The organism is Streptomyces rimosus subsp. rimosus (assembly GCF_000720725.1).
Taxonomy (GTDB): Bacteria; Actinomycetota; Actinomycetes; order Streptomycetales; family Streptomycetaceae; genus Streptomyces; species Streptomyces rimosus_A.
Genome location: NZ_JOCQ01000048.1, coordinates 1 through 55,031, shown reverse-complemented (window position 1 = coordinate 55,031; position 55,031 = coordinate 1). Strand labels below are relative to the sequence as shown.

The 55,031-nt window shown below is 71.7% G+C and carries 58 protein-coding genes and 1 pseudogene (1 of these 59 running past the window's edge); 36 read left to right on the top strand and 23 right to left on the bottom strand.

Going from position 1 to position 55,031, the window contains the following annotated elements; genetic code table 11:
• Positions 1–790: pseudogene (locus IH45_RS1000000146830) on the bottom strand (helix-turn-helix transcriptional regulator); its annotated part reaches 17 nt to the left of the window's first position; the annotation flags it as partial.
• 327 nt (positions 791–1,117) lie between these two features.
• Here IH45_RS1000000146830 and IH45_RS0124165 point away from each other — a divergent pair.
• Positions 1,118–2,563 carry an MFS transporter gene (locus tag IH45_RS0124165; RefSeq protein ID WP_030672159.1) on the top strand — a complete coding sequence of 482 codons (1,446 nt, stop codon included), beginning with the start codon at positions 1,118–1,120 and terminating at the stop codon, positions 2,561–2,563.
• Between the two features lie 606 nt (positions 2,564–3,169).
• On the opposite strand, the gene IH45_RS0124160 is transcribed toward IH45_RS0124165, so the two are convergent.
• The 3 genes from IH45_RS0124160 to IH45_RS0124150 form a co-directional block, all read right to left on the bottom strand.
• Positions 3,170–3,640 carry a GNAT family N-acetyltransferase gene (locus IH45_RS0124160; protein WP_030672156.1) on the bottom strand — a complete coding sequence of 157 codons (471 nt, stop codon included), beginning with the start codon at positions 3,638–3,640 and terminating at the stop codon, positions 3,170–3,172.
• Positions 3,641–3,773: 133 nt separating this feature from the next.
• Positions 3,774–4,358 carry a DUF1360 domain-containing protein gene (locus IH45_RS0124155; RefSeq protein ID WP_030672153.1) on the bottom strand — a complete coding sequence of 195 codons (585 nt, stop codon included), beginning with the start codon at positions 4,356–4,358 and terminating at the stop codon, positions 3,774–3,776.
• Between the two features lie 189 nt (positions 4,359–4,547).
• Positions 4,548–4,922, bottom strand: coding sequence for a cupin domain-containing protein (locus IH45_RS0124150; protein ID WP_030672150.1), 375 nt, complete (start codon positions 4,920–4,922; stop codon positions 4,548–4,550).
• A 262-nt stretch (positions 4,923–5,184) separates the two neighbouring features.
• Here IH45_RS0124150 and IH45_RS0124145 point away from each other — a divergent pair, with 262 nt between their 5' ends.
• Complete coding sequence (locus IH45_RS0124145; protein WP_234440647.1) at positions 5,185–5,688, top strand: MarR family winged helix-turn-helix transcriptional regulator; 504 nt, start codon at positions 5,185–5,187, stop codon at positions 5,686–5,688.
• A gap of 5 nt (positions 5,689–5,693) precedes the next feature.
• Here the strand turns inward: IH45_RS0124145 and IH45_RS0124140 are convergent, their stop codons facing one another.
• Positions 5,694–6,632, bottom strand: coding sequence for an SCO4651 family lipoprotein (locus IH45_RS0124140; RefSeq protein ID WP_050515137.1), 939 nt, complete (start codon positions 6,630–6,632; stop codon positions 5,694–5,696).
• Positions 6,633–6,814: 182 nt separating this feature from the next.
• Between IH45_RS0124140 and IH45_RS0124135 the strand changes: the two genes are divergently transcribed.
• From IH45_RS0124135 to IH45_RS0124115, 5 genes are all read left to right on the top strand, one after another.
• On the top strand, positions 6,815–7,594 hold the full coding sequence (locus IH45_RS0124135; RefSeq protein ID WP_030672141.1) for a maleylpyruvate isomerase family mycothiol-dependent enzyme: 780 nt from the start codon (positions 6,815–6,817) through the stop codon (positions 7,592–7,594).
• Between the two features lie 64 nt (positions 7,595–7,658).
• Positions 7,659–8,672 (top strand): hypothetical protein, encoded by a 1,014-nt coding sequence (locus IH45_RS0124130; protein WP_030672138.1) that lies wholly within the window; start codon positions 7,659–7,661, stop codon positions 8,670–8,672.
• 71 nt (positions 8,673–8,743) lie between these two features.
• Positions 8,744–9,139 (top strand): STAS domain-containing protein, encoded by a 396-nt coding sequence (locus IH45_RS0124125; RefSeq protein ID WP_030672135.1) that lies wholly within the window; start codon positions 8,744–8,746, stop codon positions 9,137–9,139.
• A 105-nt stretch (positions 9,140–9,244) separates the two neighbouring features.
• Positions 9,245–10,129 (top strand): LysR family transcriptional regulator, encoded by an 885-nt coding sequence (locus IH45_RS0124120; RefSeq protein ID WP_030672133.1) that lies wholly within the window; start codon positions 9,245–9,247, stop codon positions 10,127–10,129.
• A 98-nt stretch (positions 10,130–10,227) separates the two neighbouring features.
• Positions 10,228–11,286 (top strand): tartrate dehydrogenase, encoded by a 1,059-nt coding sequence (locus tag IH45_RS0124115; RefSeq protein ID WP_030672130.1) that lies wholly within the window; start codon positions 10,228–10,230, stop codon positions 11,284–11,286.
• 547 nt (positions 11,287–11,833) lie between these two features.
• Here IH45_RS0124115 and IH45_RS0124110 read toward each other — a convergent pair.
• The 4 genes from IH45_RS0124110 to IH45_RS0124095 form a co-directional block, all read right to left on the bottom strand.
• The gene (locus IH45_RS0124110) at positions 11,834–12,982 is read right to left on the bottom strand and encodes an MFS transporter (RefSeq protein ID WP_050515136.1); all 1,149 of its coding nucleotides are present in this window, start codon (positions 12,980–12,982) and stop codon (positions 11,834–11,836) included.
• Between the two features lie 86 nt (positions 12,983–13,068).
• Entirely contained in the window at positions 13,069–14,286 is a 1,218-nt protein-coding gene (locus IH45_RS0124105) for a cytochrome P450 (RefSeq protein WP_030672126.1), read from the bottom strand.
• A 1,020-nt stretch (positions 14,287–15,306) separates the two neighbouring features.
• Positions 15,307–15,918, bottom strand: coding sequence for a hypothetical protein (locus tag IH45_RS0124100; protein WP_324607954.1), 612 nt, complete (start codon positions 15,916–15,918; stop codon positions 15,307–15,309).
• A gap of 29 nt (positions 15,919–15,947) precedes the next feature.
• Positions 15,948–16,526: a hypothetical protein gene (locus IH45_RS0124095; protein WP_030672122.1), complete on the bottom strand. Its 579-nt coding sequence runs from the start codon at positions 16,524–16,526 to the stop codon at positions 15,948–15,950.
• A 228-nt stretch (positions 16,527–16,754) separates the two neighbouring features.
• On the opposite strand from IH45_RS0124095, the gene IH45_RS0124090 reads away from it, so the two are divergent.
• Both IH45_RS0124090 and IH45_RS0124085 read left to right on the top strand, forming a co-directional pair.
• On the top strand, positions 16,755–17,804 hold the full coding sequence (locus IH45_RS0124090) for a sensor histidine kinase (RefSeq protein ID WP_078897751.1): 1,050 nt from the start codon (positions 16,755–16,757) through the stop codon (positions 17,802–17,804).
• A complete protein-coding gene (locus tag IH45_RS0124085) occupies positions 17,801–18,466 on the top strand; it encodes a response regulator (protein ID WP_030672118.1) in 666 nt (221 codons plus the stop codon). The genes IH45_RS0124090 and IH45_RS0124085 overlap by 4 nt, the downstream gene beginning before the upstream one ends.
• 184 nt (positions 18,467–18,650) lie before the next feature.
• Here IH45_RS0124085 and IH45_RS1000000148905 read toward each other — a convergent pair whose 3' ends face one another.
• A complete protein-coding gene (locus IH45_RS1000000148905) occupies positions 18,651–18,818 on the bottom strand; it encodes a hypothetical protein (protein WP_158813247.1) in 168 nt (55 codons plus the stop codon).
• Between the two features lie 65 nt (positions 18,819–18,883).
• On the opposite strand from IH45_RS1000000148905, the gene IH45_RS0124075 reads away from it, so the two are divergent.
• The 5 genes from IH45_RS0124075 (at position 18,884) to IH45_RS0124060 (ending at position 21,363) form a co-directional block, all read left to right on the top strand.
• On the top strand, positions 18,884–19,066 hold the full coding sequence (locus IH45_RS0124075; protein WP_030672116.1) for a hypothetical protein: 183 nt from the start codon (positions 18,884–18,886) through the stop codon (positions 19,064–19,066).
• A gap of 691 nt (positions 19,067–19,757) precedes the next feature.
• Positions 19,758–19,928, top strand: coding sequence for a hypothetical protein (locus IH45_RS1000000148900; protein ID WP_158813245.1), 171 nt, complete (start codon positions 19,758–19,760; stop codon positions 19,926–19,928).
• Between the two features lie 464 nt (positions 19,929–20,392).
• Positions 20,393–20,713, top strand: coding sequence for a cation:dicarboxylate symporter family transporter (locus tag IH45_RS1000000150110; RefSeq protein WP_234440648.1), 321 nt, complete (start codon positions 20,393–20,395; stop codon positions 20,711–20,713).
• The gene (locus IH45_RS1000000150845) at positions 20,665–20,934 is read left to right on the top strand and encodes a hypothetical protein (RefSeq protein WP_030672114.1); all 270 of its coding nucleotides are present in this window, start codon (positions 20,665–20,667) and stop codon (positions 20,932–20,934) included. The genes IH45_RS1000000150110 and IH45_RS1000000150845 overlap by 49 nt, the downstream gene beginning before the upstream one ends.
• Before the next feature lie 24 nt (positions 20,935–20,958).
• A complete protein-coding gene (locus IH45_RS0124060) occupies positions 20,959–21,363 on the top strand; it encodes a RidA family protein (RefSeq protein ID WP_030672112.1) in 405 nt (134 codons plus the stop codon).
• A gap of 234 nt (positions 21,364–21,597) precedes the next feature.
• On the opposite strand, the gene IH45_RS0124055 is transcribed toward IH45_RS0124060, so the two are convergent.
• Entirely contained in the window at positions 21,598–22,158 is a 561-nt protein-coding gene (locus IH45_RS0124055; protein WP_063763044.1) for a hypothetical protein, read from the bottom strand.
• Positions 22,159–22,542: 384 nt separating this feature from the next.
• The gene (locus IH45_RS0124050) at positions 22,543–23,526 is read right to left on the bottom strand and encodes an SDR family NAD(P)-dependent oxidoreductase (protein ID WP_107058707.1); all 984 of its coding nucleotides are present in this window, start codon (positions 23,524–23,526) and stop codon (positions 22,543–22,545) included.
• Positions 23,527–23,718: 192 nt separating this feature from the next.
• On the opposite strand from IH45_RS0124050, the gene IH45_RS0124045 reads away from it, so the two are divergent.
• From IH45_RS0124045 to IH45_RS0123975, 16 genes are all read left to right on the top strand, one after another.
• Positions 23,719–24,522 carry an alpha/beta fold hydrolase gene (locus IH45_RS0124045; protein ID WP_030672100.1) on the top strand — a complete coding sequence of 268 codons (804 nt, stop codon included), beginning with the start codon at positions 23,719–23,721 and terminating at the stop codon, positions 24,520–24,522.
• Complete coding sequence (locus IH45_RS0124040; RefSeq protein ID WP_030672098.1) at positions 24,522–25,790, top strand: SpoIIE family protein phosphatase; 1,269 nt, start codon at positions 24,522–24,524, stop codon at positions 25,788–25,790. The genes IH45_RS0124045 and IH45_RS0124040 overlap by 1 nt, the downstream gene beginning before the upstream one ends.
• Positions 25,791–25,827: 37 nt before the next feature.
• Complete coding sequence (locus tag IH45_RS0124035) at positions 25,828–26,166, top strand: STAS domain-containing protein (protein ID WP_030672096.1); 339 nt, start codon at positions 25,828–25,830, stop codon at positions 26,164–26,166.
• A gap of 180 nt (positions 26,167–26,346) precedes the next feature.
• Complete coding sequence (locus tag IH45_RS01000000144035; RefSeq protein ID WP_032918205.1) at positions 26,347–26,781, top strand: DUF2690 domain-containing protein; 435 nt, start codon at positions 26,347–26,349, stop codon at positions 26,779–26,781.
• Between the two features lie 165 nt (positions 26,782–26,946).
• The gene (locus IH45_RS0124025; protein ID WP_030672092.1) at positions 26,947–27,831 is read left to right on the top strand and encodes a hypothetical protein; all 885 of its coding nucleotides are present in this window, start codon (positions 26,947–26,949) and stop codon (positions 27,829–27,831) included.
• Positions 27,824–29,176 (top strand): GMC family oxidoreductase N-terminal domain-containing protein, encoded by a 1,353-nt coding sequence (locus IH45_RS01000000144030; RefSeq protein WP_267885150.1) that lies wholly within the window; start codon positions 27,824–27,826, stop codon positions 29,174–29,176. The genes IH45_RS0124025 and IH45_RS01000000144030 overlap by 8 nt, the downstream gene beginning before the upstream one ends.
• Positions 29,177–29,590 carry a GMC oxidoreductase gene (locus IH45_RS1000000150095; RefSeq protein WP_234440646.1) on the top strand — a complete coding sequence of 138 codons (414 nt, stop codon included), beginning with the start codon at positions 29,177–29,179 and terminating at the stop codon, positions 29,588–29,590.
• An 840-nt stretch (positions 29,591–30,430) separates the two neighbouring features.
• On the top strand, positions 30,431–33,304 hold the full coding sequence (locus IH45_RS0124015; RefSeq protein WP_030672089.1) for an AAA family ATPase: 2,874 nt from the start codon (positions 30,431–30,433) through the stop codon (positions 33,302–33,304).
• Between the two features lie 282 nt (positions 33,305–33,586).
• Positions 33,587–33,952, top strand: coding sequence for a 6-pyruvoyl trahydropterin synthase family protein (locus IH45_RS0124010; RefSeq protein ID WP_030672086.1), 366 nt, complete (start codon positions 33,587–33,589; stop codon positions 33,950–33,952).
• A gap of 99 nt (positions 33,953–34,051) precedes the next feature.
• Entirely contained in the window at positions 34,052–34,723 is a 672-nt protein-coding gene (locus IH45_RS0124005; RefSeq protein ID WP_030672084.1) for a 7-carboxy-7-deazaguanine synthase QueE, read from the top strand.
• A complete protein-coding gene (gene folE / locus IH45_RS0124000; RefSeq protein ID WP_078897748.1) occupies positions 34,720–35,322 on the top strand; it encodes a GTP cyclohydrolase I in 603 nt (200 codons plus the stop codon). Before IH45_RS0124005 ends, folE begins: the two co-directional genes overlap by 4 nt.
• 65 nt (positions 35,323–35,387) lie before the next feature.
• Positions 35,388–36,530 (top strand): IMP dehydrogenase, encoded by a 1,143-nt coding sequence (guaB, locus tag IH45_RS0123995; protein WP_030672079.1) that lies wholly within the window; start codon positions 35,388–35,390, stop codon positions 36,528–36,530.
• A complete protein-coding gene (gene purB, locus IH45_RS0123990) occupies positions 36,527–37,882 on the top strand; it encodes an adenylosuccinate lyase (protein ID WP_050515133.1) in 1,356 nt (451 codons plus the stop codon). The genes guaB and purB overlap by 4 nt, the downstream gene beginning before the upstream one ends.
• Position 37,883: 1 nt before the next feature.
• Positions 37,884–38,939 (top strand): adenylosuccinate synthetase, encoded by a 1,056-nt coding sequence (locus IH45_RS0123985; RefSeq protein ID WP_050515132.1) that lies wholly within the window; start codon positions 37,884–37,886, stop codon positions 38,937–38,939.
• Positions 38,936–39,466 carry a phosphoribosyltransferase gene (locus tag IH45_RS0123980; protein ID WP_030672069.1) on the top strand — a complete coding sequence of 177 codons (531 nt, stop codon included), beginning with the start codon at positions 38,936–38,938 and terminating at the stop codon, positions 39,464–39,466. Before IH45_RS0123985 ends, IH45_RS0123980 begins: the two co-directional genes overlap by 4 nt.
• Positions 39,463–40,188, top strand: a complete 726-nt coding sequence (locus IH45_RS0123975) for an HAD family hydrolase (RefSeq protein ID WP_050515131.1) — start codon at positions 39,463–39,465, stop codon at positions 40,186–40,188. Before IH45_RS0123980 ends, IH45_RS0123975 begins: the two co-directional genes overlap by 4 nt.
• Before the next feature lie 115 nt (positions 40,189–40,303).
• Here IH45_RS0123975 and IH45_RS0123970 read toward each other — a convergent pair whose 3' ends face one another.
• The 5 genes from IH45_RS0123970 to IH45_RS0123955 form a co-directional block, all read right to left on the bottom strand.
• Entirely contained in the window at positions 40,304–40,891 is a 588-nt protein-coding gene (locus IH45_RS0123970; RefSeq protein ID WP_030672063.1) for a nitrile hydratase subunit alpha, read from the bottom strand.
• Positions 40,888–41,160, bottom strand: coding sequence for an SH3-like domain-containing protein (locus IH45_RS1000000150840; protein ID WP_324607955.1), 273 nt, complete (start codon positions 41,158–41,160; stop codon positions 40,888–40,890). Before IH45_RS1000000150840 ends, IH45_RS0123970 begins: the two co-directional genes overlap by 4 nt.
• Before the next feature lie 31 nt (positions 41,161–41,191).
• Positions 41,192–41,476, bottom strand: coding sequence for an SH3-like domain-containing protein (locus tag IH45_RS1000000150835; protein WP_030672060.1), 285 nt, complete (start codon positions 41,474–41,476; stop codon positions 41,192–41,194).
• Positions 41,477–41,492: 16 nt separating this feature from the next.
• On the bottom strand, positions 41,493–42,209 hold the full coding sequence (gene queC, locus IH45_RS0123960; RefSeq protein WP_234440645.1) for a 7-cyano-7-deazaguanine synthase QueC: 717 nt from the start codon (positions 42,207–42,209) through the stop codon (positions 41,493–41,495).
• Positions 42,210–42,383: 174 nt separating this feature from the next.
• Complete coding sequence (locus tag IH45_RS0123955) at positions 42,384–43,394, bottom strand: glycoside hydrolase family 5 protein (RefSeq protein WP_032918203.1); 1,011 nt, start codon at positions 43,392–43,394, stop codon at positions 42,384–42,386.
• 404 nt (positions 43,395–43,798) lie between these two features.
• Here IH45_RS0123955 and IH45_RS0123950 point away from each other — a divergent pair, with 404 nt between their 5' ends.
• From IH45_RS0123950 to IH45_RS0123940, 3 genes are all read left to right on the top strand, one after another.
• A complete protein-coding gene (locus tag IH45_RS0123950; protein WP_030672050.1) occupies positions 43,799–44,527 on the top strand; it encodes an SDR family oxidoreductase in 729 nt (242 codons plus the stop codon).
• Between the two features lie 471 nt (positions 44,528–44,998).
• Positions 44,999–46,423 carry a class-II fumarase/aspartase family protein gene (locus tag IH45_RS0123945; protein ID WP_267885151.1) on the top strand — a complete coding sequence of 475 codons (1,425 nt, stop codon included), beginning with the start codon at positions 44,999–45,001 and terminating at the stop codon, positions 46,421–46,423.
• Positions 46,420–47,214: a methyltransferase domain-containing protein gene (locus tag IH45_RS0123940; RefSeq protein ID WP_030672045.1), complete on the top strand. Its 795-nt coding sequence runs from the start codon at positions 46,420–46,422 to the stop codon at positions 47,212–47,214. Before IH45_RS0123945 ends, IH45_RS0123940 begins: the two co-directional genes overlap by 4 nt.
• 83 nt (positions 47,215–47,297) lie before the next feature.
• Here the strand turns inward: IH45_RS0123940 and serC are convergent, their stop codons facing one another.
• The 4 genes from serC to IH45_RS0123920 form a co-directional block, all read right to left on the bottom strand.
• Positions 47,298–48,461, bottom strand: a complete 1,164-nt coding sequence (gene serC / locus IH45_RS0123935; RefSeq protein WP_078897744.1) for a 3-phosphoserine/phosphohydroxythreonine transaminase — start codon at positions 48,459–48,461, stop codon at positions 47,298–47,300.
• Between the two features lie 138 nt (positions 48,462–48,599).
• Entirely contained in the window at positions 48,600–49,985 is a 1,386-nt protein-coding gene (locus IH45_RS0123930; RefSeq protein WP_030672039.1) for a glutamate-cysteine ligase family protein, read from the bottom strand.
• Between the two features lie 46 nt (positions 49,986–50,031).
• Positions 50,032–50,721 (bottom strand): O-methyltransferase, encoded by a 690-nt coding sequence (locus tag IH45_RS0123925; protein ID WP_030672036.1) that lies wholly within the window; start codon positions 50,719–50,721, stop codon positions 50,032–50,034.
• Positions 50,721–51,884 carry an amidohydrolase family protein gene (locus tag IH45_RS0123920; RefSeq protein ID WP_030672033.1) on the bottom strand — a complete coding sequence of 388 codons (1,164 nt, stop codon included), beginning with the start codon at positions 51,882–51,884 and terminating at the stop codon, positions 50,721–50,723. The genes IH45_RS0123925 and IH45_RS0123920 overlap by 1 nt, the downstream gene beginning before the upstream one ends.
• A gap of 421 nt (positions 51,885–52,305) precedes the next feature.
• On the opposite strand from IH45_RS0123920, the gene IH45_RS1000000145415 reads away from it, so the two are divergent.
• Both IH45_RS1000000145415 and IH45_RS1000000146815 read left to right on the top strand, forming a co-directional pair.
• Complete coding sequence (locus tag IH45_RS1000000145415) at positions 52,306–52,662, top strand: hypothetical protein (protein ID WP_050515130.1); 357 nt, start codon at positions 52,306–52,308, stop codon at positions 52,660–52,662.
• A 36-nt stretch (positions 52,663–52,698) separates the two neighbouring features.
• Positions 52,699–52,857 (top strand): hypothetical protein, encoded by a 159-nt coding sequence (locus IH45_RS1000000146815; RefSeq protein ID WP_199810711.1) that lies wholly within the window; start codon positions 52,699–52,701, stop codon positions 52,855–52,857.
• A gap of 46 nt (positions 52,858–52,903) precedes the next feature.
• On the opposite strand, the gene IH45_RS0123905 is transcribed toward IH45_RS1000000146815, so the two are convergent.
• Entirely contained in the window at positions 52,904–53,536 is a 633-nt protein-coding gene (locus IH45_RS0123905; RefSeq protein ID WP_030672028.1) for a hypothetical protein, read from the bottom strand.
• 69 nt (positions 53,537–53,605) lie between these two features.
• Positions 53,606–54,019: an ATP-binding protein gene (locus IH45_RS1000000148895; protein ID WP_030672026.1), complete on the bottom strand. Its 414-nt coding sequence runs from the start codon at positions 54,017–54,019 to the stop codon at positions 53,606–53,608.
• A 507-nt stretch (positions 54,020–54,526) separates the two neighbouring features.
• Between IH45_RS1000000148895 and IH45_RS1000000145410 the strand changes: the two genes are divergently transcribed.
• On the top strand, positions 54,527–55,031 hold a 505-nt coding region (locus IH45_RS1000000145410; protein ID WP_050515129.1), incomplete at its 3' end, for an STAS domain-containing protein.

Genomic DNA, 55,031 nt, shown 5'->3' with positions numbered 1-55,031 from the left:
CCACGGCGCCGCCGGGTGCCCAGCGGGCGACGACCGGGGCGGGCGCGTCGAGGATCACCTCGCCGTGGCAGGGCCACTGGCCGGGGATGTCACCGCGGTCGAACTGGCCGAAGACGAACGCCGTGACATCGGCACCGGGCAGTTCGCGCGGCGTGAAGCGCCGCCCCGTGGGGGCGTACGGCGTGATGCGGTCGACCCGGAAGGTGCGCCATTCGGAGCACCCCAGGTCCCAGGCGACGAGGTACCAGCGGCCCGACCACATGGCGAGGTGGTGGGGTTCCGCCCGTGCCGACGGGTTCGGATCGCCCGCGTACGTGAAAGCCAGCACCTCTTGGTTGCGGACGGCCGTGCCGAGGGCGAGCAGCACCTCGGCGTCGACCGGGGGCGCCGAGAGGTCCCAGGCGTTCTCGATCGAGGTGATCCGTACGGCGTCGACCTGTTGCCGCAGGCGCGCCGGCATGACCTGGCGGACGGTGGCCAGGGCCCGTGCGGCCGCTTCTCCGAGGCCGGCCACCGTGGCGGGTGCGGTCTGCAGCGCTACGGCCACGGCGATGGCCTGCTCGTCGTCGAACAACAGGGGCGGGATCTTCGCTCCGGCATCCAGGCGGTAGGCGCTGCCCGGCCCCTTGGTGACGTGTACGGGATAGCCCAGTGCCCGCAGCCGGTCGACGTCGCGGCGCACGGTGCGCGGGCTCACCTCCAAGCGCTCCGCCAGTGCCGCGCCCGGCCACGAGCGTCCGGTCTGGAACAGGGACAGCAGGAGGAGAAGGCGCGCGGAGGTCTCTGACATGGGTCCAACTGTGCCAAGAATGACGGCCACTATGTGGCCGCTACTGCTGTGACGCTGATCGGCATGACCACTCCATCCCACAGGAGCGGCGGCACGGCTGCCGCTACTCCGGCACACCCGTCGACAGCTTCGGGTGAGCCTTCTGATTCATCGCGTACTCCTGAGGTGCCCGTTGCGTCGGGCGCCCCAGATGCTCCATCTGCCCCGGCTGCTCCGACTGCCCCGGTTGTCCCTGCTGCCTCGGCTGCCCCGCCTGCCTCCGTTTCGGATTCCGGCTCGGGTGCAGGAACCGTTCCGGGGCCGGGCGGCGTCTCCGGTCGCTCGGCGGTGATCGCGCTCGTCGTCGTGCTCATCGCCTCGTTCATGGAACTGCTCGACGCCACGATCGTCACGGTCGCGGCCCCGGCGATCGCCGAGGGGCTGGGCGCCGGCGAGGCGGCGCTGCAGTGGACGGTCGCCGGCTACACCCTCGCCCTCGGCGCCGGGCTGATCACCGGCGGCCGGATCGGTGACCAGTTCGGACGGCGGCGCGTCTTTCTGATCGGGCTGACCGCGTTCGCGATCGCCTCGGCGGCCTGCGCCCTCGCGCCGGACCCGGCGGTACTCGTCACGACCCGCGTGGCCCAGGGCCTGGCGGGCGGTCTGATGGTCCCGCAGGTGTTCGGCATCATCCGATCGTCCTTCGCACCGACCGCGCGGGCGAGGGCGCTCGGCGCGTACGGGGCGGTGCTCGGGCTCGCCTCGGTGGCGGGGCCGCTGGCCGGCGGGCTGCTCGTCGAGGCGGACGTGTTCGGGCTGGGCTGGCGGACGATCTTCTGGGTGAACGTGCCGGTCGCGGCCATAGGACTCGCGCTCGGCGTACGGTTCCTGCCCGAGTCCGCCGCGGCCGTGCGCACCCGGCTGGACCTGCCCGGAGCGGCGCTCGCCGCGGCGGGCGCGGTGTGCGTGCTCCTCCCCCTGGTGCAGGGGAACGGGTGGGGGTGGCCCTGGTGGGGCTACGCGATCCTGTTTCTGTCGGTCCCGGTCACGGCGCTCTTCCTCCGGCGGGAACGCCGCCTGGCCGCCCGCGGTGAGCAGCCCGTCCTCGATCCGGCGCTGCTGCGGGTACGGGCCTTCAGCAGCGGGCTGGCCGCCTCCGCACTGTTCTTCGGCGCCATCGGCTCGTTCTTCCTGCTGTTGTCCCTCTACCTCCAGTCCGGCACCGGCCGCTCGGCCCTGGAGACCGGGTTGATCATCCTTCCGTACGCGGTCGGCTCGACCCTCACGTCCGGCATCGGCGTCCAACTGGCCGCCCGCGCCGGCCGTCTGCTGCTCGTCACGGGTTCGCTCGTGCTCGCCGTCTCGCAGTTCCTCCTGCTGCTCGTCGTACGGGACGGGGCCACGCCCTCGTACTGGGCGCTGGCGCTGCCGCTGTTCGTGGGCGGCCTGGGGCTGGGGCTGACCTCGCCCTCCCTGGTCAACGTGGTCCTCACCGGGGTGCCCGCGCGGGACGCCGGTGCCGCGGGCGGGGCGCTCACCACGGTGGGCCAGATCGGGAACGCGGTCGGGGTCGCCGTGCTGGGCGTCCGGTTCTTCGCCGAACTCGACACGTCGGCCTCGGCGGGCGGCGCCCCGCTCACGGCGTACGGGGACGCGTTCGCCTCGGTGCTCCCCTGGCAGATCGCGTTCTACGTAGCGGCGGCAGCACTCATGCTGCTGCTCCCGAAGCACACGGACGCCCTCGGGGGTGGCCAGGTCGCCACGGCCGTACGCGAACCGGGGAAGGAGGAGTGAAGCCCGGCGGCTGAACCGGGCCGCGGCCGGGCTCCGGGCTTCGGGCTCGGGGCTCCGGCCGGGGCGGCAGGGCCCGACCAGCGGCTTCAGGAAGTGGGGGCGTCAGGCAGGGCGCGTTCCGACGATGCCTGCGCCCCCTAGAAGTCACCCACGCTCCGGTACGGGCACCGTGCGCCGGTGCCGCGCGTCCGCCGCCTCCGCGTAACCGTTCCCAGGGGGTTTTGTGATGTTTTTGTAGGCACACTCTCTCGTTGGGGAAGTCGCGGACTTCGGAGGCACGGGGGAGGGCATCATGAGTTGCAGCCGGTGCGGCGCCGAGGTCATCCAAGGGCCCGACGGCAGGTGGTCGTGCAATTGCGGAGCGTCCGGATGACGGAAAAGCGTAAGGTCCAAGCGGAGGAGAGCACCGGCGTCAGCGTGGGGGAACCACGCCCGCCGTACTTCACCTCCGCCACATGCCCGGAGTGCCAGAGCGCCAACGACGGTCTCAACGGCCGTTTCGCATGCGGCGCGTGCGGCACCACGTATGCCTTGGAGCCACCGGTTCTCTGACGCGCCGCCGGGCGCGCCGGGGTCCCGGCGCGCATCGGCCTCCGGGCCCGGGTGTCACGGCCGCCAGCACAGCGACGGGTCGGGGTGCTCGACGAAGCCCAGGTCACGGTAGAGCGGCTCGCCGTCGACGGACGCGTACAGGTCCACCCGGGCCGCCTCCCGCTCCCGGAACCAGTCGAGCAGACCCCGCATGACGGCGCGGCCGTGTCCCCGCCGCCGGTACGCCGGGTCGGTGACCACGCCGATGACATGACCGATCCGCCCGTTGCGCAGGTGCGGGCCGGGCAGCCGCTGTTCGAGGGTGCCGATGCCACAGGCGGCGAGGCCGTGGCCGCCGTCCACGACGAGGATGCGGACGGTGACCGACGCCAGTTGGTCCTTCAGCACCACGGCGAGCGCGTCCCGCCAGCCGTCGTCCGCCGACGCCGGGGCGAAGAAGTCACCGCCCAGGGTGTCGAACAGCAGCGCCCGCAGGCGCACCAGCTCCGGGACGTCGCCTTCCGCTGCTTGCCGCACGTATGACATGTAATGACCTTATAGGCCAACCGGCGCTTACGGCAGCGGGTTTCGCGATGGCGTTCGGAGGCAGCGGTCACCCGGGAGGGCGGCCGGCCTGGGCGAGGCCCCCTCCCCTATGCGGCGCGCCGGGACCGCCCCGTCACCCCTCCGCCCGCTCCTGGGTGACGCTCCACGCGTACTGCAGCCAGTCGGAGATCGTGACGGCGCTCAGGCCGGCGGCGGCGAGCCGGGTGGCGCGTGGGGCCGCCACGTAGCCGCAGACCAGGGAGGTGCCGACCCAGGCGGCCAGGCAGAAGGGGCAGGCGAGCAGTTCACCGACGGCCAGGCGCAGGCCGCGTCCGCGGGGCTCGTCCATGACCTCGCTGGCGCTGGTGGCCTCCTTGCGGCGGGTGAACGGTGCCCGTACGAGAGCGGTGATCTTGTCCTTCGCGAGCAGCCGCGACGCCTTGTAGGTCGCGGCGCCCAGGAGCAGCAGGTCCCACGGCGGGACGCGGGAGGGCAGCGTACGCCCGGACTTGCGGAAGCCCAGTGCGAACAGGGCCGTGGCTCCGGCGTAGCTCCCCGCCAGTACGGCGTAGCCCCGCAGGGGGATCTCCTCCCCCGGCGCGTACGCCGTGCCCTCGTGGCCCGCTCCGCACCGCCGGTGGCCGCCGTCCGTCACCGAGCCGGCGCGGTCCGCCGTGCCGCCGGGTTTGCCCTCTTCCGGGAGCGGATTGAATGCCATGATTCCTTCGCTTCCTACGACGACGTTGCAGGGTGGACCGGTACCCCTGCCGCCGCCCGGTGCACACCCGGGAGCCGAGATGCGGCCGAACGCGTCGCCGAAAGAGGGACGCGCGGCGCCGGGCGGCCGTGGGCGGCACCGCCACGGGCCGCCCGCCCCTTCATCCCAGCCGTACGCAGGCGCCTTCCGCTACTGCGCCCACGGAGGCGGGAACGTCGCGTCCCCGAGGGTGGCCTTTATGCCTGCCGAGGTGACGACGGTGACGGTCGCGGGCATGTCGGGGTCGCCGTTGCGCAGGCTCAGTTCCGTGCGCGGAGGCACGATGATGGCGTCGCCCGGCCCGGCGACCAATTCCTCGCCGCCGACGGTGGCCGCTATCCGGCCGGTCTGTACGACGAAGACCTCCTCGTGGTTCAAGGTGTGCGGCTCGCTGGTGGCTCCGGGCGCCGCGTGCAGCGTCCAGACGGCCAGTTCCGTACTGCCGCGGGAAGGGACCGCGAGCGGGCGGAAGGTGAAGCCGGGGCGTTCGAAGGTCGGAGCGTCGGCTCCGGTGGACAAGGGCATGGCACGTCCTTCACAGGTGCGAGGACGCGTTCGGGAGCCGGAGAACACGAAGGAGAAGGCAAAAGGGGAAAGGGGAAAGGAAAGCGGGAGAGGACGGGTACGGGGAAGCCGGCTCGGCGACGCGCCCAGTGGTCAACTTGGTTGTCTTGTTGGACAGTAAGCGGTGGCGCTGCATGTGGTCAACCGAGTTGCCTACTAGGGTTGCGGTGTCGGTTTACCGACACCTCGACCGAGAGCCGCCCGTACAAGGAGACCCGTGACCGTGAGCGCCGCGCACGACGAGCCGAAGCCGACGAACGGCCCGGGCGACCTGCCCGGCCAGGTTCCCCTGCTGCTCGCGATGGCCTTCCGGGCCATGAACGACCGGTTTCTCGGCCGGCTGGCGGAGTTGGGCCGCGAGCCGCTGCGGCCCGCGCACGGCTACACCTTCCGCTATCTGGCCGCGCACACCGACGCGACCACGGTCGACCTCGCGGCCCACTTGGGCATCACCAAACAGGCCGCCTCCAAAGCCGTCGCGGAGCTGGAGGGGTGGGGGTATCTGACACGTCACCCCCACCCTCGCGACCGCCGCGCCCACGCCCTCGCCCTCACCGGGCGCGGGCGCGACTACCTGCACCAGGCCGATCAGCTGTGGGCCGAGGCGGAGCAGGAGTGGGCCGAGGTGATCGGCGCCGACCGGCTGGCAGCGGTCCGCGCCGACCTGGAGGCCTACCTGCGTCACACGTACGGCGGCACCGAGGTCCCCCTCCGCCCGGTGTGGTGAATCCGTCAGGCGTTGCGCTGCTCCTTGATCTTCGTCCCGAGATCCTTGAACATCTTCAGCAGGTCGGCGGTGTCGTCGGCCGGCGGGGCCTGCACCGTGGCCTTGGCGCCGTAGTCGGAGTAGCTGGTGGTCGTGGCTATCTTGCCCAGCGGGGTCTGCATGTCGACGCCCATCTTCACCGGGAAGTCGTCGCCGTTGACCCAGACGTCGTAGTCGTAGCCCTTGAGGCCGGACTTCTTCATGTTGGCAAGCAGCTTCTCGCGGTCCTGGGGCGAAAGAAAGTCCAGGCTCTTGCGGCCCTTGAGTGCCTCCTGGACCGTCAGCGAACCCTTGTAGTGCTCGGCCCGCTGACCGTCGACCTCGCCCGAGCCCAGGTGCTTGACGTTCGGCGAGTCCAGGAGCAGCGCGAGCTGCTGGGACGGGTCCTGCTGCATGTCGGACAGGCCGGCGGTCAGCTGCTTGGCGAGCTCGGCGTTACCGGACTCCGCCGCGATCGCCTTCAGGTCCATCTTGACCCACGTCTTGCCGCCGTCCATCCGCTCGCCCAGGTCCATGTACATGACGTCGTCGACCCAGACCATGCGGTTCTTCTCGCTGCCGCCCGCCGCCGCGGCCCCGCTCTGGGGCACCGTCACGTCCATGACCATCGGGCCCCAGCCCATGACGCCGGTGACGCGGGTCTGGCCGCCGCCCTTCATCGTGGCGGGCATCGACATCGTCATCGTGACCTTCGCGGACTTCGCCGCCGCGGTCTTCTTGTAGGCCGCGGTGAGCGCCTGCGCCGGTGTCCGCTTCCCGGCTTCCTGCCCGGCTTCCTGGCTGCTGCCGGCGCCTGCCGCCTTCTTGCCCTTGTCGCCGCCGTCGTCCTGGCAGCCCGTCACGCCCGCCAGCACGGCCGCGGCCGCCAGCGCCGCGGCGACCCGCCGCGCGATGTGCTTGTGCACGTCCCACCCCTGTGGTCCCGCCGGTGGCGTTCGTACCCACCCACGCCATCCGGATCTTTCCGACACTTACGCAACGCACAGTAATGCATTGGTCTGACATCTCCCGCCGCGGGCGGTCCGTTCCCCCCGTCCCCGCGGAAAACCGGATGGCGGCGGCGGTGCGGCGGCTTACGCTGCGCCCCATGACACTCCTGGCCCACGACCTCTACTGCCGCCATCTCCTCGCCGAAACCGACGAGTTCGCGGCCACCCTCGCCGACGCGGATCCGTCGGCCACCGTGCCCACCTGTCCCGACTGGTCGCTGCGTGACCTCGTCGTCCATCTCGGCAGGGCCCAGCGCTGGTACGAGGCGAACGTCCGGGCCAGGGCGGCGGAACCCCTGCCGTTCGTCCAGGAGGGCCCGGCCGGGGACGCCGGTCCGGCCGCGCTCGGCGCCTGGCTGACCGAGGGCGCGTCCCGGCTCGCGGAGACGCTGCAGGAGGCCGGGCCGGACCAGGAGATGTGGGCCTGGGGCGAGTCGCACCGTACCGGTTTCTGGGCGCGGCGGGCGGTCCACGAGACGCTGGTCCACCGTGCGGACGCGGCGGCGGCCACGAAGCGCGGGTTCACCGCGGACCCGTGGGTCGCCGCGGACGCCGTGGACGAGTGGCTGGAAATGCTTTCCTCTCCTCACGCGCGCACCCGCAAACCGCGGCTGGCCGAGCTGCGCGGACCGGGCCGGAGCATTCATCTGCACGCCACCGATGCGGTCGCCGGCCTGAACGGCGAGTGGGTCGTCGAGTTCGGGGAGGACGGCTTCACCTGGCGCCGTGGCCATGCCAAGGCGACGGTCGCCCTGCGCGGACCGGTGGTGGACGTCCTGCGGGTCTTCTACCGGCGGCTCCCGGCCGACAGCGACCGGGTGGAGGTCCTCGGCGACGCGCGGCTGCTGGACTTCTGGCTGGAACGGACTTCGTTCTGACCTTCTCGTACAGCCAGGAGGAGATGCGACAGCAGCGTGAAGGGTGGGGCGTACCGTCGGTGCCATGCACGCTCCGCGCCGCCTCGCCCCCGCGTTCGCCCTGTTCCTGCTGGCCCCGTTCGTCGGCGAGTTCCTGCTCGGCAACCTCACCCTCGCCGAGCTGCCCCTCGGGCTCGTGCTGGCGCCGATGTACGGGTGTGGCGCCCTGCTGGTACGGGAGGTGGGCCGGCGCAGCGGTGGCGGGTGGCCGACGATGGTGCTGCTGGCGGCGGCGTACGCGCTGATCGAGGAGGGGCCGATCGACCAGCTGCTGTGGAACGACTCGTACGCGGGGGCCGACCTGCTGCACGGGCCCTCCTACCTCCCGGCCCTGGGGATGAGTGTGGAGCTGACCCAGACGGTGCTGGCGCTGCACACGGTGTGGAGCGTGTGCGTACCGATCGCGCTGGTCGAGACGCTGACCCGGTCGCATCGCAGCGAACCGTGGCTGGGCCGGGCGGGGCTCGCGGTGGTGGCCGTCGTGTTCGTGGCCGGCGGGGTGCTGGTCTTCCTGGGGAATTACGGCGAGGAGCATTTCCTCGCCTCCCCCGGGCAGCTCGCCGGTGTCGGTCTGGCCATCGCCCTGCTGATCGCCGCGGCCTTCGCCGTACGGGCGCGGCGGCTGCCGCCGCTGCCGGGACGGGCGCCCGAGCCGTGGCAGGTGGGCCTGGCGGCACTGGTCGTGACGAGTGCGTACTGGGGGCCCGCCAACCTGGTCACCGATGACTGGTACGAGTGGGTCGGGGTGGGCGTGTGGTGCGTGGGAACGGTGCTGGGAGTCTGGTGGGTGAGCCGTTGGTCGCGCCGGGAAGGGTGGGGCGTGCGCCACCGGTTCGCGCTCGCGGCCGGCGCCCTGCTCACGTACGTGTGGGTGTCGTTCCCGGTCCGGCCCGAGTCCGGCGGCTCCGTCGGCGCGGATCTGGCGGGCAACGCCGTGTTCGGGGCGCTCGCCTGCCTGCTGCTGGTCTGGTGCGCCCGGCGAACACGCGTACGCCCACTGGAAGGGAACGTATTTTCGCGTACGTCGGAGGAGGCGTAACCCGGGCGTGGCGGAGAACCCGGGAAGTTCGCGCGCATGCGCATACGGCTTCCCGGAAAAGGTGACCGACCATGTCCTCGTCCGCCGCGGGTTCCCGCTATCACCTGCTCGCCCTCACGGGGCACGCGCCGACCGCCGCCGCCCGGCTGGCCAGCGCCGTCCGGCTCGGGGCCACCGCACCGGTGGTCCTGGTGGACGTGACCACGGCCGACGACCTGGACGTCGAGGCGCTGGGCACCCTGGCACGCCTGTCGATGCTGCTGCGCGCGACCGGCGGCGGGGTGGTGCTGATCGGCGCGAGCGCCACGGCGCGTCAGCTGACCGCCCGTACCGGCACCGCCTGGCTGCTGCCCGCCCACCGGGACGTCGAGGCGGCGGTGGCCGGCCTGCCCGTCTGCGGCCGCCCGTGGACGGTGGCCGAACTGGCCTCGGGCGGCGGTTTATCCCGTACGACGGAGGATGGCTGAGGCACGGCGTACGGGACGGGTCCGGCCCCGGCGGCCGTGCCGGCCGGAGCCCGGTGGCGGGCACCGGCCCGCGCCCCGGCACCAGGCGCGGGTGAGAATCGGCGCATGGACATCCGGCAGCTGGAGTACTTCCTCGCCATCGTCGACCAGGGCGGTTTCCACCGGGCGGCATCGGCCCTGTACGTCTCGCAGCCGTCACTGTCCCAGGCCGTCCGGGCGCTCGAACGGGACCTGGGCGGCGACCTCTTCCACCGCGTCGGCCGGCGCGCGGTGCTCACCGAGGCGGGGCGGGCGCTGATTGAACCGGCCCGCGCGGCGGTCCGCGGCCTGGCGACCGCGCGGGCCAGCGTGGCCGCGGTCCACGAGCTGCGGACGGGACGGGTGGACGTGGCCACGATGCCGTCCCAGGCGGTGGAGCCGCTGACCTCGATGATCCGTGCCTTCAGCGGCCGGTACCCGGGCGTCCGCGTGGTCATCAAGGCCGCGTTCACGTCCGGGGACGTGGTCGAGATGGTGCGTACGGGCGCGGCCGAGCTGGGCCTGCTGGCCACGTCGGGGCCGTTGCCGGACCAGGAGGTGACGTCCTACCCCGCAGGGGAGCAGCGCTTCGTGCTGGTGGTGGCCCCCGACGGCCCGTTCGCCGGGCGCCGCGCCGTCGGCTGCGAGGAGCTGGCGGGGCAGCGGCTGATCGTCGGGCAGCGGGGCACCGGGATGCGGGCGTACGTGGACGGCCTGCGCGAGCGCGGCGTCGCGTTCACCGTCGCGGCCGAGACCGAGCACCGGGTGGCTCTGCTCCCACTGGTGCTCGCCGGGGTGGGGTCGGCGGTGGTGACGGAGTCCTGGCGGGCGATGGCCGAGCACGCCGGTGCCCGGGTTCTGGACATCGAGCCGACGACGACGCTGAACGTCGGCCTGGTCAGCCGCCGTACGGGCCTGTCCCCCGCCGCGCGGGCGTTCGTGACGACGGCCCTGCCCGGGGCCGCCGGCTGAGCACCAACTCCGCGCCCCTCCCTGATAACGCCTCCTTATCAGGCAGATCACCAATGCGTCTTGGACGCGCCGAGCGCCCCGTTGCTGCAATCGGACGCATGACGAACCACCGCATCGCCCTGATCCCCGGCGACGGCATCGGCACCGAGGTACTGCCCCCGGCGCAGCGCGTCCTCGACGCCGTCGGCCGCCGCCACGGCTTCGCGTTCTCCTACACCTCGTACGACGACTGGTCCTGCGAGCGGTACCTGCGCGAGGGCGCGATGATGCCGCCGGACGGGCTGGACCTGCTGCGGGACAAGGACGCCATCCTGCTGGGCGCGGTCGGCCGTCCGGACGTGCCGGACCACGTCTCGCTGTGGGGGCTGCTGATCCCGATCCGCCGCGGCTTCCGGCAGTACGTCAACCTGCGGCCGGTCCGGGTCTTCGAGGGGATCGACAGTCCGGTGCGGGGCGCGGGGGCCGGGAAGGTCGACCTCGTCGTCGTACGGGAGAACGTCGAGGGCGAGTACAGCGAGATCGGCGGGCGCTTGAACCGCGGCTTCCCCGAGGAGGCAGCCGTACAGGAATCGGTGTTCACCCGGGCCGGGGTGACGCGCGTGCTGGACCACGCCTTCGCGCTGGCAGCGGGCCGCCGGGGACGGCTGACCTCCGCCACCAAGTCGAACGGCATTGTGCACACCCTGCCGTTCTGGGACGAACTGGTCGCCGAACGCGGCGCCGCGCACCCGGAGGTGACGTGGGACCAGGAGCACATCGACGCGCTGGCCGCCAAGTTCGTGCTCGACCCGGCCCGCTTCGACGTGGTGGTCGCCTCCAACCTCTTCGGGGACATCCTCAGCGACCTGGCCGCCGCCGTGGCCGGGTCGATCGGCATCGCGCCGGCCGCCAACCTCAATCCGGAGCGCGAGTTCCCCTCGATGTTCGAGCCGGTGCACGGTTCGGCGCCGGACATCGCGGGTCGCGGCATCGCCAACCCGCTGGGCGCGATCTGGTCGGCCGCCCTGATGCTCGACCATCTCGGGCACCCCGCGGCGGCCGCGGACGTCACCGACGCCATCGCGGCGGTCCTCGCCGACACGGATGTCCGCACACCCGATCTGGGCGGCACCGCCACCACCGCGGAGTTCACCGACCGGCTCCTCGAACTCCTGTGAGGACCGCGGCCCCGGCGTTCCCGCACCGGGCCGCCGCTCCCCCGGCCGCGCCCGTTCCGCAGTGGGAACGAGGAGACGAGGAGATAGGCCATGGCACCGCGGCACCGCGCACGCTGCCGGCTCAGAGCGAGGTCACAGCAGCGGCAGTTGCCTTACGCAGGGAAACCGGACCCGTTCTTCGCGGGCCCGGCTTCCTCGCCGTCCCTGTGCCCACGCATGACGGTTTCTCGCAGTTTCCCGCAACACTTGGCAGCAGCTCGCAGGAATCTGCGACAGCGATTTCCCACCCGTCTCCCAATTGATCATGTCAGACCGACGGCGAAGCGCCCGTCAACGAAATGGCCCGGCGGTTGGGGACCGGCAGCTGGAAAGGCGTCACCGTGCCGGGCCGGGTCGGGCTGGGCGTCCCCACAGCGGCAGACCGGCCCACCCGGCACCGTCCTGGCCCAGTACGAAGCTCTGTCCCGTTTCCTGGAGACGATGTCCGGTCGGTCCGCGCCACATCGCAGGTCGCCGCCTGCCATCAAGCCCTCGGACGACGACTGATTCAGGACGAAGTGAGCAGGCGCCTACGCTCGTACCATTCGCCCCAGCACGACAGCAGGGTGACGGCCGACAGCGCGGCGCCCAGAGCGCAGGCGCCGCCCCAGCCGGCATGGCTCCACGCGAGGGACGTGAGTGCGGAACCGGCGACTCCGCCCAGGAAGTACGAGGTCATGTACAAGGAGTTGAGCCGGCTGCGGGCCTCCGGGGCCAGGGCGTAGACCACGTTCTGGTTGCTGATGTGCACAGCCTGCACGGCCAGGTCCAACACCAGGACACCGGCGACCAGCCAGATCAGACCGTACGCGTCCGCGCGCAGAAGCGCCCAGGACACCAGTAGGAGTACGGCACTGACGACCGTGACCAGCTGCGCCAGCCCTCGGTCGGCCAGGCGCCCGGCGACCGCGGCGGCAGCCGCACCGGCCGCGCCGGCCAGCCCCATCAGACCGATGGCCGCCGTCGACCAGCCGTACGGCGGCCCGGACAGCAGCAGCGTCAGCGACGTCCACAGCACCGTGAACGCTCCAAAACTCGATGCGCCTGTCAGCATCCGCCACCGCAGCACCGGATGGGTGCGCCACAGGCCGGCCATGGAGCGGAAGACGGCCGGGTAGGGGATGCGCCGGGCGGGCGGGAAACAGGGCAAAGCGCGGCGCAGCAGCGCCGCCGCCGTCAGCATCAGGGCGGCGTTGACCCAGTAGGGGGTGCGCCATCCGCCGAGTTCGGCGAGGCCGCCGGCGGCCGTTCGGGCCAGCAAGATGCCCAGCAGCAGTCCCGCCATGACGATGCCGACGGCCCTGCCCTTCATGTCGGGGGCGGCCATCGTCGCCGCGAACGGCACCATGACCTGCGCCCCGACGGAGAAGAGGCCAGTGACGGCGAGGCCGGTCCACAGCAGTGCGGTGTTCGGCGCGGCGGCGATGCACAGCAGCCCGAACGCGGTGACGACGCACAGGGTCACGGTCAGCCGCCGCCGTTCCACCAGGTCGCCCAGCGGCACGAGGAGCACCAGTCCGCAGGCGTATCCGACCTGGCCGACGGTCACCACGAGCGCGGCGGTGCCGGAGCCGAGGTGGAAATGGCGGGCCAACAGGCCCAGGAGTGGCTGGGCGAAGTAGTTGCCGGCGACGGACAGCCCGGTGGCGGTCGCCATCAGCAGCAAGGTGGCACGGGTGACAGCCCCGTCATTCTCGCCGGAGGCGTCAGCAGTCGCAGCCCGTGTCTGCCCTGTCCTGTCGCTCACCAGGCCACCGGAAGATGTGCCGGGCAGGGGAAGAAGGAATCGTCCGCCATGCGCACCTGATGCTCTTCCACCGCCAGCCGTAGCGCGCCGAGGCGCGTGAACAGCACCTCGTAGGCCGCGGCCAGCACCACGGGAACGAGCGCCGCTCCGAGGCAGAAATGGGAGCTTGCGCCGAAATAGATGGACGTCTTCTCTCGCCGGTGGATGGTGAATGTGCCGGGATCGGCGTACGCGCGTGGATCGTGCGCGGCCGCAAGTGCGGAGGTCAGAATTCCTTCGCCCCGTGCAATGCGGGTGCCGCCGTACTCCAGGTCCTCCTGTACCACCCGCGGGAAATTGGTGATCGCGTTGTTGTGGTAGCGCAGCACTTCCCGTACTGCCTCCGGCCACAGACGGGGATCGCACCGGCACTCGGCCAGTTGCTCGGGGTGCAGCAGCAACGTCATGACACCGACCGTCAATGGCGGCAGGAGCGGTTCGGTCACGTTCATCAGCAGAAATCCTGTGGTCCCTACCGCTTCCTGCCAGGTCATGCGCCCTTCGTGAGTGGCCTGCACCAAGGTCATGACCAGCCCGGGCGCGGCGTCCGCGTCCGCTTGCGCCCGCGACAGCAGCCTCTCGGCCAGCTGCGAGACAGCGGCGGTCCTGCCGGCGATCTGTGCTTGGTCGCCCGACAGGTCGAGCTGCTGCCGGATGCTGCGCTGCACCCAGGCGTACTCCTGACCGCTGAGCCCCATCAGCGCTCGGGCGAACCGGGCGATGAGCGGTACGCTGAAGGCACTGATCAGGTCATCACTCCGGCCGTTGCCGACCATGTGGTCGAGCAGGACGTTGGCATACCCGCGCATCAACGAGCCCCATTGGTCCGCCATACCGCGGGTGAAGTACGAGCTGACGACCCCGCGCAGGCGGGCGTGACGGTCGCCTTCCGTATTGAACAAGGAACCGTCGACCGAGGTGAGATCCTCGCCGGCCATCCGCGGCGCCCCGGGAAAGACCAGGTCCCGCGAAAACCGCGGATCGTGCAACACGAAACGTACGTCCTCATACCGCGTAACCAGCCACAACCGGTCACCGCTCGGCATCTCGACCGGGCACAGCCGACGGCTGTCCTGCAACTCGGTGAAGACCGGCGGCATGGTGAAAAGAGGACCGGGCGGGAAATCACGCGGCATCTTCAAGATGTCCTCGTCGCGCCAGTCCGTGAGAGTCATAGTGCCTCTTCTGCTTTTGACGGCAGGCGCTTTCCATGCAGAACGCCATACACAGACAGTATGCGTCTACGAAACGCCGCTATGCGTCATGTCACCCGCATGCTCCCCTCGCCGCCAGCGGCGCTCTTCAGCGCGACCTGACCAACGGGGGGATCGGTACGTGCACGCGGTGGTGCACTTCGTCGTCAACCCGGTGCACTCCTCCTGCGTCGGCAGGTCGGCTCCGCCGCATGGATTGGCAGGGAGCCGACGGGCAGGCCCGTGTCACCTGGACGCGGCAGGTGAGCCAGCCTCCAGCTGCCCTCTCGTCGAGCTGGTAACGCCAACTGATCGACCTCTCCCGAGGCTTGCAGAAGCCCTGCGAGGACTCCCTGCACTGGGCCCACACCCAGTTTCCGAAAACTTCATAGGGGAGCTGCCGAACGCCTTGCACTTCGTCACGGTTCGGACCTGCTCGTAAGGCCCGCCCGGCGTACCCCGCCCGGGGTCGCCGATGTTCCGTCCGCCGGTGCTCGACGCGTCCGCTCCCACCCCACATACGCGGCACACGCCCCCAGCCCCGCCGGCCTTCCGCCCATCGGTAACCACGGAGCTCACGCCCTCTGCTGCCCGCCACGCCCCGCGCCGGCCGCCCGACCGGGCCGTGTTCGTGGCACCGGTCCCCGGGCCTCCCGCTCCGGTACGGGCCGCCGGGCCCGCCCCCCGTGGCCGTCTTCCGTCCGCCCCGAGGAACACCGCACCCCGCGCGCCCGAATCCGCACCGCCTCCCCTCCGAGAAGGCGGCACCGACCTTCTCGGCTTCACCCGCCCCGCCGCACGAACCAAGGGATGAACAGCCAGCCCCGCACCGGCAGGCGAGCACCGTGGGGCGGGATGTCGCGCAGACCGGCACCGAGCCGGTCGTCCGGGCACCGGTGGTCATCGCAGAGAGCCAGGGAGAGAGTCGTGCGGATCGTGGCGCCTTGCCGGGGAGTTCATGGTCAGCGTGGTGGCGGGGCCTTCGCCGATAGTGGCAAGCACCTACCCCGGCCTGTGCAGGTTCCGCGACCGGCTGCGGCGACCCCGGTGACGCCGCAGCCAGTAGTGTCCCGTCACCGCCGCGAGCAGCGGCCCCCAGGCCACCAGCGGCAGGTAGCAGATGGTCATGGCCCAGTACGCGATGCCGTCCGGGGCGTCCGGGTGACCCATGTTGCCCGGCGCGTTCCAGCCGAACACGCCCATCACGCCGACGGCGGTCAGTACGATCGCCCCCAGCCCGGCGGGGACCACAGCCACCGCCGTCGGTACGCGCCGGCCTCCGATGAGCGGAATCCAGCGCGGGAAGACTTCACCCCAGTGCCGGACCAGGCCGAGGGCCAGCAGCCCGAGTCCGTCGGCGAACAGGCTCAAGGCGATCATGTAGAGCGAGAACCAGCTGCCGAAGGTGACCGTGGCCAGCGCATTGTCGCCGGTGAAACCGACGGGGATGCCCAGTGCGGCAGCGATCCTCCACAGGCTGCTGGGCAGCGGGGTGAGCGCGGCGAGGTGGGCGAGCCGGATCGCCCAGCGGGGCGGCGGAAGGGATGTGCCGGTGGGCACCGTTCCGCCGGTCGTCTCCGGAACGGTCGTTGCCGTAGCCCTTGCCCTCGTCACCGGTGTCACCGTGGCCGTTCCGTGCGCTGTCACCGGCCCTCCTCGACGGGGGTGGGCGGAAGGACGTGCTGCACCGTGAAGTCGCCGCTTTTGGCGGTCTCGTAGGGTGCGGCGCTCAGGCACTGGGGCACGTTCATCGTCGGTATGGTGTCGACCGCCCAGCTGTAGCCGACCCGGTCGTGCTTGCCGTTGTCGTAAACGGTGAAGCCGACCCGCTTGCCGATGACCCGGCGGTCGTGGTGGTCGGAGCGTGTGATGATCCCGGTCGCGGTGGCTATGGGGCCTCCGGTCAGGAGGCAGTCGATGCGTCCTTCGAAGGTGGCGCCTCGTTTGCCGTCCGCGGAGTGGTGGCTGAAGCGGAAGGTACCGCGTGACGTGCCGCGAACGTTGGTGGGGGCGAAGCCGTGGGCGTCGAAGGAGAAGGACACACGGTCGCCGTTCTTCCCCCGGTCCATCGTGGCGGAGCCGGTGAGGCTCGATTCTCTGGCCTTCTCGGATTCCGCGGATTCCGCGGCGGGTGAGCCGGCGGTGGCGGTCCCCGCGAGCAGTCCGAGCGTCATCACGGTGGCGAGCGCGCCACCGACCACCGTCGTCCTTGCGTACCGCATGCTGAACTCCTGGTTCCTTGAGTCTGGTTGGCCACACGGCCTCGTTGACGTGATCAGCTTTCCGGGCCGGGCGGGTGCGCGGCCATCGGCCGACCGGCAGATCTCCGGGCGCAGGTGCGGGCGCGCCTGTGCCGATCGGCGGAGGCGGCGACCGGTTCCCGCGCATAAGCTGCACCCGGCGTTGACCGGCCCACCGGGCGGGCCGGGAGAACTGGGGAGGCAGCGGGGATGAGACGTCGTCTGGTGGTGGTGCGGGCCTGGACGGGGCGGGTGGCCGTACTCGCCGCGTCCGTGATGATCGCCGTCACCTTCGTATGGGCCCCGGGCGTCGGGCAGGACGAGTCCGGCCCGCTCTTCGCGGCGGCCACCGCACTGGTCGCGCTGCAGGCGGCCGCGTTCCGGTGGGCGCCGCGCCAGGAAGCTGCCCTGGGCGTCGGCCTGGCGGCAGTGGCGCTCGTCCTGTGGCCCCAGCCGTTCGTGCCGGACGCGTCCCTCTATGAGCGGGTCGGCATGGGCGCCTTCTGGTTCGTGCCCACACTGGGAGCGGCCGTCGTGGGCGGGTACCCACGGCTGATGGAGCACCGCCGACGCCGAGCCGTACACGAGGCGCGGCTCAGCCAGCAGCTCGCGTTCGCGCACGACCTGCACGATTTCGTCGCCCATGACATCAGCGGCATCGTGGCGCAGGCCCAGGCCGCCCGGTTCGTGGCCGGCCAGAACCCGGACGCGGTGGCCGGGGCGCTGGAGCGGATCGAGCGAGCCGGGCTGGCGGCGCTGGCGTCCCTCGACCGGACGGTCCACCTGCTGCGGGAGCCGGGGCGCGAGGCCGACCGCGCGCCCCTCCCGAGTGCGGCCCATCTCATCGAACTTGTCAGCAGGTTCGATGAAACCGGCCGCACCCGGGCTCGTATCGACATCGCCCCCGGCGTGGAGACCGCGCTGTCCCGGGAAGCCGCCGCCACGGTCCACCGGGTCACGACGGAGGCCCTGACGAACGTCCGCCGCCACGCCCCCGACGCGGCCGGCGTCGAGGTGGCTCTCGTGCTGGAGGACGGTGCGGTCCGGCTGACCGTCACCAACGACACCGGTGGCGGCCGACCCCGCGCCCGCGAGAGCGGCGGGACGGGTCTGCGCGCCCTGACCGAACGTGTCCGCGCCCTGGGCGGGAGTCTGCACACCTCCGCCGACGACGGCACCTGGCGCCTCACCGTCACCCTCCCCACCCCGCACCTCACCTCGCGTCCCGCCTCCCTTGCCGTCGCCGGAGATCCCGCATGACGACGACCCGTGTTCTGATCGCCGACGACCAGGACGACGTCCGCAGCGGCTTCCGGATGATTCTCGACTCACAGCCGGACATGACGGTGGTCGGAGAAGCCGCGGACGGCATCCACGCGGTCGACCTCGCCCGTACGCTGCGCCCCGATGTCGTCCTCGCCGACATCCGCATGCCACGCCTCGACGGCCTGGAGGTCACCCGACGGCTCGCCGCGGACACCCGGGTCGTGGTCGTCACCACCTTCGACCTGGACGACTACGTACACACCGCCCTGCGCCACGGCGCCTCGGGCTTCCTGCTGAAACGCTCCGGCCCCACGCTGCTGATCGAAGCGGTACGGGCCGCCATGGCCGGTGACACACTCATCAGCCCCCAGATCACCGTCCGCCTCCTCCAACACCTCGCCCCTCCCACCGCGGCCACCCCGGCCCCCGACCCGCTGACGCCCCGCGAACGGGAGATCGTCCGCCTGGTCGCGCAGGGCCTGACGAACGCGGAGATCGCCGCACGGATGGTCATCACCCCCGGCACGGTGAAGACCCATCTCGCCAACGTCCAGGGCAAACTGCGGGTACGCAACCGAGTCGGGATCGCCGCCTGGGCCTGGGAGACGGGCTTGGCAGCACCTTCAGACCGACCGGCGCCAACATCCCCCGCGTGACAAGCTCGCCGCCGCAGACATCACCGGGAGACCACAAACAGGAGAACTACAGGGGCCTCCCCCTTGTGACAGCACAGGGCTGCAGCAAGACCGAGTGAAGGTCCGAGAACGGTTGCACCGAGACGGGCGCGGCATCGGCAAGTCTCCTCCGCTGGCGCGGCAATGTGGTGCGGCGGTTGGTTCCCTATCGCTCCGGCCTGGCGTGTGCGGGATCGCGGGCGTGGGCCGCCTGGACGAACAGGCCGTAGGCGTCCAGCACCTCGCGCCGCAGCGCCTCGCGCGGGTCCTCCGGCCACACCCCGCCCGCCTCCTCACCCCGAAGGCACTGCTGGCCACCCTGACCGGTTCTCACCTCGTGACGGCGGCCGCTGGAAAAGGCGAGGACGGCTGTCAGTCCCGGCCCGTAAGATCCGCGGTATGCCTTCCACCTGTTCTTCGGCCGTCTCGCCGCAGTCTGCCGGTGAGGTGAACGAGCGAATCCGCACGTTCATGGCGACGCGGCTGGGCCAGCCGTTGTGGCCGGAGGACCAGGAGGAGTACGAGCGCCTGCTGGAGGCATGGACTGCGGCGACACGCGAAGAGCTGATCATGGCTGCGTGAACTCCCTGGTTCCATCGCGCCCCCATCGCATCGATCAAGCTGGGACAGGGGACTGTCCAGGCCGACGAAGGCCCCTCTCCTCGCGAGCCGCTACGACCGCCCACCGGGGGCGACGGCCGCATGGATGAGCCGCCGTGATGCAGCAGTAGAAGTAGATCGCCGGGCGCGGACAGTCAGGGACTCGGGTAAGATCACCGAAATTGCCTCATCCGGCACGGCGTTGGAACTGGCCACAGCCAGCGAGGGCTTGGCGGTCGTCGGTGGCTCGCCCAGTTTGGCGGGCGTCGCAAGCCGTGCAGCAGCAGAGGTAGCCCACGCCGCGACGCGGCGTGCACGGCGGGGACGCCGGATAACGGTCATACGGCCCCACGCCTACATCTCCAGCAGTGCCTTGCTCGTACGGTCACACACTCAACTCCACGGGGGATTCATGCACAGACGCCTTGCCGCAGTTGGTCTGTTCGCGGGGGCGATCGCGCTCGCTGGCTGCGCGTCAGAGAGTGCCAATCCAAAGAGTGAAACAGCGGCGCCGAGTGTTTCGCCGAGTTCTGCGGCCGGGGAAGGCGGGGGCCCCATAGCCGACGCCAGGCGGGATGTGAAGGTGACCGGATGCTCAGTCGAGAGGGCGTGGAAGCGGCCCTCAGCGAAGCTCGTGGTCACGAATTCCGCAGCCCATCCGTTCAGTTACCTGATGCAGGTGGAATTCCTCGATGCGTCCGGCGCACGGATAGAGGAGGTTCAAGACATCACAGATGTCGCGGCGGGCCAGAAAAGCAGCATGACCGTGCAAAGTTTCGAGGAAGCGAACGGCGCGATCACGTGTCGAGTAACGAAGGCGCAGCGCTTCCAATCGCCGGCGTAACTGGCGCTTACGCAACGGCTTGAAGCCAGGTCCCGCTACTACCCTTGCAGGGTGGACGTGTCGCTCGTCTCATGGTGGCCGGCCACGCATCCGCCCGCGACGGCCGCAGGGACGCCGCGCGGCCCGCCATCCCGCCCGTGGAGGAGTTCTCGGTGGGGAAATGGCGGTCTACCGGCTGCGGCACTGGATGAAGGAGTGCCTCGAAGAGGAGGGGCACTGCGACACCGCCATCGAGACTCGCATGGGGCACGAGATCGCCGGCGTCCAGGGCCTGTACGGGCAACCTGACCCTCAGAATGGAACAGAACATCGTGGAGGCGCAGCAGGAGCGATGGGACACGTTCCATCAGGCCGCGGGGGCCTCTGGATGCCCCCGTTTCTCACTTCTCTTCTCTCCCAGTTGGTGAAGAGGCACCGCAATTGCCGCAGGTCAGAAGGTAAATACCCGTAGGCGCTGCGTGAAGATGCTCATCACGCCGATCGTCTTCCTGGCCGTCGTGACCGGCATCGGCGGTGCCGACAGCCTCGGTCGGGTCGGCCGGGTGGGTCTGAAGTCGCTTGCGTACTTCCAGGCGGGGCCCCTCCTCGCCCTGCTTCTGGGCCTGCTCGCCGTCAACGTCTTCCGGCCCGGCGCGGGAGTGCAGCCGCCCTCGGCAGCCTGCGCCTGGAGGGCGACGCCGCGCGCTACGCGGAGCAGGGTTCGGACCGGAGCTGGTGACACTTCGTCACCGATCTGGTGCCCAGCAGCCCGGTCGGCACGGCCCCCGCCGCGGGCATCATGCTGATCTTCGGCGTCGACAAGTTCATGCCGGAGTGCCGCGCGCTGACCAACCTGGCCGGCAACGGCGTGGCCACCCTCGTCGTCGCCCGCTGGGAACGCGTCCTGGACAGCGCACGCGTCAACCAGGTCCTGCGTACGGGAACTTCACGGCTCGCAGCGCCCGAAGAGCGGTCCCCCGCACCGGTTCCGGCCCGGCGCTGTCCCCGGGCGGACGGGCTGCGATGATCGTCTCCGACGGAAGGAGACGGTATGGAGCACATTCTGCGCCCCGAAGGCGCGCCGCCGACCAAGGGCTACAGCCACGCGGTGCGCTTCACGGGAACCATGGTCGCGGTCTCGGGCCAGGTGCCGGTGGCCGCCGACGGCGCGGTGGTGGGCGTCGGTGACGCCGAGGCACAGGTCCGGCAGGTGTACGCGAACCTCGCCACCGCCCTGGAGGCGGCGGGCTCGGGTCTGGAACACATCGTCAAGCTGACGGTGTACCTGACCGACCTGGAGGATCTGCCCACGTTCCGCCGTGTACGGGACGAGCACCAGGACGCTCGGCGCCCGCCGGCCTGCTCGCTGGTGCGCGTCGCCGGGCTGGTGCACCCCGATTTCCGGGTCGAGGTCGAGGCCCTGGCCGTGGCGCCGGACGGCCCGGCCGCCGCCTGACGGGCGCGCCGCCCCGCATGCGGAGAGGGCCGCCCGACGCGGGCGGCCCTCGTGGTGCGGACGTGCGGTGGCGCTGGGAAGTGCTGGTCGTACGGGTCATGGCTGCGGTGCGCTGCGCCTTTCCGATGCGTCAGGGGAGCGACCGGTCAGGGGGGAGCTGACGCTGACCGCTCACTTACGGAGAGCTGAGCGCTCACGTACGAGAAGGCCGGCGGCCGATGGTGGGCGCGGCCGTCAGCAGGGGCGGGCGTACCAGACCGGGGTCCAGTTGGCCGTGCCGGAGCTGTACGCCGGGCCGGTGTTCCAGCGTTCGCTGCCGTCCTGGTTGTAGAAGCGGCCCACGGTGCCCGAGGTCTGGTTGTTGACCCAGGTGCCGTTGCCGACGAGGTTGGGCAGCTGGTAGTAGCCGCAGTGGTAGTAGTCGAAGCTGTTGCCGTTGGCGGCCGCACCACACAGGTGCCCGTAGGCGCAGGCGAGCTTGCTGTCGCCCTTGGCCGGGCCGGCCGCCAGGTCGTGCGCGTACTTCTGGCCGGGGGCCCGGACGAGCACGCTGCCGCCCGGCACGAGGATCTTGTTGGCGGAGACCTGCTTGCCGCCCAGGTCGGCGACGTAGCCGTCGACCTGCGCCTGGAGCTGTGCGGACTGGGTGCCGGTCAGGCCGGCCTGCCGCGCCTGCGCGGCGAAGGGGGCGGCGGTGCCGGTGTCGGCCGAGGCCGCGCCGGTGAGACCGAAGACCGATGCCGCGGCGAAGGTACCGGCGGCGAGGAGCATCGCGGACATTCTTCGTACTGCCATGAAGGATCTCCCTCGGGTGTCCCGGGTCGGGCGAGCCGGTAACGCCCGGCTCGCCCGTCCAAGATGCCCCGGAGGACAAACGGCGGACCACCCGTTTCAGGTCCACCTCCCGCACCCCTTCCCCCATGTCACGGGCGACCGTGGAAGTGGCTGCTGACCAGGGCGGAAGCGCTGTTTCCGGTCCGCGCGCGATCGTTGTGCACAGGCGGTCACCCCCGGTGACCAGCGGCACAGGACGCCACAGGAATGCCCAAAAACGTCACTGGCGGCATCCGGGATTTCGCGTACAAGCCGGACGGTGGTCCGGGCGTCGCCGGGCGTTCACCCGGGCGGCGATCAATGGACAGGATTTCGCCGCCGTAATACCGGCGGCGGCGACGCCGTTCACCGGAAGCCCGCTTCCGGGTCCGTACCGGTGAGCTCACAGCTGGCCTCCCACAGCCGCGCCGCGAGCGCGGCATCGGCCATCTGCCCCGCCACCGGCTCGGCCCGCGGCAGTCCGCGCAGCCCGAACACCCGGGGCCCCCACAGCTGCCCGCCCTCCGCCCTCGGATCGAGGACGGCCCGCACGACGGGCCACGCGCCGGCGTCCTTGCCCTGGATGAGCAGTCCGGCGGGCAGCCCGCGCAGCCGCTCGCCGGAGGTGCGTACGTGCACCGGCGGGCGCGACGGCGTCAGGGAGTCCAGGGCGCCGCCGGGGTGGGCCACCAGGCTGCGGACCGTGCTGCCCAGCGCGCGCAGACGGCGGTCGAGGTCGAAACCGAACGACATCTGTGCCAGCTTCGAGCGCCCGTAGGTCCGCTTCGGACGGTAGTCGTCCGCGCGGGACTGCAGATCGTTCAGGTCCAGTCGCTCGGATTTCGCCGCGAAGCTGCCGACGGTGACCACGCGGGCGGCCGGCGCGGCCGCGAGCAGCGGCGCGAGCCACCGGGTCAGCGCGAAGTGCCCGAGGTGGTTGGTCCCGAACATCAGCTCGTGGCCGTCCGCGGTCTCGCGGCGCGGCGGATCGTCGAGCGCCACCCCGGCGTTGTGCACCACCGCGTCCAGGCGGTCCAGCGCGAGCGCTTCCACGGTGGCCGGGAGGGACGCCAGGTCCGCCAGATCCAGCGGTACGTGCCGTACGCGGGCGTCCGGGACACGGGAGCGGATGCCCGCCGCCGCGGCCGCGGCCTTCGTGCGGTCGCGGCTGCCCAGCACGACGGTGGCCCCCGTACCGGCGAGCTGTTCCGCGACGAAGTAGCCGATGCCCGCGTTGCCGCCGGTGACCAGGAAGGTCTTGCCCTCGGCGGACGGCAGCCGGTGCACGTCCCAGGCCTCGCGGGCAACCGGGTGCGGGGGCTGGTTCAGGTGTGGGGTTCTGGACGTCACGGTGACGGGCTCCTCGGTCGTGTCACGGTCCGCCGGACGGCGGCGGGCGCCCGGCCGCTCCGGCGTCGGGCCCTCCCGTAGAGCAAGATCGCAGCGGCCGCCGACACGGCGCCGACGCGCCACCGACGGCCCACCGCCCCGCCCCGGCGGGCGCCTGCCGGGCTGATCACGGGAAATGCGAGGATGGGCCGCATGGACATCCTGCGCAGGAACAAGGTCACCGTCACGGGCAATCCGGACGGACCGGCCGTGGTGCTCGCCCACGGTTTCGGCTGTGACCAGAACATGTGGCGCCTGACGGTGCCCGCCCTGGCCGATGTCCACCGGGTGGTGCTGTTCGACTACGTCGGCTGCGGCCGCTCCGACCTGTCGGCGTTCCGGGAGGAGCGCTACTCCTCGCTCGACGGCTACGCGCAGGACGTGGTGGAGATCGCCGAGGCCCTCGACCTGCGCGACGCGACGTTCGTCGGGCACTCGGTCAGCGCCATGACCGGCGTGCTCGCCGCCCGGCGGGCCCCGGAGCGCTTCGGCGCCCTGGTCATGGTCGCCCCGTCCCCGCGCTACATCGACGACGAAGGCTACCGCGGCGGGTTCACCGCGGCGGACATCGACGAGCTGCTGGACTCGCTGGACTCCAACTACCTGGGCTGGTCGGCCGCCATGGCGCCGGTGATCATGGGCAATCCGGAGCGGCCCGAGCTGGGCGAGGAGCTGGCCAACAGCTTCTGCGCCACCGACCCCGACATGGCCCGCGTCTTCGCCCGCACCACCTTCCTGTCCGACTCCCGCGACGACCTGAAGTCGGTGACCGTGCCGACGCTGGTGCTGGAGTGCACCCAGGACATGATCGCCCCGCGCGAGGTCGGCGCGTACGTGCACGACCAAATCCCCGGCTCGACGCTGGTCACCCTGGACGCCACCGGCCACTGCCCGCACCTGTCCGCGCCCGAGGCCACCAACCGGGCGATCACCGACTTCCTGACGGGGCTGCGGTGATGAGCCGCACCGGACGGGACAGCCCCGAGCCGCACGGGGCGGGCGGCGACGGCGCCACGACCGCCGCGTTCGCCGCCCTGCTGGAGGACAGCGCCGAGGAGCTGTACGACTCCGCGCCCTGCGGCTATGTGTCCACGCTGATGGACGGCACCATCGCGAAGATCAACGCCACGCTGCTGGACTGGCTCGGCCTGGACCGGCACGCGGTGGTCGGACGGACGCGGTTCGCCGACCTGCTCACCATGGGCGGCAAGCTCTACCACGAAACGCACTTCGCGCCGCTGCTGCGCATGCAGGGCGAGATCAACGGGATCGCGCTGGAGGTGCGGCGCGCCGACGGCACCCGCATTCCGGTGCTGGTCTCGGCCACCATCAAGTACGGCAGTGAGGGCGAGCCGCTGCTGATCCGCGCCACCCTCTTCGACGCCCGCGACCGGCGCGCGTACGAGGAGGAGCTGCTGCGGCGCCAGCAGGAGGCGGAGGCGGCCCGCCGGCGGGCGGAGGCCGACCGCGCGCGGCTCCAGGAGGCGCTGGCCGCCCTCCAGCAGAGTCTGCTGCCCACCGTGCTGCCCGACATACCGGGGCTGGAGGTGGCCTCGTACTACCACACCGCCTCCCCCGACCGGCTCGGCGGCGACTTCTACGACCTGTTCGCCCTGGACGGCAAGCGCTGGGCGTTCTTCCTCGGGGACGTGAGCGGCAAGGGCCCCCGGGCCGCCGCCCTGACCTCGCTGACCCGCTACACCCTGCGCGCCGCCGCGCTGCACGACCCGGACCCGGAGGCCACGCTCGCCACCCTGAACACGGTTCTGCACGAGCGGTACAGCGGCGGTGATCCGCGGTACTGCACGGCCATATTCGGGGTGCTGGAGCCGGACCAGGACGGCGGGAAGGTCACCGTACGGCTCGCCTCCGGCGGCCACCCGCCGGCCCTGGTGCTGCGCGCCGACGGCACCTGCGACTACCTGCCCACCCCGGGCGGGCTGCTCGTCGGCATCCTGCCGGAGCCGCGCTTCGTCACCGCCATGACCACCCTCGCCCCGGGCGACGGCCTCCTGCTCTACACCGACGGTCTCACCGAGGCCCGCACCGGCCCCGACCGCGCCCTGTACGGGGAGGAGGCCCTGCGTACGTTCGCCGTCGACCATGCCGGGTCGCCGCCGCGGGCCGTGGTCCAGGCACTGTCCGGCCTGCTGGAGGGCTTCGGCGACGGCCTGGACGACGACACCGCCCTGCTCGCCCTCGGGGTCCCCGCCGCCCGGCCCTGACCCCTTCTGTCCCTGTCCCTGCGACCCCCTTCCAGAGATGAGCTCACTGAAGATAACCACGAGAGACGCCGCGACCGGTCCCGTACTGGAGATCGTCGGCGACCTCGACTACGACCACGCCGACGAGCTGCGCACCGTCGTGTCCGGCCTGACCCTACGGCCGGACCAGCGACTGGTCCTCGATCTCGCGGCGATGGAGTTCTGCGACTCCAGCGGCATCACCGCCCTGCTGGCCGCGCGCAACCACGCCCTCGCCGCGCAGGCCGACATCGCCCTGGCCGCGGTGCCCGCCAACACGCTGCGCATTCTGCGTTACGTCGGGCTCGACCAGGTCTTCACCTGCCACCCGGACAGCGACGTCGCGACGGTGCCCTGACGGGCGTTCCACCCGCCTGCCATCGCCGTGCGGCACACCCCATCGCCGTGCGGCACACCGCCGTAAGTCGCATTGTCCGACTTATTACTACTCGGACCTTTTTCTCCACCATCCGGCGTAGGCTCCCCGGCGACAGGCGGCCCCGGAAAGGGGCTCCCGCCGCACCAGGGGGTAATCACCATGCACACGGTCTCCACGGCTGTCGCCACACTGGCCCTCGCGGCCTCCTCGCTGATTCCCGCCGCGCACCCCACCACTGCCCACACCTCCGCCAAGGCTCCGCTGCTCGCCTGCAAGGGCCCGGCCTGCAACGGGCTGACGCCCGAGGAAGGCGGCTGCGCCGACAACGCGGACACGCTCGATGCGAGGAACCTGGCCGGTGCCACGGTCGAACTCCGCTACAAGGCGGCGTGCCGGGCCGCCTGGGTCAGGGTCCACGGCCCGGTCGGGACGGTCGGCACGGTCGCGAACACCGCGAACCCGCAGAACACCTACGAGACCCGGATCGACCGGGGCAGCGACGCGCACTCCCGGATGGTCAACGACATGGACCTCAAGGCCGCCGCGTGCATGACCGTCCCCGGCGCCGGAACCGTGTGCACCGACTGGAAGTGACACCGGCCCGCCGCCCGGCCGAAGGCCCTCCCGGAGCTGCCGTTCCCGCTCCGGCCGTGCCGCCACGGGGTCAGCGTCTCCGGGGCCCGGTACCTGACGCGTGTCACCGCGTTGTTCAGTACCGACGGCCCGGCCAGGGGCCGCTGGACCGGATGGAGCCGCCCCATGACCGAGCCCCCGCCGCCCTTCCCGCCGTTGCCCCGGCGCGTCTTCCTGGCCCGTACGGGCGTCCTCGGCGCCGCCGCGGGACTCACCGGTGGCCACGGCCGGGCCGCCGCAGCACCGGTGCCGGGTGTGGAGGAGCTGATCGGCCTGGTGCGGCCGGTGCTCGCGCGGCTGGCCCTGGACACCTTCCGCGGTCTCGCCGCCTTCGCGCTGCCCGGCGACGACGCCTACTCCCGCGCGCAGGGCACGCCGCGCGGCCGGGCGGGCGGGGTCGCCGCCGAGGCCGGTGACCTCGTCGTGGCCTCGCTCGACCGGTTGGTACCGTTCCCGCAGGAGGTGGCCCGGCCGCTGACCATGGCGCTGGTGACGGCCGCCGCGGACGCGGGGATCGGGCTGCCGCGGCAACTGCCGCCGGAGCTGGGGCGACTGGACGCGGCGCTGCGCCTGCTGCTGCGCGGGGACGAGAAGATCCCCCTGTCCCTCGTCGCGGCCGTGCTGCTCGGCGTCCTCGCCGCACAGGTGAATCCGGCGGCGGCCAACGGCCTCTTCCTGTCGCCGTTCTCCCGGCTGTCCTACCGCGACAAGGCCCGGGTCTTCGAGCTGCTGGAGCACACCGACTCCGACCTCGTCGCCCTGCTGGACACCCACCTCCCGCAACCGCTGCGCGGCTCCGTGTCCGGCCTCCTGAAGTACCTCGGCAGCGGCCTGCTGTCCCTCGTCACCTTCGGCTGCTTCACCGAACACGCCGTGTGGGACGCCGGCCGGCGGGACATCACGGCGCTGCCCGTGGGGTGGCGGCTGACCGGCTACGACGGCCGGACCGACGGCCTCGACGACTTCAAGGGCTACTACCAGGGCCGCAAGGAGGCCGTCGGACGTGCGTGATGTCATCGTCGTCGGCGCGGGCGGCGGCGGCCCGGTGGCCGCCAAGGAACTGGCGGAGCGCGGGCTGGACGTCCTGCTGCTGGAGGCCGGCCCCCGGCACGCCCGTCCCCGCGAGGAATGGACGCATTACGAGAACGACGCCAACCACCCCCTCACCGGCTTCTTCCGCTTCGGCCCGGCGGACCGGGCGAAGAGCGCGTGGTTCCGGGAGACCCCGCAGAGTTCCTTTGTCATGCAGCTGTCCGGCGTCGGCGGCACGACGCAGCATTACTACGCCAATTCCCCGCGCGCCTATCCCGGCGTGTTCTCCGGCTATTCCGGTCCGGACGCCGGCGCGTACGACACCGGTCACCGCTTCCCGTTCCGGTACGCCGAACTGGTGCCGTACTACGAGTGGGTGGAGGCGACCCTGCCCGTGCGAACGGCCGCGATGGGAACGAAGGAAGAGGTCTATTTCCAGGGGTGCGAGACGCTCGGCATTCCCGTGCAGACGGCCCTGACCACCACCGGTGATTCCTACCGTCCGCAGCAGAACGCCATTCTGCAGCCCGGCGGCCACGCCGGCCGCACGGCCGACCCCCGCCTGCTGGTCTTCCCGCGGTCCACCGGCTGTACGTTCTGCGGCCATTGCGCGCAGGGCTGCATGCAGCCGGTCCGGGCGCCGCGCAACCAGTTCGCCAAGCGCTCGACGGACAACAGCTACGTTCCGATGGCGCTGACCGCCGATGCGTGGTCCCCCGGCGGCCGGGCTGCCGAACTGATCACCGACGCGTTCGTGACCCGTATCCACACCGAGGCGGGCGCGGCGACCGGCGTCACCTGGCGCACCGGCGCGACCGGCGAGTCGCACCGGGAGGACGCGCGGGTGGTGGTGCTGTCCGGCGGCTGTACGGAGAGTCCGCGGCTGTGGCACAACAGCGGCCTGCCCGACCCGAACGGCTGGGTCGGGCGCGGGCTGACCGACCACCACCTGGACTTCGTCGTCGGTGTCTTCGACCGCGACGTCGGCAACAGCCGCGGCGCCGGTTCCGCGGCCCGGTGCGACTTCCCCGGCCGCGGCGCCCTGGAACAGGCGGGTCTCCCGCCCGCCCTCCAGGCGCTGGTCCTCAGCACGTCCGACAGCGGCATCCGCGGCGCGTACGCCAACGGCCGCGGGCTGCAAGGCCCTTGGGACGGCCCTACCGGACGCGTCTTCGGGCCCGAGCTCGCCGAGCTGATGCAGGACGGCGGCCACGACCGGCTGCTGAACGTCCTGGTGTTCACCGACGACGACGTGGAGCCGGGCAACCGCATCCTGCCCTCGGCCTTCCCGGCCGACGCGCACGGTCCCGTGCCGAAGGTCTAGGTGCACCAGCGCCGCCGCAGCGCCCGTACGCTCGCCAACCGCGAGTTCCTGGCCCGCAGGGCAACCGCGCTGCTCCGGGGCGCAGGCGCCCGTAGGGTGCTGCGCGTCGACATGTTCCCCGTACCGCTGCACGTGCAGTCGTCCCTGCGTACGGGCCTGGATCCGCGCGACTCGGTGCTGGACGCCGAGTGCCGCAGCCGCGCGGTCGACCGGCTGTACGTCGCGGACAACTCCGCGCTCGCGAACTCCCTCGGCGGCGCGAACCCGACACTGACCACCCAGGCCCTGGCGACCCGCACCGCCGAGCGCGTCTTCGCCCGGGTCTTCGGCGGGGACCCGTGGGTGCGCACCGGCGCGCCCGTCGTTTCGACCGACGCGCGCGTCAGCCGCCGGCTCGCCGAATTGGGCCTGTGAGCGGCCCGGAACGTCGCGGTGTCCCGGCGCCATTCGCTCGTTTTGTTGGAGGGAGTGCGGCTCTTACGACGGGAATTCGACGACAGGACCCGGCACTCCTGACAGAAGCATGGGCTCGTCAGGAAAAGCATCAGTACACGCCTCGCCACTCGGGTCCGCATTAACCGCGGTCGCCGAGGCGACGGCACGCAAGGCCCGCAGCCGACGTTCGCGAAGGCGTATCGATGGCTGCCTTCGACACGGCGGGGCTCGCCTGCGACGGGCGGTCCCGGGAACCCGATGGGGACGGTACCAGCGCGGTTTCCGCCGCGCCAGAGCAGGTCCGCCCCCTGGGCGAGTCCGCCTCCGCGGCCCGCCTCCCCCTCCGCGACGACTGCCCCGGGGCTGGAGGGGACGGGTCCGTTTCACTCTCGTATTCGTCACTCGCGTGAACTACGCTACGGCCCGATGCACCGGATACGTGCGGTATCGACGTGTTGCGGCTCCGAAAGGGAGACGCCCATTTCCGGCTTGGGCGCGCCCTCCGACCGCCTGTATGCCGTCGCCACCGCGTCGGCCGACGAGGGTCGTCCGACATCGCGATGCGCCCCGCCGGACGAATGATGGAAAAGGACAGACGGCGTGCCGGCCGGCAGGCACCGCTCTTCCCGTCAGCCAGGGCTCCTCCGTGGTGGCGCGGCTCCCCACGCTCATGCTCAACTCCCCAACGGGAAGGCCCCCACACATGAACTGCCGTCCATTGCGTACGCGTCTTCGTCCTCCCGCCTTACCGATCTCGACTGCGCAGAGCCCGACCGCTCGGGGTGAACACGGGGGGAACGGAAACATATGAGTGTGGGAATGACGTCCCTGGCAGACACGTCCCGCGCGGCCGACTCCGCGGTGACCGTCCCTCGTCCCGAGATGCGTCTGCTGCGCCGGGCACTGGCCGACAGCAGCGCCGGACGGGGCGGTCACTGGGTCGTGTACGGAGAGACCGGCGCGGGAAAGACCTCCGTTCTGCGCGCCCTTCGCGAAGAGGCGCGCGGGCTCGGCCACTTGGCCGTGGAACTCAGGTGCACGCCGGTGGAAAGCGGCGTGCCTTTCGGCGCCGCACGAAAGCTCATCGCACTGTTCGGCGCATCGCTCCCGGCGGGAGAACCGGCCGCGGAACCGCTGCGCCGGGCCCGGGAAGCGCTTCCGGCCCAAGAGACCTCGGACGCGGCCCGGGAACCGGTACTGGGCGAGGTGTTCGCCGGGCTCCGCGAGGCGGCCCGGGCCCTCACCGCGACGGCCCCGCTGCTCATCACGGTCGACGACATCGGCTCGGCCGATGCCGCCTCGCTGGGCTGTTTCTCCTACCTGCTGAGCCAGTGCGAAGGAGTGTTCCCGTTCCTTCTCGTCCTGACGCTGGCCGACGGTGAGCCGGTACGGGCGCCCGCCGCTCTGGAGGAGCTGCGGCTGAGTGCCCGTGGCCGTATCGACCTCGGTGGTCTCGACCTGCCGGGCACGGCCGCACTGGTGACGGCGGTGACCGGCCGGCCGTGCGACGACGGTCTCGCGGCGGCCTGCCGCGCGGCGACGGCGGGAAACCCGCTGTTCCTGCGGGCGCTCGCGCGATGTCTGCCGGCCCGGCGTCCCGTCACCGCGCACGAGGTCGCCGGCCTGGCGCCGCGAGCCGTCGCCGACCATGTGCTGGCCCGGCTCGCACGGATCTCGGAGCCGGCGTCGGCCATGGCCCGTACCGCTGCCGTACTGGGCGACGGCGTCGATCCGCTGATGGTCGCGGAGCTGGCGCACCTGGACTGCTCGACGGGCTCGGAGGCGGCGGACGTCCTGGTGCGCACGCGGCTGTTCCGTGACGGGGGACAGATGTCGTTCCGCCACCCCGTCGTGGCGGCGGCCCTGCGCGAGCAGACGTCCGTCATGGCCAAGAACACCACTCATATGCAGGCCGCGGAACATCTTCGCAGCCATGGAGCCCCGGCCGAACAGCTGGCGAGGCACCTGATGGCGACCACCCTTCCGTTGACGGCCTCCTGGATGGTGGACACGCTGCGGTCGGCGGCGCGTTCCTCCCTCGTACGGGAGGAGACGGCCGAGGCCGTGGGCTATCTGCAGCGCGCCGTGCGGGACGCGCGGGGCGAGGACTGGCGGCGGGCCGCCACCCAGCTCGCGGACGTGCAGTTGCTCACCGACCCCTCCGCCGCCATCCGCCAGCTCTCGGACATGGCCCGCCGAGGGGTGACCGCGGAAGAGCACCCACAGCTCCTGGCCCGGCTCGCGGACGCCTCGTTCTTCTTCGCCACGCGCCCCCGGGTACGGCGCGAGCTGGCCGAGGCGGTCGAGTCGGTCGCCGTCTCGCAGCCGCACTACACCGCCGACACGCAGTGGTACCAAGTACTGCGTTCGCTGTCCGAGTTGCCCACGAAGGAGGCGTGCGAACTCGGGGACCGCTACCTGGCGTCCGGTCCCCGGGAAGGCGTGCTGCGCAGTGCGGCCGGGGCGCTGAGCGCCGCGAGCGCCTATGCGGCGGGCCGGAGCCGGGAGGCCGCGCTGGACCTGGTGAAAGAGTCGCTGCGCGACCCGGACCTGTACGAACTCCCCAACACGGCGCCCTTGAGCGTCGGTACGGCACTGCTGGTGCACGAGGGCCACCTCGACCTGGCCTCGGAGTACTGCCGTCACGGCATCGCCGTCGCGAGAAGAGAGGGGCGGCAGCTCCAGGTCGCCGCGCTCCTGCCGACCCTGGCGAAGATCGCCCGGATACGCGGGGACCTGCACGAGGCGGAGAGCCTGCTGCGTAACTGCTTGAAGTCCTTCGCGCGCTACGGGGTGTGGCGGGCCAACCCGTCCGCCGTATGGGCGGCTGCCGAACTGGTCGGCGTACTGGTCGACCTGGGGGAACCCGCCGCCGCCCGCACGGTGCTCGGTGAGAGCGGCTGCCACGGCGACATGCCGACGATGTGGTCGACGCAGGCGATGCTGAAGCAGCGGGCCCGGGTGCGCATGGCGGCCGGAGAGCTCGGTGACGCGCTGGAGGATCTTCGCGAGTGCGGACGGCGGTCGGCGGAGCTGGGGCTGCTCAGCGTCGAGTTCGGGGAATGGCGCCGGCTGGCCGCCGAGGTGTCGCACCAGTTGGGGCGGCACCAGGAGGCGAGGCAGCTGGCGGAGGAAGAGCTGGAAGCCGTACGGGGCAAGGCCACGGACCGTGTACAGGGAGCCGCCCTGCGTACGGCAGCACTGGTCATCGGGGGTGACGAGGGCCTCGGGCCGGCGCGGGAGGCGGTGCGGATCCTGACGGAGACCCCCGACGTCCTGGGGCTGGCCCGTGCCCAGTTGACCCTGGGCACCCTGCTGCGGGGCGTCGGTGACCGGGTCGCCGCCCAGGGCACGCTGGCACAGGCGCACGCGCTCGCGAGCCGCTGCGGTGCGGCGCCGGTCGAGGCACAGGCCCGCGAGCAGTTGCAGGCCCTGGGGCGGCACCAGGGCGGCCGGGCCGTCACCGGGCTGCTGTCCCTGACCAAGCGGGAGCGGCAGGTGCTCGCCGATGCCGTGCGCGGCCGCAGCAACGGGGCGATCGCCGACGCCCTCTTCATCACGCGGCGCACCGTGGAGATCCACTTGACCAGCGCCTACCGCAAGCTCGGCATCCAGGGGCGCAAGGAGTTCGCCGAACTCTACAACCGGCAGGAGTTGTGGGCCTTGTTGACGGAGGAAACGGCCAAGGGATAACGGCGGCCAGGCCCGGGGCCCCCTTACAAGCAGTACTCATCCGAACGGTCAGGCGGTCGAAGCGCTGCGCTTCGACCGCCTTCCGGCGTTCCGCGGCTCCACAGGAGGAACGGGTTTCCACGTGCCGGAGCCTGCGGGCAAACCTTCGGTGCGTACCGAGAGGCCCACGCTTTTCCCAGCGCCGAAGATGAACGCGAACCCGGTTCCCGGCCGGAGCGGATGCCACTCGCCGGCCCGGAACCGGTGAACCGCTTGTTTCCCTTTACCCGAAGGGCGAGTCCGTTGGGTTTCCGTATCAGCAAAGAGTTCCATTTCTCCGCCAGCCACCGTCTGGACCACCTCGACGACGGCCATCCCTGTTCCCGGATGCACGGGCACAACTACGTCGTCGAACTCGAACTGTCCGCCGGCGACGACGCCCTGACCAAAGCCGGCTTCGTACGCGACTACGGGGAGCTCGCGGAGTTCAAGCGGTGGCTCGACGCCGAACTCGACCACCGTCACCTCAACGACGTGGTCGCCGACCTGAACCCGTCCGCCGAGAACCTGGCGCGGTGGATCCACGAGAAGTGGCGCACCGGCCTCCCGGAGCTGACCGCGGTCCGGGTCTCCGAGACCGACAAGACCTGGGCGGAGTACCGGGCATGACCACCCGGTCCGCCGGGGCCGGGCGGCAGCGGGAAGGGGGTGGTGCCACGGTGGGACCGAAGCTCGTCGTGAACGAGATCTTCGGCCCTACCTAGCGCCGTGCAGGGAGAAGGCCCGTCCGCCGGCCGGCGGTGCGCGTTCCTGCGGCTCGGCGGCTGCAACCTCTCGTGCCGCTGGTGCGACACCCCGTACACCTGGGACTGGTCGGGCATCGGCGACTCCGGCATCGCGTACGCGCCCAAGGACGAGCTGCATCCGACGCCCTGGCGGGAGGTGCTGCAACGGCTGCTGGCCTACGAGGTCGACCTCATCGTCATCTCGGGCGGTGAACCGCTCAACCAGCAGAACCGTCTGCTGCCCCTGGTCCGCGGGCTCCGCGAGCACGGACGCGACGTGGAGATCGAGACCAACGGCACGGTCGTACCGGACCCCGGCCTGATCGTCGACGGCCTGCGGTTCAACGTCTCCCCCAAGCTGTCCCACTCCGGGGACCCCGAGAACCGGCGGATCGTTCCCGAGGCGCTGCGGGCGCTCGCCGCGGTCCCCGGCACCGCTTTCAAATTCGTCTGCCGCGGCGAGGCGGACCTGGACGAGGTCGCCTCCCTCGTGGACCGCTGCGGCACCCGGCCGGTCTGGATCATGCCCGAAGGCCAGACGTCCGAAGCCACCCACCGACATCTCGCACGGCTCGGCGACCACGTCGTAGCACGCGGATGGAACCTCACCACACGCCTTCACGTGGCCGTGTGGGGCGACAGGAGAGCCATATGACGACGAGCGCCGAAACCCGCACGCTGGAGATGCCGCACGAACCCGCGGAGCCGGTCCGGGACCCCCTGGAGACGCTGGCGCGGCAGCTCCTCACCGAGATCGGCGAGGACCCGGAGCGCTCCGGCCTGCGGGACACGCCGGCCCGCTTCGCCCGGTGGTGGAGGGAGTTCACCCAGTACGACGCGGGCAAGGTCGAAACCGTCTTCCCGCTGCACACGGCCGGACAGCTGGTCACGGTCTCCGACATCGACGTGTGGTCGCTGTGCGAGCACCACCTGCTGCCGTTCTCGTGCTCGATCACGATCGCCTACCGGCCGGCCGCCCATGTGCTCGGGCTCTCGAAGTTCGCCCGTATCGCCCACCGCCACGCGCACCGGCTGCAGATCCAGGAACGCCTCGTCCACGACATCGCCTCCGAGATCACGGCCGTGACCGGGTCCCCCGATGTGGCCGTGATCGGCAAGGGCGAGCACCTGTGCATGACCATGCGGGGCATCCGCACGCCGGCGGTCATGACCTCGTCGGCGTTCACCGGGATCTTCGAGGAGTTCGGGCCCGCGCGCGACGAGGTCGTCAGCGCCGCGGGCGGCAGCCGCTGACCGGACGGGGCCCGCTCCGCTCCGTTCGCCCACACCCGTCCCTACACAGAAAGAAGGTGGAAGCGTTGCGCGAGATCCCCACCGGGCTCGGACTCGACGACGTCCTTCTCATCCCTCAGCGCACCTCGGTCACCAGTCGTTCGCACACCGACGTCGGTACGGAATTCGTCCCGGGCCTGCGGCTGTCCGTCCCGGTCGTGTCCGCCAACACCCCGTGGTGCACCGGCGCCCGGATGGCCGCCGCGATGGCTCTGGCGGGCGGGCTCGGCGTCGTCCACCGGATGCAGACGGCGGAGGACCAGGCGGCCGAGGTGGCCGCCGTCAAGAAGGAGCAGCCGGCGGAGTCCGCTGCTCCGGGTGCCACGGTCGATGGACAGGGCCGGCTCCGCGCGGCGGCCGCCGTCGGGGTGACGGACGACTACCTCGACCGCGCGGCCCTCCTCGTCGAGGCCGGGGCCGACGCTCTGGTGGTCGATGTCGCGCACGGCCACGCGGACTACGTCCTCAAGGCCGTGGAGCAGTTGAAGTCCCGCTGGCCCGGCGTGCCCGTCGTGGGCGGCAACGTCGCGACTCCCGCAGGTACCAGGGACCTGATCGAGGCCGGGGCGGATGCCGTGAAGGTGGGCATCGGGCCCGGCGGCATCTGCACCACGCGCCTGGTGGCCGGCAGCGGCATGCCGCAGTTCACCGCCGTACTGGAGTGTGCGGAGGAGGCCGCGGGGCTCGGCGTACCGGTCATCGCGGACGGTGGCATCAAGGAGCCGGGCGATGTCGCGAAGGTGCTGGCGGCCGGTGCCCGGACGGCGATGCTGGGCAGCGCCCTCGCCGGTGCGGAGGAGAGCGCCGCCCTGCTGGTGGAGTACGACGGGCGGCAGGCGAAGGTGAGCACCGGGTTCGTGACGTTCGGCATGCAGCTCACGCTCAAGCGGGCCCGTGGTGAGGCGGTGACCAAGGAGGAGCTGGCGCGGTACACGCCCGAGGGCGTGGAGGCGACCTGGCCCTTCAGCGGGCCGGTCGCCGACACGGTGAACCGTTTCGTCGGCGGGTTGCGCTCCGGGATGAGCTACTCGGGCGCGCACACCCTCGCCGAGTTCCGCGAGCGCGCCGCCTTCGTCCGTGTCACCCCCGCCGGCCTGGCCGAGAACCACCCGCACGCCCTCGGACGCGCCCACCAGGTTCCGCTCGACTACGCGTCGGAGGCGGTGTGACGACCCCCATCGACACCGGCCGGTACGGCAGTCCGCGGATGCGCGCGCTGTTCACCGACCGGGCGCGCTACGAGGCGTTCGTACGGGTGGAGGGCGCGCTCGCGAAGGCGCAGGGGCGCCACGGCGTCATCCCGCAGGAAGCGGCCGACACCATCGCCGAACGCGCCCGCACCCACCGCTCCTCCCTGGAGCGCGTCGCCGAACTCGAAGCGACCAGCCGGCACGAGCTGTTCGCCGCCGTACAGGAATTCGCCGAGTCCTGCGGCTCCCACAGCGCGTGGGTCCACTACGGGGCGACCAGCAGCGACATCCTCGACACGGCGCTCGCACTCCAGCTCGGCGAGGCCATCACGCTGCTGGAGGAGGACCTGCGCGACCTCCTCACCGCGCTGACTGCGCGCATCGACGCGGTGGGCGGGCACGTCATGATCGGCCGCACCCACGGCCAGCAGGCACAGCCGGTGACGCTCGGATTCAAGCTGGCCATCGTCCTCGAACGGTTCGTCCGCTGCCTGGAACGCCTCGCCCAGGTCAAGGAACGGGCCGTCATGGGCAAGATCGCCGGGGCGGTGGGGTCACTCGCCGGAATCGGCGCGCACGGACCCGAGGTACAACAGGAGACCCTGCGCGAACTCGGCCTCCCGGAGCCGGCCATCTGCGCCCAGGCCGTGGCCCGGGACCGGATCGCCGAGTTCTTCTGCTGGGCGGGGCTGACGGCCGCCTGCCTGGAGGACCTGGCGACCGAGGTGCGCAATCTGCAGCGTACGGAGATCGGCGAGGTCGCCGAACCGTTCGCCGAGGGCGGTCAGATCGGCAGCTCCGCCATGCCGCACAAGCGCAACCCCGTCCAGAGTGAGCGGATCTGCAGCCTGGCCCGGCTGGTGCGCTCGCTCGTCGGGCCCGCGCTGGAGAACGTCACGAGCTGGCACGAGCGGGACCTGGCCAATTCCGCCAACGAGCGGTTCACCCTGCCCGAGGCGTGCGTCCTGCTGGACGAGATGCTGACCACCGCCACGTACGTGATCGACGGGCTGCGGGTCTTCCCCGACCGGATGCGGCGCAACCTGGAGCACTCGCACAACGAGCACCTCAGCGAAGCGGTCCTGCTGCTCCTCGTCCAGCGCGGCATGGACCGGCTGGAGGCGTACCGCCTGCTCCAGGAGGCCACCGGCCGGGCCGCGAGCGAGGGCGCCGACATGGTCGACGCCCTGCTGGCCCACCCGCGCCTCGCCGGCCGGCTCGACGCACAGGAGGTCCGCCGGCTCGCCGCCGCGGGGGCCGACACCGGGCACTGCCGGGACCTGACCGCCGCGGCCGTCAAGCGCGCCGAACACATCGTCCAAGGAGGATGACATGCCCTGCACCATCATCGTGGGCGGCCAGTGGGGCGACGAGGCCAAGGGCAAGATGGCCAGCTACCTGGCGCTCAAGGACGACGTGGACCTCGCGGTGCGCGCCGGCCTCGGTCCGGGAGCCGGGCACACCATCGTGCACGGCGGACGGACGCACAAACTGCGCCAGATCCCGAGCGCCGTGGTCAACGGGCGGACACGGCTGCTGCTCGGCGCCGGTGTGCTCGTCAACCCGGCGGTACTGCTGCGGGAGATCGAGGAACTGGGGGTCGCCGACCGCGTCGGCGTCGACTTCCGGGCGACCGTCATCGACCCCGCGCACCTGGAGGCCGAGCAGCGCGACCGCAACCTCACCGACACGGTCCGCAGTACCGGCAGCGGACACGGCCCCGCTCTCGCGGCCCGTGCGCTGCGCAATGCCCGCCGGGCGATGGACGTGCCCGAACTGGCTCCCTACCTGGCGGACGTCGCCGTGGAAGTCAACGGCGCGGTGGACGCGGGCGCGCAGGTCCAGGTGGAGGGGACGAACGGGTTCGGCCTGTCGGTGCTGTACGGGACCTACCCCCACACGGTGGGCAAGGACAGCACGGCGAGCACGGCGGCCGCGGACGCCGGGCTGGGCCCCCTGGCCGTGGACGACGTGGTCCTGGTCTTCCGGGCCTACCCGACCCGCGTCGGGGCCGGCGCCTTCCCGACGGAACTGTCCGAGCAGGAAGCGGAGCGCATCGGAGTCGAATACGGCACGGTGACCGGACGGCGCCGGCGCATGGGCCGCTTCGACCTGGACCAGGCCCGGGAGGCCGTACGGATCAACCGGCCCTCGCGCGTCGCCGTCAGCTTCCTCGACTACGCGGCCCCGGAGGTCCGGGGGCGGCGGGAGGGCCCGCTGCCGCCCGGTGCGGCGGCCGATCTCATCGACGAGATCGAGCGGGGGCTCGGCGTGCGGGTCGACCTCATCGGCACCGGACCGGGCACGGACGAGGTCATCGACCTCAGATCCGACCCCGTCGGCACCGGCACCACGGCCCTCCTCTCCCGTACAAGGAGCAACGCATGACCCCCGGCCCGCCCCTGTGGAAGCGGCAAAGACTCCTCACCATCAGCTGGCAGACCCTCGGTACGCTGCTGACCGACCTCGCCGAGGAGATCCGCGCCGCGGGTCCCCTCCCGGACACGGTCGTCGGTATCACCCGCGGCGGTCTCACCCCCGCCGTCGCCCTCGCGCACCGGCTGAACGTCCCGGAGTTCAGAATCATGGGGATCCCCCGGAACTCCTCCAACAGCCGGTACAGCGAGCGCGGCGCGGCGGCGCTGGAGTACGTCGTCCCGGACTCCTCGCTGGCGGGTAAGCGCGTCCTGGTCGTCGACGACATCATGGGCGACGGCGGCACGATGGACACCGCGGTCGGCACACTGCGCGCCATGCACGCCGCCGAAATCCGCACCGCGGTCCTGGTCCGCAACCAGAATTGCGCCGGCCGGCCGGATCACCAGGCGCTCGAAGTCGACGACTGGACGGTCTTCCCCTGGGAGGCACCGCCGGGCCCGGCGGAAACGGCCGTGCCGCTCGAGGCCACGCGGTGACGCTGCCCGGCGCGTCCGGGGCGCGGGTCTCCCGCGCCCCGGCGCCTGCCTCCCCCACGACGGTCGTCTTCGACCGCGACGGCACCCTGCTGGACTTCTCCGACATGTTCCACCGCTTCATCGTCGATCTGCACCGCGCGCAAGGGATGGCGCCGCCCTCCAGGGAGGCGATCCTCGCGTACGAGTACTGGCAGACGATCACCAGCGGACAGCTCCGTATCGGGAACACGGTCGTCCGCGACCACGTGGACGAGGTGGTCCACCGCTACATGCCGCACGGCCGCCTCTTTCCGGGCACCGCGGAAGCGGTACGGGATCTGGGCGCGGCAGGCGTGCGCCTGGTGCTGGTGAGCAGCTGGGTCGGCACCACGGCGACCGGACAGCTCCTCGAACGGTACGGTCTGCGCGGCACGTTCGGCGCTGTCCTCACCCGTGAGGAACTGGCGGCCGACGCGTCCCACGCCACGGACGCGGAGTGCAAGACGGCCCTCGCCCGCCGGGCCCTGGCCGAGGTGGGGCACCGACCGGGCGACGCCCTGTACATGGTCGGGGACACTCCCGCGGACATCGCTTCGGCCCGGGTGCTCGGAGCCCGGGCCATCGGCGTACGCACCGGAAACGGCGGCCGGCTGTCCTCGGTGCCGGACGCCGGTCCGGACCGTCTCGTGGCCTGCGCCGCCGAGGCCGCGGCCCTCATTCTGCGGGAGGTGCGTGCCGGGTAGCCCGCTGCCCGGCGACGCTTGCTGGGAGGCACAGTGGAGCTCTCCCCGTCCGGCCCGGAGAGGCCGGACGGGGAGAGCTCCACTGTGCCTCCAGGTTCCCTGGGGGCCCGCTCGCTCACACAGGAGCCGTGCCGATGAGCCCCGACCGGGTCACGAGTGCGGCCAGCCGCTCCTCGTCCAGCTCCTCCGTCCCCGCGGGACGGCGCGGCAGCACCATGTACCGTGCCTCCGCGCTGGCGTCCCAGACGCGGATGTCCACCTCCTCCGGCAGCACGGTGCCGAACTCGGCCAGCACGGCACGCGGCTCGCGTACCACGCGGGCCCGGTACGCGTCGCTCTTGTACCAGCTCGGTGAGGGGCCGAGCAGCAGAACCGGATAACAGGAACACAGGGTGCACACCACGACGTTGTGCACGGTGGGCGTGTTGGCGACGACCCGCAGATGCTCGTCGTCCGCCAGCAGCCCGTCGAGGCCGAGCTCCCGCAGAGCCGTGGCCGGCTCCCCCAGCAGCAGTTCCCGGAAGTCGGGGCTGCTCCAGGCGCGGGCGACCAGACGGGCCCCGTTGAACGGTGTGGCTCGTGAGAGATTGCGCTCCAGAATGGTGTCGAGCTGCTCGTCCGTGACGAGCCCGGCCGCGATGACGCGCTCTTCCAGCCTGCGTACCCGGGCGGCGATGGGGAGGCTGACGTGTTCGGAACTCATGGTGTGTCTCCTCGGAGGCCACGGGCCGCCTCTCCGGCCGGCTCCAGGTAGCACTCCCAGAGGTCGATCAGGACGCTGTGCGCCCCGCTCCCCCACAGGTCGCGTGCCGTGAACCGCACGGTGTAGACGGGAAGGACCCGGAAGGGATCGCGACGCCGGGCGACGTCATCGGGAAGCGGACAGGGCGGCTGTACGGCTACGACGTGCCCGAGGTGGCCCCGTACGTACCGGGGCGCCCGGGTGTGGTGCGGCGGATCCGCCGGACGCACCCGGACCGGGTCTCCGACGGCATGCCGCCGTTCAGCCACGGGAGGGGATGCCCTTCTCGTCGAGAAGGAGTTCCATGCCCATGAGCACCCGCTCGTAATAGCCGGCCGCGAGATATGCGGTGGGCTCGGCGCGTTCCTCGGCGTCGCGGAGTTCCGAGGCGGTCCAGACGCCCGCCATCGCCAGACCGATCAGCACGGCGAACACCCGCGCCTCCCAGTCGTGCCGCCAGGGGTGGGGCGGGTTCTCGGGGTCCTCGCCGTCCATCGGAATGCTGCCGTATCCGAAGGTGCCGCCGATGTCGTTGAGACGTGCCATGGATGCCCTGGTCCTTTCACGGCGCCGCGAATTCGGTGGCGTCGTCGAGGTATTCCGTCGGATCCGGCACCCGGGCGTCACGGAATGCCTCACGGCGTTCGTAACACGTACCGCAGGTACCGCAGTGGCGGTCTCCCCCGCGGTAGCACGACCAGCTCTTGCCCAGCGGGGCTCCGAGCCGGTTCCCGTAGGTGGCGATGTCCGTCTTGCTCCAGGTGATGAAGGGTGTTTCGATCCGCGGCGTGGCGAACCCCTCGTTCGCGACCTGTACGAGTTCATCCAGCGCCCTGACGAACGCCGGCCGGCAGTCGGGGTATATGAAGTGGTCACCGGCGTGCATACCGAGGGCCACGACGCCGGCCCGCCGCGCGACCGCGGCGCCCACCGCCACATTGGCCAGGATGGCATTGCGGTTGGGCACGACGGTGGCCCGCATCGAGTCCTCGGCGTAATGCCCCGAGGGAACACTGACCTCGCTGTCGGTCAGGGCGGAGCCACCCAGCAGGACACCGATTCCGCTCAGGTCCACCACATGGTGTTCCGCGCCGTAGTGCCCGGCGATGGTCCGGGCCGATTCGATCTCCCGGTGGTGGCGCTGGCCGTAGTCGACCGTCACCGCGGTGAGCCGGTAGTGCAGCATGGCGTAATGGGCGAGCAGTGTCGTGGAGTCCATGCCTCCGGACAGCACGACGACGGCGCTGAACGGGTCGGCCTTCACCGGTGTTTCGGGCAAGACGCACCTCCTGGGTGGCGGAAGAACGGCGTGCCTCGTCACCGGCCGCCGTCCTCGATCGACACCCAGCGTTCCGGCAGCCGCCGGCCCGGGCCTTACGGTGCCGTCCGAGAATTCGGGCACCGCACCGAGAGAAAGCGACGGGCAGCGGCTCGGTGGCACAGTGACCGGAGCTCAGCGGTACACCGCAGCTTCCCTGGCGGTCTGCTTGATGCCGTCGGCGCCGTGGAAAAGACGCTGCCCCCATGGGGTCAGCGACTTGGCGTCGAAGTGGTTGCTGAGGTCGAGGTGGGCGTCCTCGCCGCTGTTGCCGCTCCAGGACCAGCCGAGATAGCCGATGCGTGCGGCTTTGGTCCGCGCCATGATGGTGTCCTCGTCCGTGTCACCACTCGGGTGGTAATGGCCGAACTCCCCCACGATGAGCGGCAGCTTGGCCCGGGTGAAGGCATCGAGGTAATGCTTGACCTTTTCGGCGGAGTTGTAGACCCCGTACATGTGGACGGAGAAAAGGGTGTTGTGGTCGGGATCGGCATCGAAGACCGAACGGGCCTGGCGCTGCATGGTTCCCGACCAGTCCTGGCCCCAGTTGGGCCCGTCGGCCATCAGGGCGTGATGCAGACCGGCCGCGCGCAGCCGGGCGATGGCGGCCTTGGTGTCCGCGGCCCATCGATCGGTGTTGTTGTTGCCGTAGGGCTCATTGCCGATGTTGACGACGACATGGCTCTCCTCACCGCGCAGGGCACTGCGGACGCCGATCCAGTAGTCGGCGGCGCGGGAGAGGGAAACGGCCCCGGCCTGTTCGCCGTAACCCGTGGTGTCATGGACTTCCAGTACGCAGATCAGCCGGTTCGCCTTGCAGCGGGATATGACCGCGCGGACATCGGCGGTGTCGTTCTTCGTCCAGCGGGCGCCGCTGCTCAGCACGATGCGGACGCTGTTGGCCCCCAGACGTTTGATGTCGGACAGGGCTCGGCCGGTCCGGTCGGCGTGCCAGGCGTGGGAGTGATTGACACCGCGGAAGACGAAATCGGCACCGTTCTTCTCGACGAGCCGGCCGTTCTTCACATGGAGGCCGGGGGCGGTGTATGCGTGAGCTTTCGCTTCCGCAGCAGCGGACAGGGTCGAGGACGGGGCCAGGAGGAGAATGCTCACCGTCGCGGCGAGACTGGACGGACGTGGTCGCACGGCAATGCTTCCTTCGTGTCGATGGGTGATGGCGAGAGGCATTCGATAGGTCCGCCAGGGGGCGACCGCCGGATTCCGCCAAGTACGGACAGTGCGGCAACCTTTTCGGCAGTCGGCGGCCGAGCGGCAGTTCGTCTGCGACCGCTCGCCGCCGAGATGCGATGCGGAGACCCTCAGTAGCCGGCGCAGAGAATGCCGAATCGGGCATCGGATACTTTCCGACCGCTCGGCAGGATGATGAAACGGCTCGATATCGATCGGCGGGCACCACACAGCGTGACGCCCGGGCACTGAGCGCCTGGTGGCGTGCCATTGCCGACGGCCGCGCGAGAGGCGAGCGCGAGAGGGTGATACAGATGGCGGAAAAGCAATCGGGAACGGCGATCGGAAGACTGGTGAGCAAGGTGAGCGGCACGTCAGAGGTATCGCGGGTACTGGTCACCGGCGCCGGCAAGGGAATCGGGCTCGCGATATCGCGGCGGCTCGCGGAGGCGGGGTACGAGGTGATCGGCGTGGCCCGGAACGAGCCCGCGGAGGAGTTCCCCGGCACGTTCCTGCGCTGCGACCTCTCCGACGCCGGCGCCACCGCGCAGCTGCTGGAGGAAGCCACTCGGGGACGCGCGATCTGCCACGTCGTCAACAACGCCGGGATCGCTCAGCCCCAGCCCCTCCAGGATCTCGACCTGGCGACCTTGCAGCAGGTGGTGGACCTCAACCTGCGCGCGTCGGTCCAGATCGTCCAGGCCCTGCTGCCGGGCATGCGTGAGCAGCGCTTCGGCCGCATCGTCAACATCACCTCGCGGGCGACATACGGCGCCAGGGACCGTACCTCCTACGCGGCGGCCAAGAGCGCGCTCGTGGGGTGCACCCGTGCCTGGGCACTGGAGCTCGCCCCGCACGGCATCACCTCCAACGCGGTCTCGCCCGGCCCCACCGCGACCGAACTGTTCCGCCGCGCACGGCCCGCGGGCAGCGAGGCGGAACGCCGGGCGATCGCCTCGATCCCGCTGGGCCGCCTGGGCACACCCGACGACGTCGCCGCGGCCGTGGCGTTCCTGCTGTCCGACGACGCGGGGTTCATCACCGGTCACGTCCTCGACGTCGACGGCGGAAGCAGCCTCGGCGGACGCTAGGGCGCTTCTGACGGATCTCCGCGGCATCGCGACTCCCCCAGCTACCGCTGGGAGGTGCCCCCAGGCACGCACCCTCGCCGCACGGCGCAAAGGGACAGGTGGCTCCGCCACATGACCCTTCACACCGCACGCCGAGCGCACGCACCGAACGCCGCTCCGTCCCCCACGGAGATCCATCAGAAACGCCCTAGGCGCACCGCTCCGTAGGTTCCCTGCTTCCGGCGTGGGCCGACGGCCGTTCCGGGCAACCCCCGCGCACAGGGTTGGCCTCGGCCCCCCTCTGTGGTGCCATGAGGCGAGTTCCGCCGGGTTGACCGAAGTGACCTAGAAGCAACTCATGGAACGCGAGGATTCATGGATACTTCTCGCAGGCCCCAGCAGACATCCGCCCCGTACGGGAGCAGCCTCCCCCACGGCCCCGCCGGGCCCGCTCACCCGCCGCCGGCGTTGGAGGACGACGGCGGCCGCGCGGTGGCGGAGTGCCGCCATGAGCGGGGGCACGTACTGGATTCGCTCTTCCACGGGCAGGGGTATGCCACGGCTGCCAGCCGCCGGATCTTCTGTGACCGATGTCGACTGCGACGGTGGCTCGATGTGGAGGCCGCGCTGACGGCCAGTCAGGAGCAGCTCGGCATGGTGCCGCCCGGGACGGCGGCGCGGGTGGCGCGGGCCTGTGAGCCGGGCCGGATCGATGTCGCCTCCCTGGCTCCCGAGTTCCGCCGTACGGGCCATTCCCTCGTGCCGCTGCTGCGCGGCCTGGAGGCGGTGTGCGAGGCGGGCTCGGGGGAGGTGGTGCATCTGGGGGCCACCACACAGGACATCCAGGACACCGCGCAGTCCCTGGAGATGCGGGATGTGCTGGACGAGGCGGACCGGGAACTCGCCGCCATGACGGCACGTCTGGTCGCGCTGGCCGGGACGCACCGCGACACCATGATGGTGGGCCGCACCCACGGCCAGCCCGCGCTGCCGATCACCTTCGGCCTCAAGGTGGCGAGCTGGCTCGACGAACTGGTGCGGCACGGGGAGCGGCTGGGCCAGCTGCGCGAGCGGGCCCTGGTGGCCCAGTTGCACGGCGGCGTCGGCACCATGGCCGGCTTCCAGGGGCGCGGGCAGGAGCTGCTCGCCGACTTCGCCGCCCGTCTGGGGCTCGGCGTACCGGTCGTGGGCTGGCATGTCGCGCGGGACCGGGTGGCCGAGTTCGGCACCACGCTGGCCCTGGTCACGGCGACGCTCGGCCGGATCGCCGAGGAGGTCCGGGTGCTCTCGCGCGCCGAGGTCGGTGAGCTGTCCGAGGGCTGGGAGCACGGGCGGGTGGGCAGCAGCACCATGCCGCACAAGCGCAATCCCGAACGCTCCGAGCAGGTCGTGCTGCTCGCCCGGCTCGCCCGGTCCGCCGCCGCGCTCGGCGTCGAGAGCATGGTGCAGGAGCACGAGCGCGACGCGCGGGGCCTGCGGATGGAATGGGTCGCGGTCGCCGACGTGTCGCACTACACGCTGGCGGCGCTGGCCATCCTCAACGAGGTCCTCGCCGGGCTGCGGGTGCACCGCGAGCGGATGGCGGCGAACGCCGCGTCGGTGGCGGAGTTCCTGTGCACCGAGGCGCTGATGCTGGCCCTCGGCGAACGCATCGGCAAGCAGAGCGCGCACACCCTCGTCTACGAGGTGAGCCAGCGGGCGCAGAGCGACGGCCTTCCGCTGCGCGCCTGCGTGCGCGAGTGCCAGGAGATCACCTCCCGGTTCTCCGCCGCCGCGCTGGACGATCTGCTCGACCCGGCCGGCTATGTGGGCGAGGCGGGTGCCCTGACCGACCGTGCGGTGGAGCACGCCCGGCTCCGGCCGGCCCCGCCCGGCGGTCCGTGGCCGGTCCACGCGGAGGAGGGGATGCCCTCATGACCGCTCTGCTGCGTTTCGAAGGTGAGCGGGCCTGCGAGGCCGACATCGAGGCGCACACCCCCGAGATGCGCGAGCAGCGGCGGCACCTGCTCCGGCAGCTCGCCGTGTCCCGTGGCGAGCGGGTCCTGGACGTCGGCTGCGGCCCCGGCTACCTGATCTCGGAGCTGGTGGGCCCGGTCGGCCCGGACGGCGAGGTGTGCGGCATCGACGTCAGCGCGTCGATGCTGGAGCTGGCCCGGGCGCGGTGCGCGTCGGCGGGTGCGCGGGTGAACCTGGTGGCGGGGCGCTGCGAGGAGATCCCCTTCCCGGACGCCTCGTTCGACGCCGCCGTCTCCTCGCAGGTGTACGAGTACGTCGGCGACATCGAACGGGCGCTGGCCGAGCTGTACCGGGTGCTGCGCCCGGGAGGCCGCGCGGTGGTGCTCGACACGGACTGGGATTCGCTGGTGTGGCACTCCGCCGACCGGCCCCGGATGCGGCGGGTCCTCGAACTGTGGGAGGACCATGTCGCCGACCCCCGGCTGCCCCGGCGGCTCGGCCCGCTGCTCCGGGAGGCCGGGTTCATCGAGGAGAGCCTGACCACGCTGACCTTCCTCAACCGGCGGTGCGACCGCGACGCCTACAGTTACTGGCAGGTGGGGTTCATCGAGGCGTTCCTCGCCGACCATCCCGGCGCGGTCCCGGAGGTGACCAGGGCCTGGGTCCGGGAGTTGCGCGAGCTGGACGCGGCGGGGCGGTACTTCTTCAGCCTCGGCCGGTACACGTTCACCGTGGTCAAGCCCGGCGGCTGAGCCGGCCCGGGCAGGGCGGGACGGGCCGGTACGGGACGGTGGCCTGGCCCCGCCCCGCCCGTTTCACCCCCGTCCCGCCCGTATCACCCCCGTACGCGCGCGAACTCGCGGAGGAAGTCCGCCAGCGCCTGTACGCCCTCCTGGGGCATCCCGTTGTAGACGGACGCCCGTACCCCGCCCACCAGGCGGTGTCCGGCCAGGCCGAGGAATCCTTCCTCCTGCGCGCGGGCGAGGAATTCCCCGGTCAGCGACTCGTCGGCGAGCCGGAAGACGATGTTCGTGACGGAGCGGTGGTCCGGGTGGGCGGTGGGGCGGTAGAACGCCGTGCGGTCCAGTTCCTCGTACAGCAGCCGTGCCTTGGCCAGGTTCGTCCGTTCGACCGCGGCGAGGCCGCCCTGGTCGCGTATCCACTCCAGCGTCAGGGAGAGGACGAAGACGGCGAAGGTGTTCGGGGTGTTGTCGAGGGACTTGGCGGCCGCGTAGACGGAGTAGTCCAGCAGCCGCGGGGTTTCGGGCAGCGCGTGGCCGAGCAGGTCGTCGCGGACGGTCACCAGGGCCGTGCTGGAGGGGCCCAGGTTCTTCTGGAACCCGGCGTAGACGATGCCGAACCGGCCGTGGTCCAGCCGCCGCGAGAGGATGTCGCTGGTGGCGTCGGCCACCAGCGGGGCGGGGCAGTCGCGCGGGAAATCGTTCCAGCGGGTGCCGTAGACGGTGTTGTTGCTGGTGAGGTGGAGGAAGGCGGCGTCCGGCGGGCAGTGCCGCGCGGTCACCTCGGGTATCCGGTCGAAGCCGGTGTCCTGGCTGTCGGCGACGATCGCGGCGGTGCCGTAGCGAGCGCCCTCGCGCTGCGCCTGCTGGGCGAACAGGCCGGTCACGGCGTACCCGGCGGTGCGGGTCGGGGACCGGCCGATGAGGTTGAGCGGCACGGCGGCGCACTGCATCCGGGCACCGCCGTGCACGAACAGCACGTGGTGGTCCTCCGGGAGCCCGGTCACCTCCCGGTACAGCGTCACGGCGGTGTCGAGCACGCCGCTGAACCGGGGGTGCTTGTGGCTGATCTCGATGATCGACGCGCCGTCGCCCGCGTGCGCCGCGAACTCCTCGCGCACCCGCCGGGCCACCGGCCGGGGCAGCGTCGCGGGCCCCGCGGAGAAGTTGTACGCGCCCGGGGGCTCCGGCGCCCCGGACACGCGCCGCCGGTTCTCGTCCGCCTGCCACCGATGCGCTTCCGCCTGTCGACGGTCCATCCCGGTGTCTCCTCCCGGTCGTCCGTATATCCTTTCGCCCCGGTCGGTCCCGCGCACAGCGCGGGCGCCCGTACGGCGTCCCCTCCACCGTGCCGGGCGCCCGCCGTCAGCCGTCCGGCTGTCGGGCCCGTCAGCCCCTCAGCACATCCGCAGCCCCTCCACGAACGCCTCGACGCCCTCGGCGCGGACCTGCGCCACGGCATCCGTCGCCGGGCTCGTCCGGTCCCGCAGGCGCCGGGCCAGCGGTTCGAGTTCCTCGGCGGGCGCCACCGGCTCCCGGCGCAGCGATCCGGTCGCCAGGTCCAGGGCGCGCCGGCCCCACTCCGTCAGTGGTACCCCGGCGACCTCGGCCGCCCAGCCACGGGTCTGGACCTCGGCGGCGGCCGTGCGGGCGTCCTGGAGCGACCAGCCGCCGAACAGGTCGCGGCAGCCCTCGATGTCGCCCAGCCAGCCCAGCAGCACGGCCAGCCACGCGAAGGTCTCCTCCCGGTTCATCGTGGGCAGGTGGCGGATCTCGACGAAGGTGCCGCGTCCGCCGTCCCGGAGCACCGCCTCGCCCCGGCCCGCCGTCACCGCTTCCAACGCCTCGGCCACGCTGCACGCCTCGTCCAGGCGCATCCGGACCCGTACCGCCGGCCAGCAGAAGACCAGGCCGGACGCCAGGTCGGCGATGGTGCAGTGCAGGGTGCGCTTGGTGCCGTCCGGGTCGACGAACTCGGCGTGGCCCGCCTCGGCGAACTGCCATGTCGTCAACTCGGGCAGCAACGGGGTGTGGAGGGTGCCGTTCCGCGTGACCTCGAAGATCGGCAGCGCCCACGCCTCGCGCATGTAGTCCGCCAGGCTGCCGTAGAGGCGGCGCGGGTAGTGCAGACGGTGGGCGAAGAACGGATTGGAGTCGGACAGCTCCGTGTAGCCGCGCAGGCGCAGGGAATACCAGGGCTGCACACGGCCGCCGAACACCGCGGAGTTGGCGCCCCACGCGAAGATCAGCGGCGTCATCCTGATGAGCGTGTTGCAGGCGTCGATCACCTGCGGCAGCGGGACGTCGACGTTGAACTGGACGGCGGCGAAGCCGGGCCAGGCGTCACTGGCGTAGTGCCCGGGGAACCGCTCGGCCTGCGCCAGCCACAGGCCGTAGTGCGCCTTGTCGGCCAGGTACGGGCCGCCGAGCGTCTCGGTCAGCGGCTGGCAGCCGTGCGCGAGGGCGGACAGCCCCCCGGCCGCCAGAGCCGGGAACACCACGTCGTCGAGCGTGCGGTGCCAGGCGGCCTTTGCGGCGGCGAACCCCTCTTCCGGCGGCAGGGCCGCCTCGACCGTGCAGAAGCCGTAGTCGTTGCCCACGTCCAGGGTCCCGTGGTCGCGCGCCGACCGGGCGCCCACCAGTGCGCCGGTGGTGGCGTCGCGGTAGGGGGTGAAGTCCGGGCGGGCGGCGAGCCGTTCGAAGACGGCTTGGACGGCCGGGCGGCCGGCCGCGGCCCCCCGGCGGTCGACCACGGGCAGTTCTGACTCGATGCCGATCTTCATGTTCCAAGCTCTCCGTCGGAAGGGGGGCGTTGATGGCGGGGCCACGCTAGGGCCCGGAACCGGGCTCCCGCCGAACGCCTGGCCGCGCTTCACGCTTTACGGTGAACTCCACCCCGTCCCCGATCTCCAGCACCTGGCTCTGCGCGTCCGGCACACCGCCGACGTGCCGCCGGTACGCGGCGATGACCTCGGCGTTCTTCTTCGGTACCAGAATGTTGTCGGCCACCACCAGGCCGCCCGGCCGCAGCGCCGGCCAGCAGGCGTCGAAGTCCCGGACGTACAGCTCCTTCCAGTGGTCCAGGAGGACGAGGTCGACCGGGCCGGCCAGGGTGGGGACGAGGGCGGGCGCCTCCAGCGCGGTCAGTTCGACGACGTCGGCGAGTCCCGCCCTGGTCACGTTCTCCCGCTGCTCGGCCTGTTTCCCGGGGTCGACCTCGATGGAGTACAGACGTCCGCCGGTGGCCCGTACCGCCTCGGCGAGCCAGAGCGTGGAGTAGCCCACCGAACCGCCGACCTCCACGACCGTGCGTGCGGCCGTCGCCCGGACCAGGGAGTTCAGCAACTGGCCGACGTCCGGGCCGATATCGAGCATGAACGATCCGGCACGTGCGCGCAGGGCGGTGCCGCCCTGCGCGCGCAGCGCCTCCAGCTCCCGCTGCTCCTTGAGGGACCGTTCCTCCAGCTCGGCCAGGACAGCCGTGAACCGGGAGTCCGGTTCCGGCAGGAGCCGCCGCATCAGCCGATCCCGAAGAAACGGCGGGCGTTGTCGCACAGCAGTTGCCGCTTGGCCGTCTCGTCGATGTCCTTCCGGTCGGCCAGGGCGGTGACCGCGCCGGGGAACTTCGCGTCGAAGTGCGGGAAGTCGCTGGCGAACAGCAGGTTCCGGGCCAGTCCCTGGTCGATGAGCATGGGCAGCAGCGGGTCCTCCGGCTCCACCCCCAGGTAGCACTGCCGCTTGAAGTAGGTGCTGGGCCGCTCGGGGAGCGGCGGCCGGTCCTTGGCGAACTGCTCGGCGTGGTCGTCCATCCGGTTCAGCCAGAACGGGGCCCAGCCCGCCCCGCTCTCCATGAAGGCGAACCGCACCCCGGGGAAGCGCTCCAGGACACCGCCGGTGATGAGCAGCATGACCGCCGTCATGTGCTCGAAGGTGTGGCTGACGAGGTGCCCCTGCATGGTGTCGTGGGTGCGTTCGGTCCCGATACGGGGGATGCGCGCGACCCCGAACCCCTCGTGGAAACACACCGCCACGTTGTGTTCCTGGCAGAACTCCCACAGCAGGTCGTAGACCGCGTCGTCGATGTTGGTGCCGGCCACGGTGTTGGGCCGCAGGATGACGGTGCGCACGCCCTGTTCCAGGGCCCGGCGCGCCTCGTCCACGGCCAGCACGATGTCGTGCTGCGGCAGCGCGGCGACCGGGAACAGCCGCTCCCGGTTCTCGGCGCAGTAGGCCAGGGCCCAGTCGTTGTACGCCTTGGCGACCTCGTACGCGAAGGCGGAGCTGCGCAGGGCCGGGAGCAGGCCGAGCACCTTGGACGGGAAGATGTAGGCGCGGGTGATGCCCTCCCGGTCCATGGCGGCGAGCCGGTCCCTGGGGTCCAGGCCGCCGCGCCGGAGCGCTTCGAGCACGTCCACGGCGGCCGGGTCGTCGGACTTCCAGCTTCCGGGGGTGTACGTGGCGCCCTGGGTGCTGCCGAACCAGGCGGCCTGGGTGGGCCGGCCGTGGAAGGTGGACGAGGGCTGTTCGATGACCCGGCCCTCGGCGGTCAGCCGGCCGTCCTGGTAGGAGGGCATCCAGGCGGCGTACTTATCGGGCAGTCTCCCCCGCCACCAGTCGTCGGAGTCGGGCAGCACGATGTGGCTGTCCGCGTCGATGACGGGGTAGTCACGATGAGCGACCATGTACCACTCCTTCAGGAAAACCCGGGAAGGTCTGTCGGTCGGCGCGCACGGCCCGGAGACCCGCGCGGATGCGCCGGTCCGGACACCGGCCCCGGGCCGGTCACCGCTCACGCGCTCGGGTACGGGTCCATCCCCTCTTGCGACACTCCGGACCATTGTTCCCGCCCTCCAGGAAAGGGGAAGAGGGGCCACCCGACCAATGAGGCGACGAATGGCCCCCACCGCCACTCCCGTATGTCCCGGCCCCATCCGTATCGGACGCCCGGCGTGCACCGGCGGAATGCACGCACGGCTCGGCATGGGGTCCCGGCCTGCGGCTTTCGGGCCTGCCCGAAACGGCTGGCCTGCCCGCGGCCCGCCGCCCACACTGCTGCCGGGCCGGCTCACCGGCCCGAGGACCGCAAACTCAAGGAGATCTTCCATGGGACTGCGCAAACTGGTCACGACCCTGCTCGCCGCCGGGACGCTGCTGGGCGGCTCGCTGATCGGGACCTCGGCCTCCGCCGCCGAGCGGACGGCCCCGCCGAAGCCTCGGCTCGACTGTCCGTACTACTTCGTGTGCGGCCAGGCCGCCAACGGCAGTTGGTTCCGCTACAAGGACTGCAACTTCGAGTTCCAGCTGCCCAACCTGATCGGTTCGGGGCCCCTCATCAACAACCAGACCGCGGGTACCGTGGCGAGGTTCTACGACAAGAGCCACCGGCTGCTCTTCACCTCCAGGGCGTACGAATCCCGTACGGTCAACTGGACCCCGGTCTGGTACGTCAGGGCCTGCTGATCCGCTGCGGGCAGCCCGCGGGGACTTGGTGCGGCGGTGCAGCTCCACTACGAGGCCAAGGAGCAGCGCCCCAAGGACGAAGAAGATCTCGACGCGGTGCTGCCCGTGCTCACGGGGCGGCAGCGGCGGTGGCTCGTCGCCGCGATCACCGGAACGTACGGGTGTCATCCTTGGGTCCGGCGCCTGTGGGAGTGAGACGCCGGACCCACCCGTCGGGGTGCGACGAGTGGGCTTCACGTCGCTACGGCGCCCCCGGCGCACGCACGTCGAGGCACCGGGCGAGGGCCGCGGTGACGGGTGCCGCGTGGGCGGGCAGATGGTGCGCGGCCCAGGCTGCGGCCAGGGCCAGGAAGGCGGCCAGGTCGCGTTCCGCGCCCGCGAGCAGGTGACGCAGTGCGGTGCCGGGGAGATCGATCACCGGGCTGTCCTCCTGGTAGACGTCCACGGTCAGGCGGACGGTGTCACCGCGGCGTTCGGCGGTCGGTGACGGGTCGTGGCCGAAGCCGACGAAGCCGTCACCGTCGAACACCCGGTACCAGTCGCGCCATTCCTCCAGTCCGTCGCAGCAGCCGGGCTGCACGGTCACGCCGGTGCCGGCGTCGTGGACCCGCAGGCCGCCGGCCGCGACGAGGTCCTCGCGCGTCAGCAGCCCGTGGAGGAAGGCGCCGCGCGGATCGGAAGGCAGCGGCGGGCAGTCGTCGTCCTCGGGGCGGAAGGCGTTGGTGGCGGCGATCTGCATCACCGCCGTACCGACCTCGGCCTGCTCCATCCCACCGCAGAGCCGCAGGAAGGTGTACGGCTCGACGTCGGCGACGGGCCAGAGGGTGAAGCCGTTCCGGGCGTCGAGTTCGAGGACCGGGTCCATGGTGATCATCGGTCAAGTGTCGCGCACCCCTGCCGTGCGGTGACGGGCGGGAGCGCCGGGCCCGGTCCTGCCCCGCGGTCAGGCCGCGCTCAGCGTGGCGCGGATCGTCTTGCCGCCCGTGGGGGCGTCCAGGATGTCGAGGGTGTGGGCGAGGGCGCAGACGATGAGGAGGCCGCGTCCGCTCTCGCCGCCGGGGGTGGGCGGGCGGAAGCGGGGGCGGTCCGGGCTGTCGTCGCTCACCTCGACCGTCAGGGTGTCGGCCGCGGCGCACAGCCGCAGGCGGCAGCTGCTGCGAGTGTGGCGGGTGACGTTGGCGACCAGTTCGGTGACGATCAGGTACGCGTCGGCCGGGTCGGCGGGCACGGCGCCGTCCGCGATGACCCGGGTCAGGAAGGCGGCGGTCAGCCATCGGGCCCAGAAGACGGTTTCCCGGGCGTGGGGTAAGAGGTATTCGGCTCGCGTGGTCCGGACGCGGGCGCGACAGGTACGCAACGTTCGGCTCACTCCCCCCAAGGGCCGGATCGGCCCCCTCGGGTCGCGCCTCGGTGGCCGGTTCGTAGCGGTTGGTCTGTACCACTCATGCCCGGTTCGGGTGACAGTCACGCACGGAAGTCGGGTTGTGTCCCCGGAAGTCCACACCGTCGCTCGGGTACGTCCGGCCGCGTCAGCGGCCACGCGTACCGGTGGCGACGGTACCGCTTCCCGTACCGGCACCCGCGCGGCACCGCATCGGCGCCGGCTCGAACGGCCGCCCGGCGGCCGCCGTCGCACAGTGTCCGGCCGGCCGTTCAGGTGTCCGGGTTACGCGTGTCTCCGGTGGGACAGCACCGTCGCGGGTGCTTGTCCGTGGGGAAACGAGGGCATCACACCGGATGAGGCCGACGGACGGGGCCGACGCGACGCCCTGGAAGGCATCGGCCCGCCCATTGCGCTCGGCCGCGGCTGCCCGGCCGTCCCTGCCCACGGGCCGGGGTACGTCCACCGACGGAGGAGACGCCTGTGACCGGTCTCTGCTCACGCTACTTCCGTGGCCGCGGCACACCCGCGCGCCGTCTCGTGCTCTCCGGCCGCCGCTGGTGGCGGCAGGACCGCGGGCCGCGCGAGTGGGTCACCGGCCCGTACCGCCGGGGCGACGGGCCGTGCTGGCGCGCGCGGCGGGACGGGGAGACGCTGGTGCTGTGGGTACGCGGCGACCTCGACCTGGAGCTGGCCCAGCGCCTCGGCCCCGCCCTGTCCCAGGTGTCCTCGCCCGCCGTACGCACGGTGGTGCTGGACCTGAGCGAGGTCACCTTCTTCGACTGCAGCGGTCTGCAGTGGCTGTGCGAGGTACGGTCCCGTGTGGCCGCGCACGGCGGGGAAACCTATCTGCGCCAGCCGCCCCGGTGCGTGTACCGCGTATTGCAGCTGGTGCCGCTGACGCGGCCCTTCGCGCTACTGCCCGCGCCCGGCCCCGGCCCCGCCCGCCGGGCGCCCGGCGGGCGTCCGGCCCGCAGCGGCGCCCGCG

Coding starts and splice junctions, on each gene's coding strand:
- IH45_RS0123940 (WP_030672045.1), top strand. CDS start 46,420: ATGACCGCTCTGCTGCGTTTCGAAGGTGAGCGGGCCTGCGAGGCCGAC.
- IH45_RS0123905 (WP_030672028.1), bottom strand. CDS start 53,536: ATGATCACCATGGACCCGGTCCTCGAACTCGACGCCCGGAACGGCTTC.
- IH45_RS0124125 (WP_030672135.1), top strand. CDS start 8,744: ATGTCCTCGTCCGCCGCGGGTTCCCGCTATCACCTGCTCGCCCTCACG.
- IH45_RS0124055 (WP_063763044.1), bottom strand. CDS start 22,158: ATGGCAGTACGAAGAATGTCCGCGATGCTCCTCGCCGCCGGTACCTTC.
- IH45_RS0124025 (WP_030672092.1), top strand. CDS start 26,947: ATGACCGAGCCCCCGCCGCCCTTCCCGCCGTTGCCCCGGCGCGTCTTC.
- IH45_RS0124110 (WP_050515136.1), bottom strand. CDS start 12,982: ATGGCGACCGCCACCGGGCTGTCCGTCGCCGGCAACTACTTCGCCCAG.
- IH45_RS0124105 (WP_030672126.1), bottom strand. CDS start 14,286: ATGACTCTCACGGACTGGCGCGACGAGGACATCTTGAAGATGCCGCGT.
- IH45_RS0124150 (WP_030672150.1), bottom strand. CDS start 4,922: ATGCCCTTGTCCACCGGAGCCGACGCTCCGACCTTCGAACGCCCCGGC.
- IH45_RS0124060 (WP_030672112.1), top strand. CDS start 20,959: ATGGAGCACATTCTGCGCCCCGAAGGCGCGCCGCCGACCAAGGGCTAC.
- IH45_RS0124035 (WP_030672096.1), top strand. CDS start 25,828: ATGAGCTCACTGAAGATAACCACGAGAGACGCCGCGACCGGTCCCGTA.
- IH45_RS0124095 (WP_030672122.1), bottom strand. CDS start 16,526: ATGCGGTACGCAAGGACGACGGTGGTCGGTGGCGCGCTCGCCACCGTG.
- IH45_RS0124040 (WP_030672098.1), top strand. CDS start 24,522: ATGAGCCGCACCGGACGGGACAGCCCCGAGCCGCACGGGGCGGGCGGC.
- IH45_RS1000000150835 (WP_030672060.1), bottom strand. CDS start 41,476: ATGGCACGTCTCAACGACATCGGCGGCACCTTCGGATACGGCAGCATT.
- IH45_RS0124155 (WP_030672153.1), bottom strand. CDS start 4,358: ATGGCATTCAATCCGCTCCCGGAAGAGGGCAAACCCGGCGGCACGGCG.
- IH45_RS0123980 (WP_030672069.1), top strand. CDS start 38,936: ATGACCCCCGGCCCGCCCCTGTGGAAGCGGCAAAGACTCCTCACCATC.
- IH45_RS0123985 (WP_050515132.1), top strand. CDS start 37,884: ATGCCCTGCACCATCATCGTGGGCGGCCAGTGGGGCGACGAGGCCAAG.
- IH45_RS0124015 (WP_030672089.1), top strand. CDS start 30,431: ATGACGTCCCTGGCAGACACGTCCCGCGCGGCCGACTCCGCGGTGACC.
- IH45_RS0124130 (WP_030672138.1), top strand. CDS start 7,659: ATGCACGCTCCGCGCCGCCTCGCCCCCGCGTTCGCCCTGTTCCTGCTG.
- serC (WP_078897744.1), bottom strand. CDS start 48,461: ATGGACCGTCGACAGGCGGAAGCGCATCGGTGGCAGGCGGACGAGAAC.
- IH45_RS0124085 (WP_030672118.1), top strand. CDS start 17,801: ATGACGACGACCCGTGTTCTGATCGCCGACGACCAGGACGACGTCCGC.
- IH45_RS1000000150110 (WP_234440648.1), top strand. CDS start 20,393: ATGCTCATCACGCCGATCGTCTTCCTGGCCGTCGTGACCGGCATCGGC.
- IH45_RS1000000145415 (WP_050515130.1), top strand. CDS start 52,306: ATGGGACTGCGCAAACTGGTCACGACCCTGCTCGCCGCCGGGACGCTG.
- IH45_RS1000000148900 (WP_158813245.1), top strand. CDS start 19,758: ATGCAGGTGGAATTCCTCGATGCGTCCGGCGCACGGATAGAGGAGGTT.
- IH45_RS0124135 (WP_030672141.1), top strand. CDS start 6,815: ATGACACTCCTGGCCCACGACCTCTACTGCCGCCATCTCCTCGCCGAA.
- IH45_RS0124120 (WP_030672133.1), top strand. CDS start 9,245: ATGGACATCCGGCAGCTGGAGTACTTCCTCGCCATCGTCGACCAGGGC.
- folE (WP_078897748.1), top strand. CDS start 34,720: ATGACGACGAGCGCCGAAACCCGCACGCTGGAGATGCCGCACGAACCC.
- IH45_RS01000000144035 (WP_032918205.1), top strand. CDS start 26,347: ATGCACACGGTCTCCACGGCTGTCGCCACACTGGCCCTCGCGGCCTCC.
- IH45_RS0123930 (WP_030672039.1), bottom strand. CDS start 49,985: ATGAAGATCGGCATCGAGTCAGAACTGCCCGTGGTCGACCGCCGGGGG.
- IH45_RS0123920 (WP_030672033.1), bottom strand. CDS start 51,884: ATGGTCGCTCATCGTGACTACCCCGTCATCGACGCGGACAGCCACATC.
- IH45_RS0124045 (WP_030672100.1), top strand. CDS start 23,719: ATGGACATCCTGCGCAGGAACAAGGTCACCGTCACGGGCAATCCGGAC.
- IH45_RS0123925 (WP_030672036.1), bottom strand. CDS start 50,721: ATGCGGCGGCTCCTGCCGGAACCGGACTCCCGGTTCACGGCTGTCCTG.
- IH45_RS0123970 (WP_030672063.1), bottom strand. CDS start 40,891: ATGAGTTCCGAACACGTCAGCCTCCCCATCGCCGCCCGGGTACGCAGG.
- IH45_RS0124075 (WP_030672116.1), top strand. CDS start 18,884: ATGCCTTCCACCTGTTCTTCGGCCGTCTCGCCGCAGTCTGCCGGTGAG.
- IH45_RS0124090 (WP_078897751.1), top strand. CDS start 16,755: ATGAGACGTCGTCTGGTGGTGGTGCGGGCCTGGACGGGGCGGGTGGCC.
- IH45_RS0124115 (WP_030672130.1), top strand. CDS start 10,228: ATGACGAACCACCGCATCGCCCTGATCCCCGGCGACGGCATCGGCACC.
- IH45_RS0124160 (WP_030672156.1), bottom strand. CDS start 3,640: ATGTCATACGTGCGGCAAGCAGCGGAAGGCGACGTCCCGGAGCTGGTG.